The organism is Sulfurimonas sp., assembly GCF_041583195.1.
Classification (GTDB): Bacteria; Campylobacterota; Campylobacteria; order Campylobacterales; family Sulfurimonadaceae; genus Sulfurimonas.
On sequence record NZ_JBFHGL010000004.1, the window covers coordinates 57,672 to 115,342 of the forward strand.

The window sequence follows — 57,671 nt, forward strand, 5'->3', positions numbered from 1 at the left end:
CTTTATGTCACAAACAAGATATAGATACAGTTGGACCATCACTACAGAAAATTGCAACAGCATACTTAGGTAAAGAGGCTTCTCTACTAAGCTATCTTAGAGGTCAAGGGGCACCGATAGTTGAACCTGCACGTGCTCCTGTTATGAATCCTCAATTAGTGAAAATCAGAGCACTGTTTGATGAAGATATGCAAGCTTTAGCTACATATATAATCTCGGCTAACGATAGACCATTTTAAAAATAAAGGCAAAAAATGAAATATATTAGTTCTTATGTTGCAAGCTTTGCAATTATTTTATTGCTAGGATCTGTTAATATGTTTGCAGCAGAAGTTCCAGTTAAAGAGAGAGTTTTAACCGAAAGTGAAAAGTTTTACGGAACTGAATTAAGATCAGGTAAAAAAACTGTCCATCCACCATTTGAATGGGGTGACTGTACAGTCTGTCATACTGATGCAAAGGGTGAAGATGGACTTATTATGGATCCACCTGATTTGTGTTCTATGTGTCATGAAGCTAAAGACAATAAAAAATTTATACATGGGCCGGTTGCTGCTGGTGCATGTACTGCATGTCACGATCCTCATGAGTCTGAGAACGCGAAACTTTTAGTTGCTTCAAGTATAAATGAACTTTGTACATCATGTCACCAAGCTAAGGATGAGTTTTTACATAAAACTAAAAATATTCACCCTCCGGTAAAAGATCAGTGTACAAACTGTCATGATCCACATACTGAAGATCACCTATACCAGTTAAAAGCAGATGGTAAAAAAGATCTTTGTGTTATGTGTCACGTTGACAAAGAGGTTTGGACAAGTACTGTTACAGATAAACATGGAGCACTAGATAGACCAAGAAAATGTCTTGAGTGTCATGATCCGCATGGTTCAGAAAACCCTAAATTCTTGGTAAAAGATACATCTAAAGAACTTTGTTTGACATGTCATAGTGAGACATTAGTTACTGATGAGACAGGAACTAAAATTCAGAACATAGGAAAACATCTTGATAATAACCCGGATTGGCATGGTCCAATTCTATGGGGTGACTGTGCAGCATGTCATAATCCGCATGGTTCCAACAATTTAAGAATGTTAAAGAAACCATTTCCTAGAACTTTTTATGAGAAGTTTGATGAAGATAACTATATATGTTTTGAGTGTCATGAAAAAGAGAAAATTCAAGATGAGTTTACAACAACTATGACAAATTTTAGAAATGGTGACAAAAATATGCACTTCGTACATGTAAATAAAGACAAAGGGCGCTCTTGTCGTGCTTGTCATGATTTTCATGGTACAAAAGAGTATCCACACCATTTAAGAAAGAAAACGAAGTTTGGTAAAATTAATTTCCCAATTCGTTTTATTGAAACAGAAAATGGTGGTTCATGTGCACCGGCATGTCACGCTAGACGTCACTATGATAAAGTAACACCTAAAATAAATTTAAAATAGTGTTTGTTTGAAACTGATATACATATTTATAATTCTACTTGCCGCTTCAAGCGGCAACGCAGAAAAACTAAGCTCATCTATAAACATAGTTCAACCTTTAAACAAAACACGATACATTGGTGAACATTGTACATTAGTTATTGATACTAATTTTAAACTAGCCGATAAGATAGTAATAACACAAGAAAATAATATAACAACAACTATAGATATCAAAGCAGGTAAAGATACATACTGTAAGACAATCAAACTTCAACCTGCACAAAATTCTGTATATGTCCATTCCTACAAAGATGGAAAACTGGTGGATAAAGATGAACGTGATTTTTATTTTTTATCTGAGCTGTTTGAAGGTGTAGATGAAGATGATGCAGTTGATTACGAATTAAGATACTACCATACAGATGAAAAAGAACAGAAGTGTAAGTCATGTCATAATATGACATCAAATGTTCCCACAAACGGTAAAGTATTTGAAGATGTTAAACAGACAACATGTTATGAGTGTCATAGTGGTATGTTAGATACAAAAAACACACATGCTCCTGCAGCCAACTGGTTATGTTTGGATTGTCATAATGGGGAAGTCGGTGGTTATAATATGGTAGATGCTTCTGCTACAAAATATTTAGCCCCTGATCCAATATCTAAAACTTGTGGAACTTGTCATGATACAGTTGATGATTGGCAGTTAAATAAATATGGACATGGACCAGTGGATAATGGAAGATGTGAGAGGTGTCATAACCCTCATGGTTCTGAAAACGAATTTTTTCTTCGAAAACCTGTTTGGGATCTTTGTACAACATGTCATTTAGAAAAAGCAAAAGGGATGCATGTAATACCTGCGATTGGTTTTGGATCAAGAACAAAAAGTGGTGGACATCCAACAAGAGATAGAAAAGATCCTTCTCGACCGGGAAGAGATCTTTACTGTAGTAGTTGTCATAATCCACATGGATCAAACGGTACAAAACTTCTAAGAATGAAAGGTTCCTTTGCTTTTGGTGTGTGTCAGAGATGCCATCCAAAATAAATCTCATATAACTTTTTTTAATAAATATGTTACTTAATGTAACCAAAATGAAATAAAACAAAATAAAATTGAAATATTAAAAATTTTTATAATAAAAACTTAAGTTTATGATATACTTTTGGACATGAGTGTATAACTATTTATTATACACAATCATTTCAAGGAGAGATAAATGATTAAAAAGAAACTGAGCATAGTCTTAGCAACATTAGTTCTAAGTGTTGGTTCTGCGTATGCTGAAACTGTTGCAACTGCAGGTGGTGCATGGGCAGTTGATGGTACAATTGCTGGTACTCCACACGATTTAAGTGGTACAGTTGCCGGAGATAACGGTGAGATATGTGTATACTGTCATACGCCTCACGCCGCTAATACAGCTTTTGATGGTGCACCACTTTGGAATAAAAAAACTATGGCTGATACTACTAGTTTTCAGATGTATGGAGCTACGGCTACAAATACAGCTGGTAGTACTATTGCCGGTACTGCAACTTCACAAACACCTGAGAGTCCATCTTTAGCATGTTTAAGTTGTCATGATGGTGTAAGTGCGATTGATTCTATTGTTAATGCACCTGGTTCTGGAATGGGTAGCTTAATAGATGGTACTCCAACAACTATTACAGCAAATACTACAGATGTTGATAATGGTAATATTGGTCAGGATTTAACTAACGATCACCCTGTATCTATTGTTTATACTGAGGGTACAGCTAGTTTAAGACTAAAAACTACAACTTTAAATACTATCACTGGTGGTGGTGACTGGGTTGGGGCATCTACTGTTGGAGACCTGCTTCGCGGTCCTGGTAAAGATATGGTTGAGTGTGGTAGCTGTCACGATCCGCATAATGGTTATGCATCAGATCAAGGAGGAACTCAGGTTAATTACCTTCGTAGAACAAATGCAGGAAGTCAGCTTTGTCTAGGCTGTCACGCTAAATAAAAATAAAACAAGTGGATAGGAGAGATCCACTTGTTTTAACTTCATTAGTTTTTTTATGTAAATATACTAATACTATATAAATCTCAAAGGTCCTGCATGATGAAAGCTATTCTCCCTCTTTTTGCCTTAATAATTGCTATTTTATTTCAAGGATGCACCACTAAAGCTCCAAAACCAAAACAGACTATAGTATTTCCATCTTATCCTGAAGAACCAAGAATATTATACTTAGACACATATAGAGGTGGACTTGAAGAAAAAGAATATAATGCATTTGATGTTTTTATAGGTGAAGAAAAAATAGATAGAGCGCAGTCAAATATAATTAAACCATATGGGGTTGGGCTACTTAATGGCAAAGTATATGCAGTTGACACGGGTTCTAAATTAGTATTTGTAATGGATGAAAAAACAAGAGAACTGGATTTGATAGGTACAAGTGCAGTAGGGAGTTTGAGCGCGCCGGTATCTATAGCATTTGATGCTAATAATACTATATACGTTAGTGATTCAAGACAAAAAAGGATACTAGGATACGATAGTCAGGGTAAATTAAAGTATTCACTTGGAGATAGGCTTGAGTTTGCAAGACCAACCGGTATTGCAATAAATAAAAGTTTAAATCGACTTTATGTAGTAGATACAAAAGCACATCATTTTAAAGCTTATGAGCTTAGCACTAAAAAACATCTTTTTACTGTGGGTAAACGCGGAAAAGGTGATGGAGAATTTAACTTTCCTACTAATGTTGCAGTAGATCAAAGAAATGGTCATGTAGTTGTAGTGGATACTCAAAATTTTCGTGTTCAAATTTTTGATCAAGACGGAAATTTTATAAGCAAATTTGGAAGTATTGGTAATAAGTCTGGTACTTTTGCCAGACCTAAAGGGGTTGGCATAGACAGTGACGGTAATATCTACGTTGCAGACGGTGCTTTTAACAATATTCAAATATTCGATGAAACTGGTACAAAATATCTCATGTATTTTGGTGGAGCAGGATATACAGAAACAAGGTTTCGTTTGATAGCAGGTATGTATATTGATGAAAATGACAAAATAGTAGTAGCAGACGGATTTAGCGGTAGGGTGCAAACTTTTCAATATTTGAGTGAAAAATGGAAAAAAGAAAATCAACAGAAATACAAAGAGCTTAAAGAATTTAAGCCAGAGATGTAAGAATAAGTAAGGGTATAAAGTGAGAGTATTATTTTTGTTGTTCTTAGCGACAATATTATTATCAAAAGATGTATATTTACCGGAAAACACCGTAGCTATTGTTAATGGAATAGCAATTTCTGAGGATGAATTAAACAGAGAAGTAACGAAACTAATACCTCGTTCATATGTACACACAACAGTAGATGAAAAAAAGAGAAACAGCTTAAAAGAGAAGGCATTAGATACTTTAATAAAAAAAACGCTTATGTATGATCATGCAATTAAAAGCAATATAACAGCTAGTGACGAGGAAATTAAATCTCAATTATCTGTAATAGTAAATAGATACAGTTCGGCTGAACTTTTCAATAAAGCATTAATAGAATCAAACTTTACAGTTGACACGCTAAAAAGCTCAATAAAAAAAGATGTAATACTTAATAAGTTGTATAAAAAAGAGATAGAGTTTATACTAAGTGATGAAGAACTTAAAAATAACTATGAAAAAAACAAGCACAAGTTTCTTGAACCTGAGAAAATCAGAGTTAGCCTGATCTATATAAAAAATGATCCACAAGATCCAAAAGGAAAAGAAAAAGCGATAAAAAAGGCAAAAGAAGCAGAAAAAATGTTAGCAGATGGTGAAAACTTTGAATATGTTGCACAAACTTATTCAGATGATCCCACGCGTGTTATGGGTGGAGACCTGGGCTTTATCCATAGGGGAAGATTGCATCCATCTATTGAAGATATAGCCTTTTCACTCGACATAAACAAAGTAAGTAATGTTATTGTAAACGATATAGGGTATTTTATTGTAAAGGTAAAAGAAAAAAAGAAGCAAAACCAACTAGCATTTGAAACTGTTAAAGATAGCTTGGGAAAAAAATTAAAAAACAAAGAAGAGGATCTGCGAAAGGACAAATTACTTAAAAGGTTAATGCTTAAAGCGGTAATAATCAAGTAGTAATTAAATGATAAAAAAAAAACTTTGTTTAAATTTATATCTATTGTTAATAGTAACATCAATCCTATCAGCGAAAACTTATTCTGATAAAGGTCTATACGGTAGTTTAGGTTTTTCATATTCGGAACAAGAACTTTCTTCAACATCATACTATTCTTCAAGAGAAAGTCTTGAACAAATATATATGCTTGGCTATCAGGGATTTGTTTATAGCCCTCTCTTTCTAGACTATACACTAGAAGGTTTATTCAGATTAGATGATGAAAATGTTAACAGTGATGGATTAAAGACAAAAAGAACAAATGATAGTAAAGGGTATAAAGCGAATTTGGATTTTTTAAAAAAAACAAGATATCCTTTTTCGATATTCGCTAACACACAACAAAGCCCGATTTCTATCATTAGTTACAATAATAATATTTATCAGACGTATGATCTTGATAGAAAAGGTATTAACGGTTCTATTGATTTAGATTCACTAAAATTGACTTATGGGGCACTTAAGACTGAAGGTATTTCAGAAAGTAACACTGCATCCCGCTCTATAGAGACAGATATATACAACAGTAGTCTTAAATATACCAATGATCAACACAATGTTCAACTAAATTATCAGCATCGTAAAGAAACAATAGCACAACAATATATAGAAAATAATGAAAGTTTAAATAATGATTCTAAGCAGATTCAGAACAAGTTTGATATTCGTTACCTATGGGATGTTTCAAAAGACTTTAAATTTAGTTCCAATGCATCTTATTTGGAAGATAGTTTATATTCAACAAAAACGACATCAGCGAATGTGAACTTAAATTGGAATCCTAAAGAAAAGTATAACGCTTCTATGAGTATGGGAACCTCACAGTATAAGTACTTAGAAGATACTATGAATTCTTATGATGTAAATCAAAACTTTGGATATAAGTTTTCACCATCATTTTATATATCAGAAATTTTTAACTACTACAAAAGTGAAAGTTCTAAGCTGAGTAGTGACTCTTTAAGTTTACTACTCATGGCTAACTATAGGTATGATAAAATAATTTTTAATGACATAAGATTTAATTTTTTCTCTTCACTTAGTGCTCAGGAAAATGAAACTAACACAGTCTCAAAAGTAGATAATATAACTAATAATAATCAAAAAGAGACCTACAGGGTTAATCTTAATGCCAGAGCTTCAAAACAGCTGCCCTCAATAAATTCTAATTTTATGTTAAGCAGTACATATTCTAACTCTATAACATCAGAGGATGAGAAACTTAAAAATTACTCTTTAAATTCATTTTTATCATCAAAAATATTTAGTATATTTACTAACATATTGGATGCAAAATATATGCAATATGATCGTTCAGTAAATAGTGTTGATGGAAAAACCACTACTACAAAATCTACTAAAAGAAGTATCGAAGAATCAATAGGTTTTCCACTTAGATTTGGACTAAGAGGTGGAATGAGTTTTAGAGTCGGGGTTACAAATATAGTCTATACAAATAATGAAGAAACTCAAAGTAGCACTTCTCCTACTGCAGATATAAGTCTAAATTATCGTTTTTTTACAAAGCTAATGTTTAAGTCCGCTATGCGTATTTATAAAAATTTTGATACCACTTATCGTACTGGTAATGCAGATTTAACTTTTAGATCTGGAAAAACTTATTTTGCAATGGGTTATCAGTATAATAAGAGCGAGACAACGGGCGAGCAATTATTGTATAATACTAAGCGCTCCAACTTTAAAGTAACATTGACAAGAAGGTTTTAAGGATTAAATAGATGAGTAGATTTTTATATATATTGTTTTTTTTAATAAGTATTGATTCTTTAAATGCTAAAGAGGTTCAAAAGTTGGTATGGCCATCTCCTCCAGATGAAGCGAAAATAGAGTATTTGTCTTTTGTGAGAAGCCCAGAAGAGTTTGGAATAGAAAAAGGGTTCTTTTCTAGAGCTTTTGACTTTTTATTTGATGTAAGTGAAGCTTCTATATCTGCTCCATTTGGTCTTCATAGTGATAAAGGTAGGCTATATATAACTGATATATCATCTAAATCTCTTTACATTTTTGATAAAAAAGAAGATGAAACAATTACTATTGAAGGCTCCGATGATGAGAGTTTTCTTTATCCAATAGATGTTGTAACAGATGTTGATGGAAATATTTTTGTTTCAGATTCTGTTCGAGCTAAAATATATGTTTTTGAAAAAGATGGTGACTTTAGTTACAGCATATCAAACAAAGTTATTCAAAGACCTATTGGCATAGCAATAAGCAATGATAATAAAAAACTTTATGTGGTAGACAGTGTAGCTAGTAAGATACATGTAATAACTCCAAAAGGAAAGTTTATAAAAAGTATTGGTAAAAAGGGATTAAACGATGGAGAGTTTAATAGACCAACATTTATAGATATTGGTAAAGATGGAAAAATATATGTCACAGACTCTATGAATCACCGTGTTCAGATACTTAATCCAGACGGAAAATTTATTAATAAATTTGGTTATATCGGTCAAGAAATAGGAAGTTTTGGAAGTCCTAGGGGAATATCATTAGACAGTTACGAAAATATCTATGTCAGTGACACCATGTATAATACTATACAGGTTTTTAACAATAGTGGCGAACTGCTATTGGTATTTGGTAACTACGGTAAAAATAAAGGCGAGTTTGCATTAGCTGAGGATATATCAATAACAGATGATAATACTATATATATTTCAGATACAAACAATAGAAGAGTCCAGGTTTTTAAACTGCTAGACTCAACTGCTGTTAGGAGTGTAAAATGAGATTAGTGATTTTTACTTTTTTAGGATTGTTTATACTTTTAAGTACACAAAGCTTTGCTTCAATAGTTAATACTAGACATAACCTTTCTGTGAGTAATAATGTAGTTCCTGTTGATGCCAATGATACAATTATAAAGGCTCAAGTTGAGACTGAAGTTTGTGTTTTTTGTCATGTTCCACACTTCTCACAACCGGTTGGAAAACCTTTATGGAACAGAAGTATGCCTACATCCCAATATACTATGTACGATAGTGACTATTTACGAAGAATGAATTACCCTGCAGTAGCAACAGATCTTGGTTCTGCAAATAATACTCCTGGAGCACTCTCTCGTCAGTGCTTAAGTTGTCACGATGGAACTATCGCAGTGGGTGCTGTTTCTAAGTTAAGAGGCACAAGTGATGCACTAATAGCTATGGATGGCGTCGCCGCTGATGGGACAATTCCATCAACAGCAACATTTGGTTTTTTTGGAACAGATTTAACAAATCATCATCCTGTTGGAATTGAATATGATGCAACACCGACTGTGTCATTTGGAGATGGTGGAGTAAGAGGCATGGAGCTTAAAGCTATACCTGATGCTCCTATAAAACTTTACGAATACTCAGGCTACTCTGGAAAGTATGTTGAGTGTTCGTCATGTCACGATCCGCATGTAGAAGGCAGCACCACAGAAAGCAATAAGTTTTTACATGTAGATTCTGAAGCAACTCATGCTGGAAACTTTGTTGCAACTTGTACATCTTGCCATCAAAAAGATGGATGGGATTTAGGTGTTCACAAAACACCTCCTGGTAGTCCTAATTATTCTGATCCAGCGGTACTTGCAAAATATGGAACTTCAAGTGTCGCTGAGATGGGGTGTGCGAACTGTCACACTCCTCACAATGCAGAGGGTGTTCCTTATATAAACAGAAAACAGTTAGGTAATACATGTTTTCAAGGTGCGGCATCAACTGTAGAGGGAGGTGCATGTCATGGTGTTGGTGGTGCAAAAGATATACAGTCAGTTTTAACAAGAACTTATGTCCATCCTGTTGTTGCTTCAAGTACTGGAGATAGTAATCATACTAACCTTGACTCGCTTTATGGTACAGGTGATGTCGATATGCAAGGTAAAGGTGGAATGTCATGGGATAACAACAAACATGCAGTTTGTATGGATTGTCATAACCCACACCAAGCACAACCTGGAACACATATAGTAGATGGAAGCTGGTATGGAGAACCTGGCGCATCAACAAATCTGGTTTCAAACGTACTTAAAGGAGTACCTGGGGTTGAGCCAACATGGCCAACAGCATGGACACAACCAACAACTTTCACAACTAAGAAAGAAGCAGAAAAAGAGTACCAAATATGTTTTAAATGTCACTCTTACTGGGGAATTGGTAACGCTATTAACGGTGTAAATACAGGTGGACACTACTCCCCTAGTGAACCGACTCAACTTCTAACCGATGTAGCATGGGAGATGAATATTAACAATAAATCAGGTCACCCAGTAGTAATAAATCAACTAGGAAGAACAGGTTCTTATGATCCAAAAGCATTGGACCCAGCACAATTGCTTTCACCATGGAAAGAGAACCCAGGTTTAAATACTATGTATTGTTCAGATTGTCACGGAGCAGATAATGAGCTAGGCGGTGATCCAAAAGGACCTCACGGTTCAGATCTTAAGTTTATTTTAAAAGGTGAAAATCAGTCATGGCCGTGGAAGCCTGGTACTACTACACTATACACAATGGATGACTTGGTAAATGGAACTGATGCAGATCTTTTTTGTAAAAATTGTCACGATCCGCAAGTACCACATGTAGATTGGTGGAATAAAATGTCTAATAAAGGTTACCAGTGTGTTCAGTGTCATGTAATGGTACCTCATGGTTCTCCTGTTTCTAGACTTCTTGGTTATTATAGTTTTCCAGAACCATACAATCTAAATGGAAACACACTGCAGATGCAAGGTTATAGAAAAAACGTTGGTATTATAGATCCTCTAGATATGTGGGCCGATGGAAGCTTGTCAGGTTCAAATACTTGTGATGGTGCAACTTGTCACAGAACTAATGATAGTGCCAATGGTGCTTATGATGCAGATTTAATTACGCCATAAGAAGAGTTTATATGAGGTTAATTAAAATAACAACTATGGTACTGCTACTGTTAACATCATCACTTTTTTCAAATAGTGATGACAAGTATATAAAAGATGCACTTTTAAAGTACAACTTTGGGATTATAAAGATGACTAAAAGTGGTGACAGCACTCTGCTCAAAGATATGTTATCTAAAGATGTGTTTTTAAAGTTAATGGTATGGGCTGACTCATGGAAGTTTAGTAACCTTGCCATGGTTGCTCGTATTAATGACTTAAGATTTTCTCCAATAGCATATAATGAGAACAATGCCACCATCAAAACTATGGAAAATTGGACATTTGCTTATGCAAATTTAAATACAAGAGATTTTGCACTTAAACCTATAACAATATTTTATAAAATGCATTATACGTTACAAAAAGATGGTGATATTTGGAAGATAATTGCAATTAAGCATCTGCAAGAGGAGATCTTTGAAGATCAAAATCTTCATAAACCAGAGCCTAAACAAAAAAATATAGAAAATGAAATTATAAAAGATGCACCACAAGCAAAAATAGCTACACATTAACTGTGTATTAGAAAAAATAATATATAGTTCTCTAATATTACTAAATTTAAGGAAAAATATGACGTTAATTAAACAGGTATGGTCATTTCTCATTTCTATGAAATTGATGGTGGCTTTGATTTTAATATTTGCAATTGCAAGTGCAGTAGGTACATTTGTTGAAAATGACTATGGAGTTAATACGTCATGGGCACTAATATACAGCAGTAGATGGTTTGAAGCTGTACAGGTTTTACTAGGTATAAGTATAATTGGAAATATATTTAAGTATAAAATGTTTCAAAAAAAGAAAATACCTGTTCTTATTTTTCATATAAGTTTTTTAGTTATTTTACTTGGTTCAGGAATAACTCGTTATTATGGCTATGAAGGTGTTATGCATATTCGTGAAGGTGCTACAGTTAACGAGATGTTATCTTCTGATGCTTTATTGCAAGTAAAGGCTAAAAAAGGCTCTAAGGAGTTCAGTGCTGAAGAGATAGTCTATATGTCAGAGCTTGGAGGAAGAGAGTTTGAAGAGAGTTTAAATATTGATGGCAAAGAACTGAGAGTAAAGTATAAAGATTATATGAAAAATGCTGTTAAAACAGCTGTAGAAGATCCAAATGGTAGCCCTATAGCTGTGTTTGTAATACCTACACCACAGGGTCCGGAAAAATATGTCCTAAAAAGTGGTGAGTATATAGATGTCGGACCATTGGCAGTTTTCTTCGATAAAGAACCTATAATGAACAATAAGCCAATTCTTCGTCTTATAACTGAGGGCGATAAGATATCATTTGTAGCTAATACAGATATAAACTGGATGAAGATGATTGATAGAACTAATGGTGTTTATAAACGAGGGCATAAGTACTTGTTTGACAACAGAAGAATGTACAATATAAACGGTGTTCAATTAGTTACAAAAGAGGTACTAACAAAAGGAAAAGTTCAAGTAGTTAAGCAAGAAGAATATAAAAAATCTATGAAGATGCAGATGAAGATGCAGTCTCTTGATGCACTAATAGTAGATGTAGCTTACAATGGAGAACATCATGAAGTTGCACTAATGGGTAAAGGAAAACGATATCAAGGTTTTACAGAAAGAATAAAAATTGATGATCTTGACATTACATTAGAATGGGGTTCAAAAATTATAGAACTGCCTTTTTCATTAAGATTACGTGATTTTTTACTTCTAAAGTATCCTGGTTCGATGAGTCCATCATCTTATGAGAGTCATGTAACATTAATAGACCAGGAAAATCTAATTCAACGAGAACATAGAATATATATGAATCACACACTTGATTATGGAGGGTATTTGTTTTTCCAATCTTCTTATGACAAAGATGAAAAAGGAACTATTCTTTCTGTAAATCACGATCCAGGAAAATGGCCTACATATTTAGGTTACACACTTTTAGCTATAGGGATGTTTCTGAACCTTTTTAATCCACATAGTTATTTTGGAAAACTCGCTCGTCAAAAGTATGAATACAAGGCTTCATTAGTAGCTACATTTGCACTTGTTGCATCGCTCTTTTATACGCAGCCTTTGGTAGCATCTCCTGTTGATAATCTTCCAAAGATAAATATAGACCATGCTAACCATTATGCAACCATGTTAGTTCAAAGTCCAGATGGACGCATTAAGCCACTTGACTCTCATGCAATAGACTTAGTAAATAAGGTTGCGGGAAGAGACAGTATATTTGGTCTTAACCATAACCAGATTATTTTAGGTATGGTTGTAAATCAGAACGAGTGGAAGCAGATAGATATGATTAAGGTCACTCACCCAAAAGTTAAAGAGATTTTAGGTATAAGTAAAGATCAGAAAACTTTTGCATATGTTGATGCTTTTGATAAGTTTGGACAATACAAACTTGGGCCACTGGCAGAAGAGGCACTTAGAATGAGAGCTGCTGAGCGTGGTAAGTATGAAAAAGAACTGATTAAAGTAGATGAAAGACTAAATGTTGCATATGCTATTTATTCAGGTCGTTTTATGAATGTTTTTCCACTTGAAGGCGATCCAAACAATAAATGGCATTACCCAGGTTATGCACTGAAGAATTTTCCTCCGCAACTTTCACAAGAGATTCTTACAATTTTAGAGAGTAATTCTAAGGGATTACAAACAGCTTTTAGTACTGGTAACTGGGATTCAGCAAACAAAGCTATTGATTCAATTAAAGAGTTTCAAAACAAGTATGGTGCTTCGGTTATTCCAGATAGTACTCTGGTTGAAGCAGAACTGTTATATAACAAGCTAAAGATATTTGACAGGCTCTTTCCTGTGTATTTAATAGCAGGATTTATACTTTTAATTTTGATATTTGTGCGTTTGGCAAAATCTAACTTAAATATAAAAACAGTTATGCGTCTAATATTTGTTGTTTTAGTTGTAGCTTTTGTTGCTCACACTATTAGTTTAGGACTAAGATGGTATATATCAGGTCACGCTCCTTGGAGTAATGGTTATGAGGCTATGCTTTATATATCTTGGACAATAGTTCTAGCAGGTATCTCTTTTGCTAGAAGTTCAGACCTTGCAATGGCTACTACTTCTATCTTTGCCGGGGTAACACTCTTTGTAGCACACCTTAGTTGGCTTGATCCACAGATAACTACTATGGTCCCAGTTTTAAAATCATACTGGTTAACTATACATGTATCTATTATTACAGCTAGTTACGGCTTTTTAGGTCTTAGTACACTACTTGGCTTTGTCTCTCTTATTTTTTATATTATGTTGAATAATGAAAGCAAAAGAGAGCAGTTAAGTGTAAATATATTAGAGTCAACTCGTATTAGTCAGATGTCAATGATATTAGGTTTATCTCTACTTACTGTTGGAAACTTCCTTGGTGGTGTTTGGGCCAATGAATCATGGGGTCGTTACTGGGGTTGGGATCCTAAAGAGACTTGGGCACTAGTAAGTATATTAGTTTATGTATTTGTAACTCATATGCGTTTTGTTCCAGGACTAAAGTCTAACTTTACATTTAATGCAGTATCTGTAGTAGCTTATTCAGCTATAATAATGACATATTTTGGTGTAAACTATTATCTTTCAGGGTTACACTCATACGCGGCAGGTGATCCTGTTCCTATACCTGAATGGATTTACTATGTTATAAGTGTTATTGCAGTGGTTATAATAGCTGCGTGGTTTAATCGTAATAAGTTGATAGATGTAAAGCCAATAAAACAGAACTAAAAAGGTGAAGATATGAAAAATTTGTTTTTAACACTGCTCCTGAGTATTTTTTTAGGAGGGTGTTCTACACTTCATGTAGAGGTTGATTATAACCCAGATTACAATTTTTCAACTATTTCAACTTTTGCAGTGGTATATACAAAAAAAGGTGATGGCAAAGATTTTACAAGAAGTAGAATAAGCAATCTTTTAACTAAATATATGCAAAAAAAAGGTTATGCTAGCGTAGATAAAAGCAAAGCAGATTTTTATATAACAATTAATCTTGATATACAAAAGAGGAGTCAAATAGAGACTAACTATGAGACTTTCGGAATTAAACCTTCGGTATACCCATTTGTTGGGTTTCGTACTGGATTAGGTGCTATGCCTGTATATGAGTATGATGTAAGAGTTACTAAAAGTACCAAGGAGTATCAAGAGAGGATGTTGGTTTTAGAAGTTTTTGATGTTAAAGATAATGCTGTAGTTTGGCAAGGTATAGCAAAAGATGAAAATTATGCAGGATCAACACAAGAAGATAAGAGCGCTTATTTGAATGAGGTGATAGAAAAACTTTTTAAAGATTTTCCATCTAAATAGAGTTAAAAAGTTGGAGCATCTATAATTAAGATGCTCTAATTAAATATTACATAGCAGTTAATTTTGCTTCTTCGATTATAACAGAAAATTTATATCCATAACCAAGATCAACATTTGTTTTAATAGTTCCCTCTGCAGTAACAATATCACCAACTTTTACAGTTGAATTTTTTGATGTAGCGATTATGTCATTTGTTCCAGCTGAGCCTGTACCGTCTTGCAGGTGAATCCAGTCTTTACCCATAATGTTTTTAGATACTTTAACAACTTTAGCATTAACTTTTATGTTTTTTGAGTCTAAGTCTGCTTTTTTTGTATGTAACTCTTCTACGCTATATCCGTTTTTATTTTTACTAACATTTATAGCTTCTGCAGTTGTGGAAGTTTTAGAGCCATACGCACTTTGAGCGTGTGGATTTGAAGCAGTTTTGCTTTCATCACTACAATCACAATTTTTGTGAGCATCACTTAGTGTTTTTGTATTTGCCGCAGCAGTTTTTTTACCTGATCCATCAGTAGAGATGATAGCACTTACAAATACAAGTTGATCAAATGTTTTGTTTAAAGACTTACTTGTAAAGTCTTTCATAACCATTTGTTCAAGAAAAGATATATTTGAACCAACTGATATATTAGACTGTGGACCCGCAATCCAGTAGATATTACCTTTTTCATCTACTTTAGCATATGTATAGCCGCCACCGTTAATAGTTTCTAATACATTTGCAATATGAGGAGTGTTCAGTTGAACATCTGTATCTGACGGTACTTTTGCTTGAGCAGGTTGTTCTGTTGAAGTACCATATATTGAGTTAGATACTTCACTCGCCATTGATTTGTCAGTACTTTGAGTTTTTTCAGTTTTGCTGTTTTCATTTTGTTCTTTATCACCGCAACCACACATTAATAGTGCAGCTAAACTAATAGCAATAGAAATTTTATTCATTTTTTTCCTTTAATTTTTTTTGTTCTTCTTGATATCTTTTTTTCGCTTCTTCTAGAGTTTCATTTGGATTTTTACTTTTTCTAAAGTACTCTTCCATAAACTTATTATAATCAGCTTCTTCTTTAGTGATCTTTTTCTTCGGTTTAGTTGTCTTTTCTTGTATTGCATCTTCTTCAACCGGAGTTAGAGATTCAATATATTCAGCAACATCATCCATCTGTTTATCTGTAAGTTTTGTAGCTTGACCTTGCATCATACTTCCATAGTTATAAGTATTTCTTTCGCCGGCTCTGTATTGTTTTAATATTTTAATAACTTCTTCTGCCTTCATTCCAGCGATATGCTTACTAACACCAAGTGATTTCTTCTGTCCTGCATCCCCGTGACATATTGCACACTTTTTAAAAACTTCTTCAGGAGTGAGTTCTTTTTTATCTTGTGCTAGTTCTTTAGGTTCTACTTTAGGAAGAGATTCGATATATTTAGACAGTGTCTCAATCTCATCTTCAGATAGATTTTTTGCTTGCCCATTCATAATAGTTCCAAGACCGTAAATATTTCTTGTACCATTTTTGTATTCATATAGTATTTTAGCTACATCGTTTGCTTGCATACCAGCAATACTTTTTGTTAAACCTAAAGAATGTTTTTCTCCTTTTACTCCATGACAAATTCCACATTTATCAAATAGTTGAGTCGCAAATGATATAGAAACAACAGATAGCATTAGAAATATAATTTTCACCATTCTTTACTCCTCTGGCAAGGTTACACCTTTTGGTGTAGCTTTCCAGTTTTCTTGATCTAATATAACTTTTGCTTCAGCTTTACCATTTAAGTAAGCTTCTTTTATAAGAGCTTCAGCCTCTTTTTTATCTATTTTAACCCCATCACCTGTAAGATACATATTACCTAACATATATTGAGATTCAGCACAGCTTTGTAGCGATGCTTTTTTTAAATAGTATTTAGCTTTTTTTACATTTTTCTCTACGCCTTTTCCACTCTTATACATTGTTGCAACTTTATATTGCGCAAATGGATAACCAGCATCGGCAACTTTTTTATAAAGTGAAAAAGCTTTGCTGTAGTCTTGTTTTACACCGTCACCTTTATAGTATAAATCCGCTAGGTGAAGAGCTGATTTTTTGTCACCACTATTTGCCGCTTTAGTGAAAAGATTAATAGCTTCTTGATCACTTTTAGTTACACCATCGCCTTTGTGATACATAATTGCAAGGTTATACATAGCTTTTGTATGTCCTTGATCGGATGCTTTTTTATATAATGAAGCTGCTTTAGCATGATCTTTATCTGTTACAATCCCTTGAAAGTACATGCCTCCTAGTGCAAACTGACTATTTGCATCACCTTTGTTTGCTTTTAACTCAACTGCTTTAAAAGCTTGTTTTTTCATATCCATGCTCTGCGCGGCAGATGCTGTGCTGCTGATTAGTAAAAATTGTACAGCTACAATTAGTAATGATTTTTTCAAAATAAAACTCCGTATTTCCTTAAGATATTTAATAACATTTTATGATTAAAGTAACCATGCAAGTATAAGGATGAATTATATCAGTAGTTATTAAATTTATTTCTTAAAAATCGTAAAAGGTATTAAGAAACATATTCTAAACGTTGTAAGTTTACATACCAATCATCACGATAATATGTACGAGAATTTGATAAATATACTGTAAAACAGTCATCTTTACAACGTATTTTACTTATATATTCTTCGGGAATTTCAAGATGGTTTTCACATATGCTATGAGCACAGTCATGATCTAAATATTCATATACTTCAAGTTCTTCGTTTTGCGCATCTATTGTAAATACTCTTTCTAACATTGTAAATATATTTCCTTTTTTGAGTTTTGAAATTTTAAAAATAAAAAGTCTCAAAAAGATTACATTATTTATTCAATTTGGTTACCAATTAGAAAATATAATACGTTATACAGTCTTTTTTAGATATAATCGCGCCAATTTTATAAAGCGATAAGAGGGAACATATATTATTATGGATATTAGAGAAGAGTTTTTAAAGTTTTTTGAAGCAAAAAAACATGAAAGAATAGCATCTGCACCACTTGTTCCAGATGATGCATCACTTCTTTTTAACAATGCCGGTATGGTACCGTTTAAGACAATATTTACAGGGGAAGTTCCAACACCTGCAAACCCTCGTGCTACATCTTGTCAAACTTGTTTAAGAGCAGGTGGAAAGCATAACGACCTTGAAAATGTAGGTCATACTGCACGTCACCACACATTTTTTGAGATGTTGGGTAACTTTAGTTTTGGAGATTATTTCAAAGAGGAAGTAATTGACTATTCTTGGGAATTTATAACAGAGGTTTTAGAGCTTCCTATAGAGAAGTTATGGGTTACAGTACATGAGAGTGACGATGAAGCAGAACAATTGTGGCAAAAACATGTAAGCAAAGACCGTATCATGCGTCTTGGTGATGAAGATAACTTCTGGTCTATGGGTGATACAGGACCGTGTGGACCATGTTCTGAGATCTTTTACGATCAGGGTGCTGAGCACTTCAGTGGCCCTGAAGATTATATGGGCGGTGAAGGTGACAGATTTTTAGAGATCTGGAACCTTGTATTTATGCAATACGAAGTAAAAGTTGCAGGTGGAGAGAGAATTCCTCTTGCTAAACCTTCAATCGATACGGGAATGGGACTGGAGCGTGTAGTAGCTATTAAAGAGGGTGCACTTTCAAACTACGGCTCATCTCTTTTCATGCCGATCATTCGCAAAGTTGAAGAACTTATTAACAAAGAGTATGTGTATGAGAGCGGTGCAAGTTACCGTGTTATAGCTGATCATATCCGTACAGCCGTATTTTTACTATCTCAAGGTATTAACTTCTCAAACGAGGGTCGTGGTTACGTTCTTCGCCGTATATTACGTCGTGCTGTTCGTCATGGTTACCTGTTAGGTTTCCGTGAACCATTCATGTTTAAGCTTGTAGACACTCTTATCTCTATTATGGGTAAAGAGTATTCATATTTGAGTGAAAAAGCTGATGCCGTAAAAGAGCAGATTCAATTAGAAGAAGCAAGATTTTTCAAAACAATCGCAAGTGGAATTGAGCTTTTTGAAGCAGAGCTGGAAAACACAAAAGATGTATTCAGCGGCGAGGTTGCATTTAAACTTTATGATACTTTTGGATTCCCTCTTGATCTGACTGAAGATATGTTAAAAAGCCATAATTTAAAACTTGATGCAGATAAGTTTGATGAGCTGATGAATGAACAACGCTCTCGTGCAAAAGCTGCTTGGAAGGGGAGTGGTGATGCTGATACTCACGGTGATTTTAAAGAGCTTTTAGAGAAATTCGGTGAGAATACATTTGTAGGATATGATTTTACAAGCCATTCTGGTGAAGTTCAAGCACTTTTAGATGAAGAGTATAAACTGACTGATTCACTATCTAGTGGATCAAAAGGCTGGGTTCTTTTAGATATTACACCTTTTTATGCTGAGAGCGGTGGACAAGTAGGTGATAGCGGTCAGTTAGAAGGTTTTGCGAAAGTAGTTGATACTAAAAAATTCTTCGGACTTAACCTCTCACAAATCGAAGCTACTAAAGATTTAAAAGTTGGAACTATTGTAGATAGCCATGTAGATATTTCACGTCAAGAGATCACAAAACACCACTCTGCAACTCACTTACTTCATGCAGTACTGTTTGATGTACTTGGTGATCATATATCTCAAGCTGGTTCATTAAATGAAGCAAACCGTTTACGTTTTGACTTCTCACACCCTAAAGCGTTAGAACATTCAGAACTTGCAGAGATTGAGCAAAGAGTTAATGCTATTATCGCTCGCGGTATTGATGCAAAAACTGAAGTTATGGATATAGACTCGGCTCGTGAAAGTGGTGCTAAAGCTCAGTTTGGTGAAAAGTACGGTGATGATGTTCGTGTTGTAAGTTTTGAAGATGCTTCAATTGAGCTTTGTGGTGGTGTACATGTTAGCAACACTGCTTCAATCGGTTCATTCATAATTACTAAAGAAAGCGGTGTAAGTGCTGGTGTTAGACGTATAGAAGCTGTGGTAGGTCGCGCTGCATATGATTACTTCTGTGAGCAGAGAATGCTTCTTAAACAAGTAGAAGCTGAAGTTAAAAACCTAGATGTAATAGCAGGTATAAACAGACTTAAATCAACTATTGAAGAATTAAAAGTTGAAGTTAAAGAGGCTCAAGAGAGTGCAAAAGTTGAGATCACAGCAGATGAGATTAACGGTGTAACTGTTGTTGTTGAAGAGTACCCAAGCGGTGATATCAAAGAGAAGATTGATGAGCTTAAAAACCAAAATGACAAACTTTGTGCAATGCTTTTCCAAGTTAAAGGTGACAAAGTTCTAATAGCAGCGGGTGTCAAAGATGCCAATGCAAAAGCTGGTGATTGGATTAAGCAGATTGCACCGATTTTAGGCGGTGGCGGCGGTGGTCGTCCTGACTTTGCACAAGCAGGCGGAAAAGACACTACAAAAGTAGCTGAAGCAAAAGAAGCTTCATTAAAATTCATTACTGAGGCACTTAGCTAATGAGTGAGATATTCACTGAATATAAAGCTTATATAGTTTTTATTCATGTAATCAGTGCTGTTGTATGGGTAGGTGGTATGATAGCTATGCGTTACGCTGCTCATCCTTCTTTTATGAAAATCGAATCGTCTGAGCAAAGATTAGAACATATATCTATAGCTCTAAAGAGATTATTTTTAATTGTTTTACCTTTTGTAGTATTACTTTTTATAACGGCATTTATAATGATAAAAGCATATTCTCTATCAGGTAGTGAATATGCAGGTTTTGCACATGCCAAAGAGGCTATATGGTCTGTTATGTTTATAAATCTTATTGTTATGATAAAAAGAAGAAATCGTGCTGAGAAAGCTATAGTGGATGGAGATATTGCCTTAGCAAAATCTCAACTTGGATTAATCGGAAAGTATCAGGTTCCTGCAAATATTGTATTGGGTGTAATAGCTATATTTATAGGTTCATATCTATCAAGTATTTTTTAATTTTATTGTGGATCTTTAATAGCATTTTCTAAAGAGATAAAAAAACTTTTTATCTCTTCAAGGTCTTTTTCACAGTTTCTATATTTATTAGCCTTAGCGTCATTTTCAATCTCAATGCATAGATTGTATATATAATCAAGTCTAATTGATCCGCTGGCACCTTTTAGTTTATGTGCTGCATTTTCTATTAGTTTATAGTCATAGTTTTTAACTCCAAGTTCTATATCTTGGACTACTTTGGATGAGAGTTCTATTGTAGAGCGATAGAGTTTAAAAACAACATCCTCCTCTAAATCAAAGCTCTCTTTAGTAGCTGTAAGTATTTCATTAAAATTAAATTTTTTATTCATTTGATAAACTTTAAAACATATTTTGCGTTAATATATATTATTCTAACATCTATTTTATTATTTAATCCTTTATATAGTATGATTATATGATTAGTATTTAGGAAATTTAATGAAAAAGATAGAGACACCGGAAGATTTAATGAGAAGCCGTTATGAGGCTTTTGTTAGAATGGACGGTGAGTATTTAGCTAAAACAACAACTCAAAACATTCCAACAGATATGAGTTCATACAAAGACATAGAATGGTTAAAACTTGATGTGTTAGATACAAAAGACGATGAAGTTGAGTTTAAGGCATACTATAAAGAAAACGGAATAATTCAAGTGTTACACGAAAGAAGTAAGTTTATAAAAAAAGATGGGCAGTGGCTATACGATAGCGGAGTGCTTTTTAATACAAAAATTGAGAGAAATGAGACTTGTCCTTGTGGCAGCGGAAGGAAGTATAAGAAATGTTGCGCCTAGCATCAGGATCAATTACTCGTGCAGAACTTTTAAAAAATGCCGGCATTGAATTTATACAAGAGAGTGTAGATTTCGATGAAGATTCAATTATAACTGACTGTCCAAAAAACTTTGTTTATCAGGCAACTCACGGAAAGTACGAAATAAATAGAAGAACTTTTGGAATAGATGATTATCCGCTTTTGGTTGCTGATACGGTAGTTACAAGTAAAGGGCATATTTTACGTAAAGCCAGATGCGCGGATGAGGCAAGAAATATTTTAATGACTCAAAGTGGCAATATTACTTCCATAATAACTTGTATGATATATGAAGACAAAAGTAAAAAAATAATAGATATCTCATCAACCGATTATCTGTTTGCAGAGTTTGAAGACAAAGAACTGGATAAATATTTAAGCTCTGGAGATTGGAGAGGTAAAGCAGGTGCTTGTATGGTAGAGGGTTTTTGTAAAAACTATATAAAAGAGGTCAAGGGTTACGAGAGTACTGCAATGGGGCTTAACACTGATCTGTTAAAGGCTTTTTTATGAACTATTATGAAAAAGAGCTGAACGCTTTAAAAAAGTCTGGTCGTTTTAGAGAAAGGTTTGTAGTAGATGAGTCTTTAAAGGACTTTGGATCTAATGATTATCTTGGACTTGCACATAATAAAGAACTTCATAAAAAAACTTGCCAAGAGTTAGAAAAATTACCAAGCCACTCCGCTAAAGCATCACTTTTAGTAAATGGATATCATCAGATTCACAAAGATTTTGAAGAAGCACTGTGTGAGGCAAATAATTTTGAAGACGCAGTCGTGGTTGGAAGCGGGTTTAATGCAAATATAGCAATGATAGAGGCACTTTGTAGAAAAGGCGATATGCTTTTTATGGATGAGCTTTACCACGCTTCAGGGGTTCTTGCAACTCAGCTTGAACATGTAAATGTTGTGTTTTTTAAACATAATAATATGGAAGATTTAAGAGAACTTCTAAATAAGCATAGCGGTGCAAAAAGAAAAATAATAGCAGTTGAAGGCATTTACTCTATGGATGGAGATCTGTGTAATCATGAGGTGTTTAGTATAGCTGATCAAGAGGATGCTATTTTAATAGTTGATGAAGCACATAGCAGTGGTGTAGTTGGAGAGAATCTTATGGGTGTGTTTGATCTGTATAAAATAACTCCAAAACAAAATCATATAAAGATGGGTACACTTGGTAAAGCATATGGTGGATTTGGAGCATACATACTCTCTTCAAAACATATAATAGAATATTTGATAAACCGTGCAAAACCAATTATATATGCTACTGCACTCTCTTTATACGACACACTTTTAGCACATAGATCGTTAGAGTATATAATAGAACATAAAGAAGAGTTGCTGGGTCAGATAAACCTTAGAAAGATGATAGTCCAGCGTGAACTTGGTATAAGTATAGACGGACTTATAGTACCTATAGTTATAGGTGATAATAAAAAAGTTTTAGAGATAAAAGATGATATCCAAAAAAATGGCTACTTTATTGGAGCTATACGTCAACCTACAGTTGAAAGAGCTATTTTAAGGGTTATTGCCAGACTTGGAGAGAGTGAAATCGAACTTATATCTTTATGTAAAAAATTATCACAATATAGTGTTACGTAGCATATTCTATACAACTAACCTATTTATTTAAAAAAAAGCTAAGTTTAAGAGATAATAGAATATTATTTTTTATCATATAAGGAGTGTGTAGATATGTTATTAAATGTTTTGAAAAAGAGTTATATCGGTACTTTAGTAGTAAGTGCTTTGTTATTAACTGGATGTGGGAAAAGTCAACTTTTGTTAAACACTTATATTCCGCCAAATAAGCCAAAAGAAGTCGCACAAATGTTAGAGAGTGACGATGCAACATCTGGATTTTTAGAGATTGAAATTGTAGATAATATTCTTGCGGGGGAAGGGATTAGATCTGACAGATCTTTTAATAGTAAGCTTTTATCAAGTCTTAAAAAGTTTGTGACTCAAACTAACTTTATATCTATTAGTGAAGTAAAAGATGTAAGTAATCTGTCTTTAGACATGAAGGTACTTATTTTTGATTATGTAGAAACTCCAAATACTACAAACGGGCTTATCAGTGTTGAATTTAATATTCGTAAAGAGGGTACTACATTTTATACTCAAAACTATAAATTCCCGATCAAGCGTTATTCAAAAGCCGGTCGTCAAGCACTTCCGACAAAAACTCAACTTTTTGCAGAAGCATCAGATTATTTAGCTAAAAAGCTTATCAAAGATATTTCACCAATATCATCTTTGAAACTTGTAGAGTTAAAAGATCTACCAAGTGAATTAGCTTATACACAAAAATATGCAAAAGCAAAAAATTACGAGGGTGCTATAAAAGGGATGAAAGCCTATAAAGGTGAAAAAAATGAAGCATATTTCTTCAATCTTGCAGTTTACTGTGAAGCATTAGCTGCAAAGAGTGATGATATGGCACTGCTTTCAAAAGCTAATGAATACTATGAAAAAGCAATGCAACTTAGTGAAGGAGGGGATGAAGTTATTACAAAGGGTAAAGCAAAATTTGACAGATACTATCAAATAATTAAAAAGGTTGCCGAGCAAAAGGCTAAAAACGCTGAGAAAAATAATAACAGCATGTTCGAAATTTTATAAAAAAAAAGGTTAGGAAAAATATATGTTAAAAAGTTTAAAAAATAGTTCAAAAGTTTTATTATTAGCAGGTTCACTTGCTTTATCGCCAATTGCACTTAGTGCTAATTTTATAGAGGGTTTATCTGAATCTTCAAGTGCAGCGCTTGAGGACCCAGGATTTGAAAAGCAGTTAGTTCGTATAAATACAGGTATCAACTTAATTCGTATAAATACGGATATCATCCAAAATATGCCTGTATCTGCTGATAGTGAATGGGTAGATAAAGTGATTGCTCCGATTGATTTTAATTATGTAAACAATTTAGATGCGGTTAAAAATGATGCATACTATTCAACTGTTAATATAACAAATGTTATTCTTGGTAAAGCTGCACTTCGTATGAGTCCATTAGAAGCTAGACTTTTTTGGCAAGCTGCTGCAATTTACAAAAATTCAAGTAACGGTAATAAAGGGTATAAAATTCCTGATATGAATGTATTCCCAGATGTAACTGATACTAAAACATATACATCTTTTAAAGCGGCTGAAAATGATGATAAAGTAGCATTAATAGATGTTGAAGCTAAAAGCGGAAATATTTTTCCAAGTGTTGAAGAAGCAGTTATCTCTTTACTTCCTGAAGATATGATTGAAAATGTAAAAATGGCAAAAAATGAATACAGAGAAGCAATTAGTGTTGTAGGTGAGCAAAAGTCTGCAATAGCTGAAATTGAAGCTTGGTTAGATGATGATGCAAACTCTGAAAGTGAAGACAGAGCTGCTAAAGAGGAAGAGTTAAAAACTGCTGAAGCAGAATTAGTTGAAAAAGAAGCTGCTGAAGATTCAAGTGAAGAGAAGTACTTTACTTTATTATCAAGTGGTGCAGAAGCTGTAGAAGCTAATTTTGATCCTGCAAAAATTCCATTGGCTAAAAAACTTGATGCTTTATTAGATGCAGTTGATAATAATGCTTTTGGTGCTACCAGTATGTTCGTATCTGCAACAGCTGGTATCGTAAGAGGACGTGGTATGATCGATAAAGAGATAAGAGCTATGCAATATGCACAAGCCCTTACAACATTAGTTGGAAACCAAAAACAGTTTATCGGTGAGCGTTTAGCAAGAATGACAAAAGGAACATTATTAGCAGTTCCAAATATCGGTATCGGTACATACTATGCTTTTTCTCAATCATCAAGCATTGGAAAATATCAAGATATCGTAGCAGCAGTTTTAGCTGGTGAAGAAGCGAGTAAGTAATGTTTAAATCAGCTCTTAATACATTAGTTTTATCTTTTGTATTTTTTATGAGTGGGTGTGGAGGGGCAAGTGGTCCTTCTACATCAGAGTTACCAAAATGGTTTTTAAATCCTCCTGCTTCAAATCCTGTATTTTATTATGGTGTAGGTGAGGGTGATAGTGTAGATGCTGCAAAAGCAAATGCATTGGCTCAAATCGGTGGTACAATCAGTACTAGCGTTTCATCAGACCTTGAGATAAATACAAATGTAACAAATGACGTGATAAATGAAAATATAAAATCTCAAACTAAATCTTCTATAGAGAAGATCAAGTTTACCGGTGCTGAAGTAGTTGAAAATGCTCAAAGTGGCGGTAAGATTTATACTTTAGTAAAAGTAGATCGCGGTGTTTTATTTTCTGCACAAAAGTCTGAAATGGACATTAGTTATAACAAGATGAACTCGTTATATGAGAGCTCTAAAAATGGTAATGTTTTAGACCTTATGAAAAACACTACAAGTATTCATCAATTAGCTAATAACGTTAGTGTTAAACTTCCGATTTTAAAAGCAATCAGCTCAGATTTTAATAAAGCTAAGTATGAAAAAGAGATCTTAGATATTTTTAGTACAACAAGAGATGCTAAAAGAAAAGCTATGGTTTATGTATCTTATGATAAAAATGCAAAAGGTGAAGCTGCAGTTGTTAAAAACCATATTTCAAGTTACGGTATGACACTTGTAAGTAATCCAAGTAGTGTTAAAACTAAAAAGAATCTTTTAAAACTGCATGTTTCAAAAACTGCAAAAAAAGAAAACGTTAAAACAAATGACCCTCGCCTAAAGGGTGCTAGTTTTGCAAGAGTTGTTGTAACTTTAGATACAAAAGATTATGCTAATAAAACATTGGCAAATAACCGTATTGAAGTTATAAACATATCTAAAGACGGATACAATGCTGCAGTTGCTAAAACTAAAAAGTTTGAAAGAGAAATAGATAGAAGAGGGATATTGAAAATTCTTCTTGACAGTGCTAAATAATTGAAAAGTTTTGAGTTAAATTTTAGTCTTAAGAGACTGTTTTTAGCTCTTATACTTTTTACTTCCGTGCATCTTCTAGCACAAGATTCCCATAAAAATATAATTAAAATAACAGCGAGTAAAACATATTGGAGTAAACTGCTTCATTATGAAGGTTCAAAAAGTATTATAGAAACAGGTGAGTTCTTTTTATCGCCTAATGGTAAGACAAGTTTAGAAGCGGAGTTAGAAGCTACTCTAAGCGCATTTAAAAACGATCCTTACACGAAATGTAAATATCCTGCTAGATATAAGTGGCTTAATTCATTGGGTATTGTTGAGAGAATTGATGCAGAGTGTAAGGAACTAGATAGATTTTTAGCACCAAATTTTAATAAAATAAGTATAGTTTTCTCTACTGAGAGATATAGTGCGGCAGCTTCACTGTTTGGGCATGTTTTATTAAAAGTTGATTCTAAAACTAGAAGTAATGTTATAGAATATACAGCAGATGTATCTAAAAGCACATCTGCTATATCTTATGCTTTTAAAGGTGTTTTTGGAGGTTTTGTCAGTAAGTATAATTTCTTTTCGTTTAATGCAAAAGATTATGAAGCAAGAGAGCAGGAGTTTAGGGATTTAGTAGTATATGAATTGAATTTTTCACAAAATGAGATAGATAATATTTTACTCCATCTATACGAAGTAAAAGATACTACGCAAAAATACTATTTCTTAACAAGAAACTGTAGTTCAGAACTTATAACGCTTTTAGATATATACAATTACGACGCAAAAGAAAGAAGTAGCTCAAAGCTATTTGTACTTCCGGTTGAAGTAGTGAATTCTGTATATCAGAGTGGTAAAGTTAAAAATATAAAACTTTTACACTCTAAACTCAAACAGTTCCAAATGCATTATGAAGTGCTGGATGAAGATGAAAAAAACATATTAAGAGATGTGGTCTTTTCTAAAAGAAGTGTACATAGTCTGATCAAAGATACAAATATCTCTAAAAGTTCAAAAGATAAAATTGTATTAAGTGCATTACTCTATTATGAAATAGTTGTACAAGATAAACAAATATCCCAAAAAGAGCTTTCAAAAATACTGACTTTATCAACATACAAAAATAATAATTTTTTGTCATATGGGCATGAATATAAAGATATAGATAAAAATCCGATATCACCGTATATGTACAGAACATCTTTTGGATTTCTTTATAAAAAAGACCCGTATGCTACAATTGGTTTTAGAAACCTGTACAAAAACCGTTTTGATCTTCTGGATGGTTTAGTTAAAAATGGTAGTGTTGAGTTGTTTGACCTTGAGTTACGGGCAAACGATAAGCTGTCTATAGAACATTTTACATTAATGCATCTCTCATCCATGCCTTTATCTAGTGAGTTTTTTTCAGAACCTACAAAAGAGATGAGCATAGGTTTAAAAAGGCTATTCTATGATGATAAACTTTATAGTTATGGGGAATATGGAATAGGCAAAAGAATGAAAGCTACTAATAATATTTCATATGGTTTTACTGTCTACGGTGGGGCATATGACTCTGGAGATAGCCTGTTTTGTTTAGGTTTAAAAACAGAGATTGAATATAAATTAGTTTCAAAATATCTTTTTAGATTCGGTACGGGTATAGCAAGATATGAAAATGATAACTTTGATGAATCATTCAATGATGCTAATGTATTTATACAGATGAATTTTAAAACTTCTGAACATTCTTTGCTTGGCACAAAGATAGAATACTACGATAATCAAGATGAGTATTTTACAACTTCAGTTTATTATAACTATAGTTTTTAGTTATTGTAAATAATTTTAGATAAAATATATTAAATGAAAATCAATAAACTAAAAATAGATTATAAAGAAAAAACACTTGTAGATATTGCATTTGATATTAATTCATCACTTGCACTTGTAGGTCAAAGCGGTAGTGGTAAATCTCTAAGCATAAAAGCACTTTTAAATATGCTTCCAAACACAATGAGCAGAGAGTTAAATATAGATGCTGATTTTGAACTTAAGGCTGGTGATACAATTGGTTTTGTTCCTCAAAACCCGTTCACGGCACTATCTCCGCTTACAAAAATCAAAAAGCAGTTTTTTAAATCAGACGAGAGAATAGATGAATTGTTTGAACATGTTGGACTAGACAAATCTCTTCAAGAGAGATTTCCTCCTGAACTCTCAGGCGGGCAGTTGCAACGTGTAGTAATAGCAATGGCTCTAGAGGGTAATCCAAAAATTTTAATGCTTGATGAACCGACAACTGCACTAGATCCTGAAACAAGGGTTTTAATACTTGAACTTTTAAAAAGACTTCAAAGTGAGTATAAGTTTAAAATACTTTTCGTAACGCACGATATGAATTCTGCAAAAAATTTATGTGAAGATATATGTGTTATAAAAGAAGGTCATTTGGTTGAATATGGTAAAATGCACGACATATTACAATCTCCAAAAGAAAAATATACGCAAACTTTAATTGAAGCAAATTTTGCAAACAGGGACTTTAGGCAATGAGAAAACTCAGTGTTAAAAACATACTATTTATAATTTTGATACTTGGGTTTTTATCTCCATTTTTAGTACTTGGATATTTCTTACAAATATATACTTATGATATATCATCATTAGTTGATTATAACCCAAGTCAGACTACTAGAATCTATGATAAAGACGGAAATAAGATTGCAAATCTGTTTGATAAAAAGCATAGATATTACGCTCCTTTTGAAGAGATACCTCCACATGTTATTGAAGCCCTTGTAGCAATAGAAGATACGTCGTTTTTTGAACATCCTGGTATAAATGTAGATGCAATATTTCGTGCGGCAATAAAAGTTATAAAAGCTGGACGTGCTGTAGAGGGTGCAAGTACAATCACACAACAGCTTGTAAAAAACGTACTTCTAACAAGGGAGAAAAAGCTATCTCGTAAGATAAAAGAAGCGATATATGCTCTAAAGCTTGAACGCCACATTACAAAAGAGCAGATTTTAGAGAGATATCTTAATGAGATATATTTCGGTCACGGTTACTATGGAATAAAGACAGCGGCTGATGGTTACTTTCATAAGCGTTTAGATGAGCTTACTTTAAAAGAAGTAGCTATACTAGTAGGTCTTCCAAAAGCTCCAAGTACATATGCCCCTACAAAAAACTATGAGATCTCTATGGGAAGAGCTAACCGTGTATTAAAACGTATGAAGGTTCTTGGTTGGATTGATGAGGTAACTTATCAAGAAGAGATAGCTAGCAATCCAAAAGTTTATGATGATACATTAACTCAAAATCAGGCACCTTTTATTGTTGATGAAGTTGTTCGTAGAATGTCGAAAAAAGGTATGGATGACATTAAAACAGGTGGTTACAACGTATATACTACAGTTGATCTAAGTCTTCAAGAAGCAGCACGTGAAGCTGTAAAAAAAGCGTATGAACTCTCACTAGAGAGAATAGAAGAATATAAAATAAAAGATCAACAGATCTTGGAAAAAGATCCAACTTGGGAAATTGCACCTGATGTAAATACATCACTTTTAAATGGTGCTCTAGTATCTCTAGAGGCAAAAACAGGAAACGTTTTGGCTATGGTAGGAAGTACAGACTATGAAAAAAGTTCATATAATCGTGCTACGCAAGGAAGACGTCAACCTGGATCAGCATTTAAGCCATTTATTTATCAAGTAGGTATTGATTTGGGATATTCAGGGGCTACAAAACTTGTGGATGTATCTCGTACATATAAGTATGAAAAAGACGGCGAAGAGTTGAAATGGCAGCCTAAAAATTATGAGAAAAACTATAAGGGCTTAATCTCTCTTCGTGAAGCACTTGTGCACTCAAGAAACCTTGCTACGATCAACCTTGTAAATGAGATAGGATTAAATCAGCTTTTAAAACAACTTGATAAGTTTGGAATAGAGAATTTACCTCGTGATCTTTCCGTATCATTAGGTACTATATCACTCTCGCCATTACAGTTAGCTAAGTATTATTCATCATTTGCAAATGACGGAATTCAAGTTGAACCTAGTCTTATTTTAAGTATAGAGAAAAATGATGAAGTGGTATATGAGAAAGAAGAAGTTACACACTTTATTACTGAACCTACACAAGCATTTATAATGACTAGTATATTACGTGACGTAGTTAATCGCGGTACAGGTCGTCGCGCAAAAGCTTGGGGTATAGAGTTAGCCGGAAAAACAGGTACTACAAATAATAATGTAGATGGTTGGTTCGCAGGATATTCACCTACTATTCAAACAATAGTATGGTTTGGAAACGATGATAATTCCCCAATGCACAGATGGGAAACAGGTGGTAAAATAGCAGGACCTGCTTTTAAAATGTACTATGACAGTGTTTTAAAACTATATCCACAGATCAAAAGAAAGTTTGATGTACCAGAAGGCATAGTTGAAGTAAAAGTTGGAAAAAGAAAAGAGTATTTTAGTAATATTTCAAAACCACCAAGAGTGGAGAAAGAACTAAAAGCTACAGAAGAGCTTTTGTTCTAACTTTTAAAATCTATATCCAAGTCTAAGCGATAAATAATTATCGTTTGCACTATCACTTAAACCGTTAGCATAACTAAATGTTGTAAACCATTTAGAGTCTATAGTGTAAAAAGCGTAAGCAGAGATAGTTTTAATTGTTTCATCTGTTTTATAAACACTGTCACTAATAAAATATGAACCACTTACATAAAGCCTTTGTGTAGGATAAAAACCAACTCCTATACTGTAAGCATTTGTATCTTGATAGTTAACTATAATATCAGTATTGTTAATATCGTCATCGTTTACTTTTGTGTATATGTAACCTGCAAATATATTAATATTTTCCAGTGCATAACTAGCACTTAATGAAGCTGTATAGTCCGTGTTATTATTGTTTAAATTTGAATCATACGTCGGAATAATAACTCCAACTCCTGTTGATATTTTTAAATTTTTTATAGGCAGGAATTGATAATATGCTCCAACAAAAGAATCATCAATTCCATTCTCGTTGTAAGATGTACTTTTAGAACTCATATATGATGTACTTAACTCTAATGAGAAATCTTTGTAGTAATAATCGAATTGGAAGCTATGAGAAGTTGTTTTTGTATTTTCACCTGAATAGTCAGAATCTGTAAAACTAATTCCATATATAAAATCAAAGTTATGTAAAGACGTTGTACTTGATATTGTACAACCATTTGCATCTACTAGTTCACTAAATGGAGTATTTGGACATCTGTCGTTTGTATCTTCAACACCGTCTAGGTCATAATCATTGTAAGCAAAAAGTGTAAGTTGTAATGTAAATAATAGTAATAAAAATCTAATCATAGATCTCCTTTGTTAATTTTAAATGCCACATAATGTGGCATATTTTTTTAAGCTCTAAGGTCTGTTTTTACCGTATTGACCTTGTCCAATTGCAGTAGTGCCGCCACCACCCATTTGAGACTGGTGCATACCTTTTGAACCAGCTTGATTTTGGTTCATTCTTTGATTTCTAATTAACTCACCTGTTTGATCGCCCTCTTGAACACGAGTTCTTTCTCTGATCTGCATTTTAAGCTCAGCTCCACTACCTTGCATACTCTCACGTAGTTTAGCAGTTGCTTCTTGGCGCTCCTCTCTAGTTAAAGTAGATAAATTAGTTTTAAACTCATTTACAAGTTCAACTCTTTCTTCTTGCGTTGTTGCATTTTGTATAGCAGTGATCTGCTCATCTATTGTTGCTGCCGCACCTAATGTTAAAGACCCTAGCAAAAGTATTGTTGCTGTTATATTTAAAGTTTTCATCTCGTATCCTTTAGTTTTAGATTGTAAAAGTATGACATAGAAGTGTTAGCTCTTTGTAAGCTGTGAAAGATCTAATGAAAAGATAGTCCCTTTAGATATTTCACTCTCTATTTTAATTTCAATCTTTAGTTCATCGCATAGTTTTTTAACTATATGAAGACCGATCCCTATACCACGGTCTTGCTCTTTATAAAATCTGTTAAATACTTTTTTAGGGTTTTGAATACCTTTTCCCGTATCAATAATTTTTAAATTATTTTTTTCATATATGACCTTAACAGAACCGTCTCTTTTATTGTATTTTGCTGCATTGGTTAATATGTTGTCGATTATTCTTACAAAAGCCTCTTTGTTTGTAAAGATATTTATATTTTCAACATCTATTGAGAAGTTTATATTCGGGTAGTTTTTTTCTATAAAATCTATTCTTTGTTTTAAAAGAGTTTTTAGCTCAAGCTTTTCTTTTTGCAATGAGCTGTTTTGAAGATATGAGCGCAAATGATCTTGCAGATCAAGTATATTACTTACACTTAACTCTATCCTTTTAAGCTTTTCATTTTCACCTAGCTCTTTTTTGAGCATTGAGGAATTAAGTCTTAGAGATGCAAGAGGTGTATTAAAATCATGAAGTATATCTTTTATAAATTCTTGTGTTAAAAGCAAGGCGTTTCTAAGTGGATAAAGTGCATAGATTGAAAATAATATAGATAAAATAAATGTTATAGCCAGTACTCCAGATAGTTCTAAATAAAGTTCCTCTTTTATAGTTTGTATCTCTTTTTGGTAATCTTTTTTAGATAGATTAAATGATAGTAAAAACTTTTCCGAATCGATTATAGGGTAGAAACTTGTTAAACCTTTGTCATCTTTATATAAAGTAGATAGTTTTTTCTTTTCTTCTATATCTATAAAGTCCAGTTTAAACTGTTCACATTTTAAATCGTAACTGCACAGTCTCATTTGAGATAATATATTTTCATCTAAGGTTTGTACGTTTTTTGCAAAACTTATATAATAAAGTATGCTTATTAATATACTTAATGAGCCAAAAAAAAGAAAAAAGCTTTTTAAGAACGACTCTATTTCTACTTTATTCAAGTGAATATCCTACACCACGCACATTGATTATATTTAATCCGGTAGTTTGTTTTAGTTTAGTAATGGCAACTCTTAATGCAGTTGGAGATGGTTTATCTAGACACTCTAAAAGTATATCTTTATCTAATACCTGATTTAAATTATTCAAAAACAGTTCAAGCAGTCTCTCTTGAACCTCACCGATTGATTTTATATGACCATCTATTTTTAACAGCTTTGTATTTGAATTATACTCTATATTTTTATAAATTATATTTGTTTGTTTAGGTAAAAGTTTTGCATTAATACGTATTAATAACTCTTCTGGGAAAAACGGTTTTTTAATATAGTCCTCTGCGCCTACTTTAAAAGCTTTTGAAATTGACTGAATATCTACAAGTGCGCTTATAAATATAGTAGGAGTATTGTCATTTGCATCTCTTAGTGATTCTAAAAGCTCTAAACCAGTGATGTCAGGTACATTTATATCAAACACATAAAGGTCAAATTTTTCATCATAAGTTTTGTCTATTGCTTCATTACCTGTTGTTACTAAAGATACGTCATAGTTTTCAGATATAAGCAGATCTTCTAAAGTTTGTGCTAAAAGTATATCATCTTCTAAAAGTAGTATTTTTTTCTTCATAATGTATTTTAATATGAAAGTGTTAGCAGTTTGTTAAAAGGGTTGAATTTAAGTTCAACCCTTTGGAAGATTTTTATTTGAACGCTCTATTTACTGCACAAAAAAGTGCTTTTATAGATGCTGTAGCTATATCGTTGTCTGCACCCATTCCAAAACATGAAAGCGTGTCCTCACTTTGGATCTCTATATATGCGATAGCTTTGGCTGTGCTTTTATCTCCGCATGAATGTTCAGAGTAAGACTTTATACTAAACTCGTTTGGATACTCTTTCATCAAAGCATTTTTTGCAGCATCTATAGGACCATTCCCTTCACCTACAGATGTTATCTCTTTGCCGTTCATTTTATAAACTAATTCGCAAGTAGATGCAGAGCTTTTAGAACTAAGTGAACAATCTACAAAAGAGATATGCTCTTCATTTTTAAAGTAGTTGTTTTGCAACACTTCAAAAATTTCATCATTGCTTAACTCACGTCCCTCTTGATCACTAAGGGCTTGAACTAACTTACCAATTTCAGGGTGCATAGCTTTTGGAAGTTGATATCCAAAGCTCTTTTCTAAGATATATGCAACCCCGCCTTTACCAGACTGTGAGTTGATACGTATAATATCTTCGTATGTACGTCCTACATCAGTCGGATCTATCGGTAAGTACGGTACTTCCCAAAAACTGTCTTCACGAGATTGCTGATAAGCCATACCTTTGTTAATAGCATCTTGGTGTGAACCTGAAAATGCAGTATAAACAAGTTCCCCAACATAAGGATGACGTGGATGTGTAGGCATCTCAGTTGCACGCTCAACTACATCTAGAATCTCATTAACATCACTCAGATCAAGTTTTGGATCAAGTCCTTGAGTTGTCATATTAAGTGCTATTGTAATGATATCAACATTACCTGTACGCTCACCGTTACTCAAAAGTGTACCTTCAACTCTGTCTGCACCTGCAAGTAATGCCAACTCAGTTGCAGCGATAGAAGTCCCTCTATCGTTATGAGTGTGAGTAGATATAACAACATTTTCTCTATTGTTTAGATGTCTTCCCATCCACTCAATCTGATCTGCATACACGTTTGGCGTAGACATCTCTACAGTTGCAGGTAAGTTAATGATCACTTTACGATCAGCACTTATACCCCATCTCTCAGTTACGGCATTACATATCTCGGCTGCAAACTCTAACTCAGTTCCTGTAAAACTCTCAGGTGAATACTCTAAAAAGATCTCACCGTCGTGTTGTTGTTCATATTTTTTTACTAGATCAACACCTTCAAGAGCTAGTTTAATAATCTCTTCTTTTTCTTTTTTGAAAACTATTTTTCTTTGCGCTATTGATGTTGAATTATAAAGGTGAACAGTTGCTTTTTTTACACCTTTTAAAGCTTCAAAAGTTTTAGCGATCAAGTGTTCACGTGCCTGAACAAGTACTTGAACAGTAACATCATCAGGTATTAGATTGTCATCAACCAAACGGCGTAAAAAATCAAATTCAACTTTAGACGCAGATGGAAAACCTACTTCTATTTCTTTAAAACCAAGCTTTAGTAAGAGTGCATATAATTCAAGTTTTTTCTCCATGTTCATTGGATTGATAAGTGCCTGATTACCGTCACGTAAATCTACACTACACCAACGTGGAGCTTTATCAATAGTATTGTCCGGCCAAGTACGATTTGGCAAATCTATTTGTGGATATGGGCGATATTTACCCTTTGTAACATGTTGCATTACAAAACCTTTTTTTCTTGAATTTTTGATAATACACTCTTACATTTATTATCAAGTTTGGAATTATATCAAATTTATGGTTATCCCACTTAACTCATGGCGTTTTAGATATATTTTGATATGATTTCACATTAAAATTTATTGGGGATTAGTAATGAATGAATCAACATTGAGAAATGTTGCCACATCAAACATAGCTCAGATAGTATTGTTTGTATTGGCTTTTGCGGCTGAAAGCTTTGTATTTGGTTTTTCAGTAGTATTGTTAGTTGCAACTATTTTGCATATTGGATTGGCAGTGTATCTACGTTCACAACTGCTTATAGTGAAGAGTTCTGTTGAAGGTGTTACAGATGCAGTTTCAAAAGTATCAAACGGTGATTTTGATGCAGTAGCACCTGTGATCGGTAAGGGTGAGATAAACCTAATGGCTAAAGAGTTTAACTCTATGCAGGTTCAAATAAAACATTATTTAAAAGAGACTATAAAAGCAATAAATATTGCAGAAGATACTGATAGATCATATTATGCTTCTTCAGATGGGCTAAATCAAGCATTGAAAGAAGCAACAGATAAGATTAATAAATCTGTTAAAGCTATAGAAGCTGGTTATGGAGCTCAAATACGTGGTGCATTTACTGAAAAACTGCATGACTTAGGCGGTGGTATTTCACACGGTCTTAAAGTTATTCAAAATAACCTTCTGAATAATTCAAAAGAGGTTGATAAGATATCTAAAATGTCTAATCAAACTTCAAACGAAGCAGATAACTCTCTAAAATCAATGGAGGGTATACTTGAGCTTTTCAATAATTTAAGTGAAAAGATCGAATCAACTAATCATAATATTAACGGATTATCTGAAAGATCACAGGAAATATCTACAATAGCTGATATTATTAAAGATATAGCTGAACAGACAAACTTATTAGCATTAAATGCTGCTATTGAAGCTGCACGTGCAGGTGAACATGGACGTGGTTTCGCAGTTGTTGCAGATGAGGTAAGACAACTTGCTGAGAGAACTCAACGTTCAACTCAAGAGATATCTGTAACCATCCAAACGCTTCAACAAGAAGCTACTGAGATGCAAGCCCATTCTGAGGATATGACAAAAATATCTGAATCAGCAACACACACTATAGATGAGTTTGCAGAAACTCTTAGAGGATTCCAACACAATGCACAAGAATCAGCTAATTATTCAAGTTTTATTAGAGACTCTTTATTTATGGTATTAGTAAAAATTGATCATATCTTATTTAAATCTAATGCTTATACATCAGTGATATCGCAAAAAAGTGTAGCCGAATTTGGTGATCATAGAGCATGTAGACTTGGTAAATGGTATCTTGGTGAAGGAAAAGAGCGTTATGGACACACTCGTAACTATTCTTCAATAGATGATCCTCATTCCAAAGTACACTCAAATGTTATTAAAAATGTTAAATTTGTAGAAGATGGAAGTGTATACAATTCTAAAAATGAAGCTATTATTATTGATAACTTTAAAAATATGGAAGATGAAAGCGAAAAATTATTTAATATTTTAGACAGAATAATTGAAGAACTTGACCCTACTAAAAAGTAAGTTTGAATGAACATCCCCATTAAAAGGTTTAAGATGGGGATGAGCCAAAGAACTGCAAGTTAAGTTCTAAATGTTTCAAGTTTTGTATGTAGATCCCCCGTCATGGAATTAAGGTGATTAGCTGCTGATGCGATCTCCTCCACATTTCTAGCATTTTCTGATGAAAACTTATTTATATCGGATACTTGAGAAACTATGTATTCAATATTATTTCCAGTTTCTTCAAAATCTGTTACAGTTTTATCACTTGCTGATACAGCAGATTCTACAATATTTACACTTTCATTAATTTTTTCTTCTACATCTATAGAAACATTTGCAAGTTGTTGAACTTTGTTTGAGTTAAAGTTCATCTGTTCACTAACATCACTTATGGATTGAACTATCACATTGATTGTTGCATTTATCTCAGAGAGTGACTTTTGTGTTCTTTCTGCTAATTGACGAACTTCATCGGCAACAACTGCAAAACCACGACCGTGTTCACCTGCCCGTGCTGCTTCTATTGCAGCATTAAGAGCAAGAAGGTTTGTCTGGTCTGCTATATCTGAAATAACTTCAAGTATAGTTTTCACAGCACTCGCATCATTTGATAGGGTATTCATCCTTTGAGCTAATTCAACTTCAATCTCAGCACTTTGCTGCACTTTTGCAGTTAGATCTACAATATCGTTACGAGCTGCTCTAAGATTTTCATTTGCTTGTATAATATTCTTTTTACTCTCTTGAGCATCTTTGACTGCTGAAATAATCTCATTTTTTATCTCATTGGCTTTAAGTGTCGCTTGATCTATTACTCCAACAGATCTTTCAACATTCTCTCCGACACCTAGTGCAGTGGTAGAAAGCTCGTGTGCGATGGAAGTATTTTCGTGTGAACTTTGCTTTGCGTCATTTATTATATTTCTAAGCTCATCAAGCATGATATTTAAATCTTTTGAAAGTGTGCTTAGTTCATCTTCTCCGTCAATTACAATAGAATATGACAAATCTTTTGTTGACGTAATATTGTTTACATTATCGGTTATGTTCTGTATTTTTGAATTTATCTTTTTAATAACCAAATACGCATATAAAGACATAATAAAAAGTAAGAAAATAAATACGAATATTGTAGAATTAATAGTATCTGTTTCTTTGTCATTAATAGCACTATTTATAATTTTATAAAATTGTTCAAATACTTCATCTACTTTGTGAACAGTTTCTCTCATCTCTCCTAAAGCACCGTCTTTACTCGTCAAGCCTATTTGTTTATAACCTTCAACCAAATTATAAAAATCTGTTTTATAATTATTTAAAAGCTTTATTACATGATCATTATCAGATAGTTCTACATCTTTAGCATGTGATAAAAACAATTTAAAAGATTTATCAAATTTTTCAAGATATTTAAGATCACTGCGTAGCATAAAATCTTTTTCTGCACGGCGTAGCATAAGCATATCTACCTGCAGTTTGTAGTTTGCATATTTTTTGAGTAAAGTCTCTAAATCGTGAACGCTATTTCTTAATGATCCATATAAACCATCTTTTGGATTAAGTCCTACTTTCTGCTTGATAGCAACAATATTATAAAAATCTTTATAATATAATTTGAAAATATTATTCAAACTTTTATATATATCTTGTTTGAAAGCATATTTTTTAGATTTAACAGATAAATTTTGAAGTTGTAACATTAGATTTTTGTGATTCTTTTGAAATTTATCTACATATTTTAAGTCATTTCTTGCTAAAAAATCTTTCTCATTACGGCGTAGCATTAGCATAGTTGATTCAAGATTTTTTATTTCATAGTTTATTTTTGATAGTTCACTAATCTGCTTTGAAGAGTTAGAAAAGAAAAATCCTAATGACAGGAATAACACAATTGATACTGCAGCCATAGATATAAGCATAGCTTTAAACGTTTTAAAGATAAACATTTTAACCTCCAGAGTTTATACAAAATAATCTCAGAAAAAATATATCTGAACAGTTAGACATATGACTAAATAAGGGATATTTTTACTTAAGATTGTTTTCTGGAAGATATTATACATATATTAAGGTCTTTAGTCGGTCACGTAAAATATTTTTAACTGTTTTATTATGTGAAAGTTGTAGTTGTTGGTTGAATTTTTGATAGATTAAATTTATTCCCTATGAAGGGAATAAATATTACTAACACTGGTAAGTTGTTTTAAACTCGTATGCAGTCGGACGACCTTCATCAGGCCAAACTTGACGCTCGAATTGATAGTGTTGATAAGTTTGGATAAATAGATCAGTAAATACTGGTTTTAAGAAATCATTGTCACGGATAAGCGCTTCTAGTGATCCTCTTAAAGTGTGTGGCATTTGTGGTATTTTTCTCTCACGAATCTCATCTAAAGATAATTCGAATAGATCTTCATCCATAGGCCCTATTGGGATATCTTTGTTTTTGATACCGTCTAATCCAGCCATCATCATACAAGCGAATGCTAAGTATGGACATGCAGTAGAATCCGGGAATCTCATCTCAACACGTGTAGCTTTCTCACCAGCACCGTAAGGGATACGGCAAGATGCAGAACGGTTTTGAGAAGAGTAAGTTAAAATACTTGGAGCCTCGAAACCTGGAATTAAACGCTTGTATGAGTTAGTAGAAGGGTTTGTAAACGCAGCTACTGCACGAGCGTGTTTAAAGATACCACCGATATAGTGTAAAGCTGTCTCAGAAAGGTTAGCGTACTCACCCTCTTTATAGAAAAGGTTTTTACCGTCTTTCCATAATGATTGGTGTACGTGCATACCGTTACCGTTGTCACCGTAAAGTGGTTTTGGCATAAATGTAGCAGTTTTACCGTTTAGGTGTGCAATCATTTTTACAACATATTTATATTTTTGAACATTATCAGCAGCACCGATGATATCGCTGAATACTACACCGATTTCACCTTGACCTTGAGCAACTTCGTGGTGACCAAGAACAACTTCTAGTCCTACTTGCTCTAGTACTTGCATCATCTCAGCACGCATATCAACCATAGAGTCAGTTGGAGCAACTGGGAAGTAACCGCCTTTAGTACCAGGACGGTGTGCAGTGTTGTACATATCTTCGTAGTGAGTATTTGAATTCCACTCACCCTCTTCAGTATCAACTTTGTAACCAGATTCGTTAATGTTATCTACGAATTTTACGTCATCAAAGATAAAGAATTCATTTTCAGGTCCGAAGTAAGCAGCATCAGCGATACCTAATTCATCAGCGTGAGCAAGTGCTTTTTTAGCGATTGAACGAGGACATTTCTCATATGCTTGACCTTTGTAGATGTCATATACATCACAAAATATAATGATCGTTGGATCAGCTGTAAAAGGATCTAAAAATGCTGTTGGAACATCAGGCTTTAAAAGCATATCTGATCTATTGATCGGCTGCCAAGCGTCTACAGATGAACCATCAAAAGGAAGACCAGCTTCTAGTTGCTCAGCTGATACAGCACTCATTCTGTAAGTTAAGTGGTGCCATGCACCTTTAATATCCGTAAATCTAAAATCAACGAATTGTACATCATTATCTTTACAAAATGTAAAGAATTCATCTATATTGTTAACAAATTTTCCCATTCGTATTCTCCCAAAAAAAAATTGCTATAAGTATATCTGAATTTAAATTTATTAAAGATTAGAGATGTGATTAAAAAATCATCATTTTTATTTGAAATCATATTATCTAAGATTGAGATATAATTTAACTATATTTAAATGAAGGGAGAAAGATTATGGTTTATGATTTTTGGAAAGATTATGAAGAGTTGATCTCCTATGACCAAGTGTCTATGTTGGATTATAGATTGGATAATATCTCTATAAAATTAAATGAGTTTTTTCAAAGACTTATTATAATGCATATAAAAAAGAGATATATTAAATTTTATCTTGCAGGTTCTTGTATAAAAGCAGACAGATTTAGAGACTTGGATATGTTTTTCCCATCTAATGAAGATCGAGAACTTTTGAACAATGCGATGAATCAAGATTATTTTGAATATGAAAACAATTCACACACGTATAAATATAAAAATGATATTTATCAGCTTGTATATCGTGAAAGATTTAAAAACGCCACTTTAAAAGAGTTGGTTGACGGTTTTGATTTTGACTCTACAAAGATAGCTTTTGAGTGTCAGTATGATACAAAAAAAAGACTTTTTAGTATAGTTAAATGTGATATTAGAGAAGAGTTTATAAACTATATAAATACAAGAGTTAACCACTTAACAAGAGTAAGTGTAAATCCGTTTGTGTCACTTCAACGTGCTATATATTTTTTAAAACGCGGTGATGATGTACCATACGAAGTTTTTTTACAAGTATGTTCAAAAATTGCAGATTTAAAAGTAGAAGAGGATAAAGATGTATCTAAGCACTTTGAAAACCTGCAGGGGAATCCAAATAAGCTTAGTAATATAAAAGATGCAATCTCACACTATATCGATGAGCAAAAAGAGCACACCGATTAAGTAGAACTTATTGATGTAAGTGAATCTCTCCACCATTTTTTGCATACATCATAAGGTTTGCAATATTTACAGTTCTATCACAAGAACGCTCTAGTTTTCTAAGACTTCCAAGAACTTTTACATATTCAATTGCAAGCTCTTTTTCGTCTATAATATGTGTCATGATATCTTTTTCAAGTACTGAAAAGAAGTCGTCATTTTTACTCTCTTCAACCATAACTTTTCTATAGTTATCATCGATATTACATTCATTAAAGTTGTCAAAACACTCCCAGATTAACTCTAAAGAGGTAATAGTACTTTTATGTAAAGGTAATATAGTCGGGTTTAGTGGTTCTAAGTCACAGTCACTATCTATATGCTCTCTCATTCTTTGTGCATATTTCTTTATACCAATACCGATTCTAACTATTTCATTTGTCATTTTTAAATAAGCTATTAGCGAGCGAAGCTCAATAGCCTCAGGACCAAATAATGCAAATGCTTTAATAATTTCATTATCTATAATATCTGCATTAACACCTATATTGCTAAGTCTATCTTGAACCTCTTGAAACTTTGCCTTGTCATTTTCTTTATATGCTTCATAAGATATCTTATTTGCCTCAGTAATATTTTTAAGAAGAGTTGAGATTTTCCCTCTTATATCATTTACTTTTTCATCATATTTACTATTCATTTTTTAATTTCCTATTAACCAAATTTACCTGTAATATAGTCTTGCGTTAACTTTTCGTTCGGTGTAACAAAAAGCTCCTCTGTACGACCAAGCTCTATTAGCTCGCCTAGATACATAAACCCTGTATAGTCACTAACACGCGCTGCTTGTTGCATGTTGTGTGTAACGATCACTATGCTCACTCTGTCTTTTAAACTTACTACCAGCTCTTCAATCCCTGCTGTTGAGATTGGGTCAAGTGCAGATGTAGGTTCGTCAAAAAGTAATACTTCAGGCTCAACTGCAATAGCACGAGCGATACAAAGACGTTGCTGCTGACCGCCAGATAATCCGTTTGCATCATGCTTTAGTCTGTCTTTAACCTCTTTAAATATAGCTGCATCTTTTAGAGCTTTTTCAACTCTGTCTTGTAGCTCGGTTTTATTTTTAATACCTTGTAATCTCATACCGTATGCTACATTATCAAAAATGCTCATTGGGAAAGCTGTAGGTTTTTGAAAAATCATACCAATTTGGATACGTAAGTTGATAAGATCTTCTTTAGCATCTAGTATGTTTCTACCCTTAAACATAACCTCACCATCATACTTGTTCCCAGGATACAGATCATGCATACGGTTAAAACTTCTAAGAAGTGTAGTTTTACCGCAACCTGATGGTCCAATAAGTGCAGTTATGCTATTTTTAGCTATAGGCATACTTACTTTTTTTATACTTGGGTCATCTGCACCTGCATATGTAAAATCAAAGTTTTTTACATCTAGTGCAATTTCGCCGTTAATATCAACAATACTTGCCATTATCTTCCTTTTTTCTTCATAATAAATAGTCTTCCAATAATATTAAGACCTAATATAAACATACTTAAAATAAATGCTGCAGCCCAACCTAGACGCTGCCAATCTTCATATGGAGAAGTTGCATAGTTGTACATTGTAACGGTAAGTGAAGCCATTGGTTCCATCATATCCGTATTTAAAAAATTATCGTTAAACGATGTAAACAGAAGTGGTGCAGTTTCACCTGCAACACGTGCAACACCTAATAATATACCAGTTAATATACCTGCTTTAGCACCGCGATAAACTACTTGCATAATAACTTTGTATTTTGGAGCACCCAAAGCAAATGCCGCTTCACGCAAAGTTGATGGTACAAGTTGAAGCATATCATCCGTCGTACGAAGTATGATCGGAAGCATTATAATAGTAAGTGCAATAGAACCAGCCCATCCACTGAAATGTCCCATAGGTGCAACTACAATTGCATAAACGAATGCTCCGATTACAATACTAGGAGCACTCATCATAATATCTGATATGTCACGGATGATCTCAGCCAGTTTCGCACGACCGCCGTATTCACTAAGGTATGTACCTGCTAAGATTCCAAGTGGTACTCCAAAAAGCGTGGCATAACCAACAATGTAAAGTTGACCTATAAGTGCATGCTTCAGTCCGCTTACCTCATATCCGGGAGGTGCACCTTCTTCTGTAAATATAGTTGCACTTAGTGCATCTAAACCATTTGCTACAAGTACATAAAGGATCCAAAACAGAAATCCAATACCCACTATTGCAGATAGTGTAGATAGTGCCATAATGATTCTGTTTATAATTATTCTTTTATTAGTATGAGTCATTTACGCCACCTTCTTACGTCTTAAGAAATAAAACTTAGCAACGGAAATAATAGTAAAACTAATAACCAGTAGTAATAACGATAACTCAAAAAGTGATGAGTAGTAAAGTTCTGTATCTGCTTCTGTAAACTCATTAGCCAATGTTACCGGAATAGAAGTAGCAGGTTGAGTAAGATCTGCTGATATTTTATGAACATTACCCATAACAAATGTAACAGCCATAGTCTCACCAATCGCACGACCAAGTGCCAATATAAATGAGCCGATGATACCTGCTTTAGCGTAAGGAATAACTATATCTTTTATAACATCCCATTTAGTTCCACCTAGTGCATAAGCTGATTCTTTTAAGATATCAGGTGTAGTATTCATAGCATCACGAGTAACGGCTGCCATAAAAGGTAAGATCATAATACTAAGTACAATTCCGGCACTAAGCATAGATATCCCAATACCACCTACCGCATCACGAATAATAGGTACAAAATAAAACAGTCCCCACATACCGTATATTACAGATGGTATTGCAGCTAAAAGTTCTATAGATACGCCAACGGGAGATTTAAGACGAGCAGGTGCCAGTTCACTTAAAAAGATAGCTACACCTATTGCAACCGGTACTGCCAAAACCATTGCAAGAAAAGTTGATACAACAGAACCGTATATAGCAGGCAGTGCACCGAATTTTTCCAAGTTTGGCGCCCATTTAGTCTCAGTTACAAAATCTAAACCGAAAGCTTCTATAGAACTTAGAGAGTGTTCAAAGAGTACAGTAAATATCCATGCAACTAAGAGCAAAATACCAATAGCGATAATCTTTGTAATATTTGAAAAAAGTTTATCTATAATAAAACCCAAAAAAAGAGCCCTCCGATTAATAAAGTTTGGAATTTTAAGACTTTTTTATTACAAAATGATTACAAATAAATCATTCTCTTGTAACCAAACGGTAATAACCTAAATTTATAATTCGCCAACAAAATTTCAAAAGGACATGAAAAATGTTAAAAAAAATAGTTTCAACATTAGTAGTAGCTGCAGTTGCTGTAACTCCACTATTAGCAGCAGATAAAATAAACGGTGCCGGCGCATCATTTCCTGCTCCATTATATTATGGATGGGCATTTGATTATAAAAAAGATACAAAAAACCGCGTTAACTATCAGTCGATAGGTTCTGGTGGTGGAATCAAGCAGATAACTAAGCGTGTAGTAGATTTCGGTGCATCTGACAAACCTTTAAATGCAAAAAAATTATCAGACGGTAAACTTCTTCAGTTTCCTGCTGTTATCGGTTCAATTGTAATTGCTTTTAATGTGGATGGAATTAGCGATGCTACATTAAAACTTAAAAATGAAATTGTTGCAGATATCTTTGCAGGTAAGATTACTAAATGGAATGATTCAGCTATTAAAGCTGACAATCCAAGTGTTAAACTTCCAAATGAAAAAATAATCGTTGTTCATAGATCTGATGGATCAGGTACTACATATAACTTTACTTACTACCTAAGTGGAAGCAGTAAAAACTGGAAAGAAAACTTCGGAACTGGTAAAGCAATTGACTGGGCTACAGGTATCGGTGGTAAAGGTAACGAGGGTGTTGCAAACTTAATTAAACAAACTCCATACTCTATAGGTTATATTGAAAACGCTTACAAAGAGAAAAACAACTTAAGTGCAGCTGTACTTAAAACTGCAAGCGGTAAATGGGTTGAAGCTACAGAAAATAACTTTAAAGCTGCTGCTAAATATGCATCTTGGACTAAAAAAGAACACTTCTATGCAATGTTAGCTCTTCAACCTGGTGATACTTCTTACCCGATCGTTGCAGCTACTTTTATTTTACTTCCGGTAGAAAAGCCAGCAATGAATAAAAAAGTTATAAAATTTTATGACTATGCATTCAAAAACGGTGATGCTCAAGCTAAAAAGTTAGGTTATATCCCACTTCCTGAAGCAACTAAAAATATGATTCGTGAGTACTGGGCTGAGAATATCAAGTAGTCACAATCTATATAATTTCATTTCATAAATTTCTTCATTTGAGCTTCCGTATCTTTAGAGGTGCGGAAGCTTTTTTTTTGGTTACACTACTGTAATTTAATGTAACCATTTCGTAACCGTTGTATTGATATACTTTCGGAAATTAAAAACACAAGGGTATAAAAGATGAAAAAAATCGTTCTTTCAACTATCGCTGTATTAAGCATAGCTGCTTCATCTGTTAGCGCAGAAGATACAAAGTTTTATGTAGATGACAATGGTCAAGTATTTACTAAATCTGCATCAGATCGTAAACCATTGGAGATGGGGCATAAATCTACACCTGTTTTCTCTCATACTGATAAACTAAAATTTAGTGGTTTAACATATATTGGTTTAACTCACAATCGTTATGCAGATAGAGTTGCAAATCCAAATGAAACAAACTTTGAGCTTAGACGTGCTTATTTTCAATTAAAAGCATACCTATTAGATGATCCAAAATCTTACTACCGTGTAACTTTAGATATGCACCAAAATGCTGAGAGTGATATGGTTGTTCGTGCTAAATATGCATACCTTTACTTAAACAATGTGTTACCAAATACTGGTGTTGAAGTTGGTTTGGCACACAGACCTTGGCATGACTATGAAGAGCACAATGCTTGGTACTACCGTGATATTTCTAAAGTATTAATCGAAGCTAAAAACGGTGGAGACTTATCTAACTCAGCTGACTTTGGTATTATGACTAAAACTAAAACAGAATATTTCGATGCTGATATCGGTATTTTCAACGGTGAAGGTTACCACTCAGACTTCAATGATGATGAAGCTAGTGATAAAGCTGGAAACGGTATGAGTTTAGAGTGGAGACTTACTGCTCACTTAATGGGTGTAAACGGTAAAGACAAGCAAACTAAGAAAACTTACGCGGATGCTTCTTTCTTTGGTCAATACAACAAAGAGCATAAAGCAAGTGCAAGTGGTTTCGCTGATGATTATGATGATCTAGTATTCTACGGTGTACACGGTGTATATAATATGCCTTCATTCTTAGTATCTGCTCAGTATGTAAAATCTGAAGATACAGCTGAGAACAATACTTTCGTATCTGCTCAAGCTGGTTCTGGTTACTCAGTGAACGGTGAGTTCCGTTTAGGAGATAACTATGAGTATAGAGTATTAGCTCGTTACGATTCATGGACAGATAAAGAGCAAGTAAGTTCAGATGAAAGAGAACAAACTTCATTAATTGCCGGTGTCGCTTGGCAACAAAACCACAATGTTCAGTGGGTAGCTAACATGATCGTTAAAGATAATGAAAAAGATGCATTCAATGCTAAAGCTGATACAGCTGACAGCAAAGCATATATGTTAACTGCTCAAATAGAATTCTAAAAAACTTTACGCCGTCATTGACGGCGATTTCATTCAATTCCTTAATGCAAAGCTTTTAAAGCTTTGCACTCTTTTACTTTCTAACTGTATAATTAATCAATATTTTTTAAGGTATATATATGTTAGAGATAATAATTTTTTCAATTTTAATTGCAACAATATTAAATATCTTTATTAAAAGATTCTCAATACCTACAATTATAGGTTATATAGCAACCGGTACTATAATAGCTTATAGTTTCGAACTTCACGATGCTATACACAGTAAAGAGTTAAAAGAGATAGCAGAATTTGGTGTAGTATTTTTGATGTTTACAATAGGACTTGAATTTTCAGTCAGAAATTTAATGAAGATGAAAAAAGAGGTGTTTTTATATGGGGCACTTCAAGTTATAATAACGGTAGTCTTTTTTGCATCACTAGCGCATCTTCTATTTTCTATTGACCTCAAATCTTCTATAATTATAGGTTCTGCATTAGCTTTATCATCCACTGCCATTGTTCTTAAACTACTTAATGAAAATGGAGATATTAGCAAGGTTTATGGACGTAAAGTTCTGGGTATTTTACTCTTTCAAGATATTGCAGTAATACCAATACTTCTTATGATCACTATCTTCAGTGTTACGGATAAGTCAGTTTCTTCATTACTGTTAGAGACTTTGTTTAATGCTGCTATTTTACTTTTAGGATTGTTTTTAACAGGCAAGTATCTGCTTGAACCGTTTTTTCATCAGGTTAGTAAAACAAAATCAAATGAGATTTTTGTTGGTTCGGTTTTACTTGTAGTTATGGGTGCATCGTATTTAGCACATAGTTTTGGTTTTTCTTATTCTCTAGGAGCTTTTATAGCAGGTATGATGATAGCCGAGACTCATTACAAACACCAAGTTGAAGCGGATCTTGTACCTTTTAGAGACTTGCTTCTTGGCGTGTTTTTTGTAACTGTAGGTATGCAGCTTGACTTTGGAATCATTTATCAAAACATATCTACTATTTTATTGGTATTACCGGCAGTTATTTTGATTAAAATAGCTATTATATTTACATTGCTTAAATTTGCAACTGACTCAAGAATAGCATTAAAAAGTGCAGTTAGTCTTTTTCAGTTAGGAGAGTTTGGATTAGTTGTTTTTGAGCTCTCTTTTGCAAAAAATTTAATTGATCCGGTACTTGGTCAAGTACTTATAGTTATGGTCGTGATATCTATGATATTGACTCCTTTTGTATTGAAAAATATATCTAAAATAGTAGATGTTTTTGACTATACTACTGAAGAATCTGAGCAATACTCATCTTTAGAAAATGAAGAAAAATTAACGGATCATATTGTACTAATCGGTTATGGAAGACTTGGAAAAAATATATCTAAACTTTTGCGAAAAAATAATATGAAATATGTAGCTATAGAAAACGATATTGAAAGTGTAAAAAAAGCAAGAAAACAAAATCGTCCAGTCATTTTTGGAAATGCCTCTCAAAAGAGTGTACTAGAATCGGTAAATATAAAAAAAGCTCACGCTGTGATTATATCTGTAGGAAACTCTAAAAAACTTCATTATATTTGTAAAAGTGTGAATGATCTTAGAGAAAATGCTAAAACAATTGTTAAAGTAAATAAGTATGAAGAACAGGAGTCTTTAAAAGAGTTAAATTTAAGTCATATCGTAGTTGAGATGGAAAAAACTGCTAATGCTATGTATGAGGAAGCTGTTAAGCTTTAATAGTATGACAGTAAAACTACTGCCACTTTGGAGTAAGTATATACTATTAAATTTTTAAAAAAGGTAGTTGTAGTTAAATGTCAGTAAATTATTTTTACTTTCTATACCAAGAGAATTAGCTAACGGCTCTATAAAGTCAGTTCTCAAATAAGGTCCTCTTTCTTGCTCATACTTTGTATATTCATAATCTAAAGAAAATATATTATTGTCATTTAGCTTATATGATGTACCAACATTATATGTAACCATTTTAGCATTATCAAAATCAGTTGAGATCGTAAAAGGTGGTATTCTTTGATGATGTGTATCAGAAAACTCTGGCTTAATCCATGCACTATATCGAATCCCAGCATTTAAGTTAAAATTTTTAACGGTTTTACTAATTGATGCTCCTAAATATGGACCTTTATATTGTTGTTTATAGGTGATCATCAGCTTACTATCAGGCTCAGTCCACTTAACTCCAAAATAATCAAAACTCCCACCATAAGCTTTAAAATCTTGTTTCTCTTGTTTATATCCTAATGTAAAATCTACATCAAGCGTATTTTCAGAAAATTTTAAAATGTATTTTAAGCCAATATCAATAAGTTCGACTTTTGTTACGTCAGTACTATCATGATGTGACCAATGTGTTCTTACAGTAGGATCGACTGCTAACCAATCATAATCATCCATAGTGCCATCAGTATCAGATAAATTATGCTTGTAATTAGCAAACAAAGCAAAATTATTAAAAAAAGAATATTTTAATCCAAGACCTAAGAGTGAAACATTTTTTGCTTCCCATACAAGTTCACTAATCTTTCTTCCATCAAATGAATACGTACCATCATACACGTACTCGTGAGATTTTGCGTTGAAATTTGAAACTGATACTTCAATATCTGCTCCAGCAAAAGTATTTGATACTATTGTTCCTATAGCTATGGTTGAAAATAATAATTTATTCATTTTAACTCCCTAATAGATTATTATATAAAAAATAATATTATTTATTAATTATAGTGTTAATTAAGTAGTCAAAAAAACAATATTTTATAAATTGTATATCTTGTAAATTATAAGGTTTTGATGGTAGTAGTGAAAGGTTTAACTCCCAAAAGGGAGTTTGAAGATTATTTTTGTTTACCGTTTCCGTAGTGTTCAAATAGATAGTCGTTTACAGCTTTAGCATCCTCATCAGCAATAGGTGCTTTAAAGTGAGTAATCATTTTTTGTGTTTTTTTAGCCCAAAATTCATAAGACTGAGGACCTTGGTTTATGATGTAACCAAAAGAGTGACACATTAGACAGTTTGCTTGAACTGCATCAAAACCTTTACCCATTTTAATTTCATATGGGATATAAGGTACTGCTACATCACCCTTAACTTGAGCTAGAAGTGGAGCTGCACTTAATGTTGCTGCTATTAAAGTTTTTGTTAAAATATTTTTCATCATATACTCCCTATATCACTTCTACTGTAACTTCATCGATACCGTTATATTTGTATCCACCGTGGTTCCATAGTACGTTTTTAGCTAATGGCTGCTCATTACCTAAGTTGTCAATAGCTTTAGCCATAATTTTTACTTTACCGTATTTAGTTGGTTTAAAAGCAAATCTAAATGCTTGGTAAGCATAACGTCCAGCTTTTTTGATTAAAGCATCTTCCCAAGTTTCACCACCATCAGTAGAAACTTTAACAGTTTTAATACCGTGACCATCATCCCATGCCACACCACGAACAACTACGTGTGAGTTATGGTAGATTTTATCACCGTTTTCAGGATAACCTATAACAGATTTTACATTCATGTTTGTAATAGGTTTAGTAGGTTTGAATTTGTTTTCTGGAGTTTCACTCTCAGTTTCATTATCAGGTACACGGTAAGCTACATCCATAAAGAATAAAGATTTATACTTATCAGTAACTGTAATGTTAGAGATCATTTTAACCCAACTGTCTGAATAGTATCCAGGAATAACTAAACGTAAAGGAAATCCGTTTAAGTATGGAAGATCTTCACCATTCATCTCATATGCTAAGATAACGTGATCATCTAGTTCATGAAGTTCCATTTCACGAACAAAGTTTGGAGTTTCATAGTAAGCTGCATTGTCTCTACCGTTAAAACCAATAAATTTTGCTTCTCTTTTTAGTCCTGCACGAGCTAAGATGTCTGAAAGTCTTACACCTTTCCATCTAGCACAACCCATAGCACCGCTACCCCACTGGATACCACCAGCGATCGGTTTGAATGCACTTCTTGAGTTACCACCACATTGTAGTACTGCATCAACTTCAACTTGTTCGAAGTTTGTTTTTAGATCATTTAAAGAGATATGTAACTCTTGATTAACTAGACCGTTAATGTGGATTGTATACTTATCCGGGTCAATATGTGTTGGAATATCCGGAAGGTGCCATCTAACAAAGAACTCATCATTTGGAGTTAAAGCTTGAGTAAATGTACTTCTAGGAGACTCTAAAAGAGGTGGTCTGTCAGAATAAGTAATAAGTGGTTTTTTTTCAGGAAAAGCCATTGTCGATACTTTTCTTGAATCAATAGGTTGTGTTGTAACACCAGCATTTAGAGATGTCCCCATTATCGCTGCTGAGGCTACAAGAGATGATTTGAAAAAATCTCTTCTATCCATGTGATAATCCTTGGTAATATTTAAATTGTTAGAATATTATCCAATTAAAATTAAAACTTATTAAAAATATAAGATTATTTTGATGTTAAAGAATATTTGTAATATTTATAAACACTTAGTTGATTATTTTTATGACTATATGTTTTAAATTAAACATATAGTTCAATTTTAACTCCTTTTGGTTATGTACCTTTTTCTTTGTGCATCTTTTATTTTAGATATATCTACAACAATAAAGCTGTCAACACATGAAGCAAAATCTTCATCTATATTATATGCACAAAATTTTATACCGCCTTCCTCACAAAGTTCAGCGTACTGTTTATATAAAACAGGAACTGAACAGTCGAAGTTTCTAAGAAGTTTTTTTACCGTTTTAAAATCCTCTTTATAGTTGTTAAATACAAGTTCTTTATCGAGTATGTTTAGCAAATCTTCATCTGTTTTAAAACTGTATGGAGACTTTGATCTTACAAGAGCATCTTGATCTGCAAAGTAATTGTCAAAAAAGTTAAATATTATATCTTTACACATTGGTGAATATGATGCACTTAAACTTACAGGACCAAACATATATTTTATTTGCGGATTTTTAGCAAGATAAGCGCCGATCCCGTACCAAAGGTAATCAAGTGCGCGAGTCCCCCAGTATTTAGGCTGGACGAAACTACGACCAAGCTCTATAGAATCGGGAAGCATTTTTTCAAACTTATTTGAGAAGTTAAAAAGTGTTGAGTTGTAAAGTCCTTCTATTCCGTGAGATTCAATAATCTCTTTACACTCACCTATACGGTAAGAACCTACTATTTCCAAATCGTTATCATCCCATAAAACAATATGTTTGTAGTATTTATCATATTTGTCTAAGTCACGTCTTTGATTAGCACCTTCACCGACTTTTCTAAAAGCTACTTCACGAAGTCTGCCGATCTCTTTTAGTATTATAGACTCTTCGGTATTTGAATATAGATATATACTTTTACCATCATTCGTGCTACCAAGAAGTTCAGCTTCTTTGAGCTCTTTTTTTATTAGTTTTGTGCTCTCAGGATGAGCTATTGCTTTTTGAGTTTTAAATAACGGTCTGCCTTTTTTTAACTGATATACATGTTGTTTAAAAAGTTCTACAACACCATTTGTTTCTAATGAAGGCGGATGTATATTTTCACTAGGAATCAACTCTCCTACATTTATATTTATATGTTTGTTTTGCTGTTTAAACATCTCATGCGATAAAAGTAGTGTAGATATTTTTTTGTTTAGCGTACTGACTGAATAAAATGTTTTAGAGTTTTTGGCTCCAACATAGATCGGTAGAATAGGGCTGTCAGTTTTAGTAGCAAACTTTAAAAAACCTTTTTGCCATTTTGTATCTCTAACACCTTTGGGCGTCATACGGCTTACTTCTCCAGCTGGAAATATAATAAGCGCACCGTCATTTTGCAAGTGCGAATATATCTTAGAGATAGACTCTTTTGTCTGTTTGTCTTTAAAGTTATTTATAGTAATAAGTAGAGACTCAATCGATTTAAACTGTGCTAAAAAGTCATTAGCGACTATTTTCACATCAGGTCTGATTTTACCGATTAGCTTTAAAAGAACAAAAGCATCAAGTGAACCTAGAGGGTGGTTTGAAATTATGACAACACGGCCTGTTGTAGGGATGTTTTCTAATTCTTTTTCAGATAATGAAAAACTGAAGTTGAAGTATTCTAAAACAGCCTCTACAAATTCAAACCCTTTTAGATGATCATGAACTTTTAGAAATTCATTTATAGTATTTTCATGTATTACTGTTTTTGCAAACTTTGAGAGTGAAGAATTTAGAAGTTTATTGTTTTTAAGATTTGGGTATTTATCATGTATCTCTTTTTGTATATCTATCATTATATCTCCTTGGTTTAAAGCTTATAAAAGTGAACAAACAGAGAAATGTTTATCACTCTGTTTTGCAACTTTTTTTTGGGTACTAAGTACATAATCAAGCAGGCTTTTGTCTCTATTTGTTGAGCTTTTATTTATTTCAACTATAGATGCGCTAACAGTTAATAGATCAAATTTTTTTTCATTTCCGTCCCTATCTTTAGATGTGATGTATCCGTTTTCTTTATCACCGGGTGTATAAAACTCTTTTACATCGTTTTTGTATTTGTGTATAAGATTTTCAATATGATGTATTTTCCAGCAACTGCTTTGGTTAAGACATTTCTGTCCATTATGAGTACACTCTGAGCTATATGCTTTTGAACATGTAATATTGTTGTTTGATTTAACACCTACAAAAAAATCATCACCGCCTATATGTGCTTTAAAAAAAGTACTGTCCAAGTTTTTACGAAGAATATCTGCAAATAGCTGGATCACTCTGTCTCCATTTCTAAAACCGTATACATCGTTAAAGGCCTTAAAGTTATCCAGATCAAAGTAGCACATCAGATATGTCTCTTCTGAAGATATTGCCTCGTCTATAAATTTTTCAATTAGAGAATTTCCAGGCAGTTTTGTAAGTGGATTTTGCTCTCTTGCATGCAATATATTTTGTTCGTTCATTATATTAATAATAGACCTTGCAGATAAAAAACCATAGTACTTTGAGTTTTTTGTAATTATGATCCCATCAGAATCTGCATCATTTGAGAAAAGCTCAATTATGGTGGAAGTATCAGAATTTATATCTGTACTTCCGCATGGTCTGAGAAGATTTTTAAGTTTTGATTTTTTAGAACCGTTATTAAGCAACAATGAACGTCCAAATGGGGAATAGAGAAAATCTTTTACTTCATCTTCGTGTAGTATTCCAACTGGTTCTTGGTTGTTATTTACAACAGGAACAATAGTTATACCTTGATGCATTTTAAAATAATCGAAGACTTCACTCATACATGTGTTTATCTTGAGTGGGTCTACTTTTAGCAGGTTAGATTTTATATGATCTTTTACATGGTTTGAGCGTGAATTTTTTTTGACATATTTAGTTATATGTTTATAATTTTTAGATATTTCGTCTGTATCTAAAGTTGGATGCTGAATAAAATAACCTTGAATAAGATGACAGCCTATATCTCTACAAGTTAAAAGCTCCTCTTTAGTTTCAATACCCTCAGCTACAACTTTTATGCCTAGTTGAATAGCAAGGTGTGTTATGCTTCTGACCATAAGTTTTTTCTTTACGTCTTTTTCTATATTAGTGAGAAAAAATCTGTCTATCTTTATTAGATCAGGAGTGCTGTCGTAAAGTAGTTTATAGCCTGAATACCCTACACCAAAATCATCAACTGCTATACAAAAGTTTTCATTTTTGTAGTGTGATAGGGTTCTTTGAAGATAATCATCCCCTAAAATTTCATGTCTCTCCGAGATTTCAAAACAAATATTTTCTTTTAAAATGTCGTATTTTTTTATAATCTCAGCAGTATTTCCCGACTCAAAGTTTTTCATAGTAAAGAGGCGGTTGTCAAGATTGTAAAAGAGTTTTAAATTTTTGTAGTCTTGTATTTGGGTGAATTTTTTTATAGCTTTTTCTCTTAGTGCTATGTCTAGGCTATAGAGTATGTTATCTGCAAAGGCATCATCAAAAAGACTAAAAATAGTAGTGTAGCCTATATCTTCATAGTTTCTAAGAAGGGCTTCTACTCCATGAATGTCGCCAGTGTTTATATTTAAAATAGGTTGGAAGGCAAAATCAAGTTTTTCAAGATTGTATTGCCACACTTTTGGTAGTAAACTTTTCATAGTTAGAATATTATATATGTCAGATTACAGATATGTTGCTAAATGGTTACAAAATGGAATTAATTTAAAAGGTAACCGACACCGCGAATAGTTTTTATATAGTTTTTATTTTTGAAAGGATCTATTTTTTCTTTAAGACGCTTCATGGCTACTGTGACCGTTTTTTTGTTCATAGTTTTTTTGTCTTTCCAGATGTTATTTATTAAAAAATCTCTGTCTAGCACTTTGCCTTTGTTTATAATAAGTATATGCATAAGAGTGATTTCAAGTTTTGTGAGGTTTATCTCATATTCACCGATTCTTGCTTTGTGCAGATTAAGATCGAGTTTTATGTCTTTATATACTAACTCTTTTTGAGTCTCTTTAGTGTTGATCTTGTAACGTTTTAGTACAGCTTTTATACGCAGTTGAAGTTCATCAATGTTAAAAGGTTTAGTTATATAGTCATCACCGCCTTTTAAAAAACCTTCATTAATATCTTCTTGGTTATCTTTAGCACTTAAAAATATAACTGGGATGTTTATATTTTTACTTCTTAACATCTCTATATATGTAGATCCCTCAATATCAGGAAGATTTCTATCCATTATGATTAGATCAATATCTTCTTCTTGAAGTACACGTCTTACATTTTTAGTGTTTAAACAGCCTATGACATCGTAACCGGCATTGCTTAAGTTATATTCTAATAATTCTAATATATCGCTATCATCATCAACAATTAATATATTTTCTTGCACTTATTTTCCTTATTAAACTATTGAAGTTTATAACTTATTTATTTCACTTTGGTTACAAAACATTTTGTCTAACTGTTTATCTAATACATAATAAATAGTATTTTGGATAAAATAGCATCAATTTTAATATATAGATATATGGAGACTAAATGGACGCTGCCAAATATATTTGGATGAATGGTGAATTTGTAGCATGGGATGATGCTAAAGTACATGTTTTATCACATACTATCCACTACGGTAATGGTGTAATTGAAGGAACAAAAGCTTATAAAACTGAAAAAGGTTATGCGATCTTTCGTTTAAATGAGCATACTAAGAGACTTAAAGAATCTGCTAAGATGACGCTTATTGATATTCCTTATTCAGTAGAAGAGATGAATCAAGCACAAATTGATTTAATTAGGAAAAATGAGTTTACAGGTGATAATGTTTATATCCGTCCTTTTGCTTTTCTAGGCTATGGTGTTATGGGTGTATATCATAAAAATGCGCCTGTTGAGACTGTAATGAGTGCATGGGAATGGGGAGCATACTTAGGTGAAGAAGGACTAAAAAAAGGTATTAAACTAAAAATTGCTTCTATGACTCGTCCTGCTAATACTTCAAATATGGGTAAGGCAAAAGCTACTGCAAACTATCTTAACTCTCAAATGGCTAAGTATGAGGCAATTGACTGTGGTTATGATGAAGCACTTCTTTTAGATGACCAAGGTTATGTAGCTGAAGCAAGTGGTGCAAGTTTCTTTATGGTTGTTGATGGTGTTATTGTAACTCCACCTAGTGATAACGCACTTGTGTCTATAACTCAAAAAACTGTTATTGAGATAGCTCAAGATATGGGTTATAAAGTTGAGCGTAGACGTATATCTCGTGAAGAAGCATATATTGCTGATGAAGCATTCTTAACAGGAACAGCTGCTGAGATTACGCCTGTTCGTATAGTAGATGCTAGAGAGATCGGTTGTGGAAGTCGTGGTGAAATCACTGAGAAACTTCAAAGCACTTACTTTGATATAGTGTTTGGTCGCAATAAAAAATATGAGCACTACCTAACGTATATTGACTAAAGGAAAAAATTATGAATGAGAATATAAAAATGGCTTCAGATATGAACGACTACTTTAATAAGAAAAAATCACAAGGCGGTGGTTTTGGCGGCGGAGGAAACTCTGGCGGAGGTGGTTCAGGAAAAGGTCCTGAGA

At 33.2% G+C, this 57,671-nt stretch carries 52 protein-coding genes (2 of these 52 cut by a window edge); 30 read left to right on the plus strand and 22 right to left on the minus strand.

Annotated elements, in window-relative coordinates:
• The 12 genes from ABZA65_RS05165 to ABZA65_RS05220 form a co-directional block, all read left to right on the plus strand.
• On the plus strand, positions 1 to 239 hold the 3' portion of the coding sequence (locus ABZA65_RS05165; RefSeq protein WP_373071318.1) for a c-type cytochrome. The gene continues 112 nt to the left of window position 1, outside the view; 239 of the gene's 351 nt are visible here — the last part of the coding sequence; its start codon lies beyond the left edge, outside the window; it ends in the stop codon at positions 237 to 239.
• 15 nt (positions 240 to 254) lie between these two features.
• Entirely contained in the window at positions 255 to 1,460 is a 1,206-nt protein-coding gene (locus ABZA65_RS05170; RefSeq protein WP_373071321.1) for a cytochrome c3 family protein, read from the plus strand.
• A 7-nt stretch (positions 1,461 to 1,467) separates the two neighbouring features.
• Positions 1,468 to 2,496 (plus strand): cytochrome c3 family protein, encoded by a 1,029-nt coding sequence (locus ABZA65_RS05175; protein WP_373071324.1) that lies wholly within the window; start codon positions 1,468 to 1,470, stop codon positions 2,494 to 2,496.
• 172 nt (positions 2,497 to 2,668) lie between these two features.
• Entirely contained in the window at positions 2,669 to 3,442 is a 774-nt protein-coding gene (locus ABZA65_RS05180) for a cytochrome c3 family protein (RefSeq protein WP_373071327.1), read from the plus strand.
• 96 nt (positions 3,443 to 3,538) lie between these two features.
• Positions 3,539 to 4,621 carry a 6-bladed beta-propeller gene (locus tag ABZA65_RS05185; protein WP_373071330.1) on the plus strand — a complete coding sequence of 361 codons (1,083 nt, stop codon included), beginning with the start codon at positions 3,539 to 3,541 and terminating at the stop codon, positions 4,619 to 4,621.
• Between the two features lie 19 nt (positions 4,622 to 4,640).
• A complete protein-coding gene (locus tag ABZA65_RS05190; protein WP_373071333.1) occupies positions 4,641 to 5,570 on the plus strand; it encodes a peptidylprolyl isomerase in 930 nt (309 codons plus the stop codon).
• A 43-nt stretch (positions 5,571 to 5,613) separates the two neighbouring features.
• Positions 5,614 to 7,338: a hypothetical protein gene (locus ABZA65_RS05195; RefSeq protein ID WP_373071336.1), complete on the plus strand. Its 1,725-nt coding sequence runs from the start codon at positions 5,614 to 5,616 to the stop codon at positions 7,336 to 7,338.
• An 11-nt stretch (positions 7,339 to 7,349) separates the two neighbouring features.
• The gene (locus ABZA65_RS05200; RefSeq protein ID WP_373071339.1) at positions 7,350 to 8,363 is read left to right on the plus strand and encodes a 6-bladed beta-propeller; all 1,014 of its coding nucleotides are present in this window, start codon (positions 7,350 to 7,352) and stop codon (positions 8,361 to 8,363) included.
• Entirely contained in the window at positions 8,360 to 10,486 is a 2,127-nt protein-coding gene (locus ABZA65_RS05205) for a hypothetical protein (RefSeq protein ID WP_373071342.1), read from the plus strand. The genes ABZA65_RS05200 and ABZA65_RS05205 overlap by 4 nt, the downstream gene beginning before the upstream one ends.
• Positions 10,487 to 10,497: 11 nt before the next feature.
• Entirely contained in the window at positions 10,498 to 11,043 is a 546-nt protein-coding gene (locus ABZA65_RS05210) for a hypothetical protein (protein WP_373071345.1), read from the plus strand.
• 58 nt (positions 11,044 to 11,101) lie between these two features.
• Entirely contained in the window at positions 11,102 to 14,251 is a 3,150-nt protein-coding gene (ccsA, locus tag ABZA65_RS05215) for a cytochrome c biogenesis protein CcsA (protein ID WP_373071348.1), read from the plus strand.
• A 12-nt stretch (positions 14,252 to 14,263) separates the two neighbouring features.
• Positions 14,264 to 14,833 carry a DUF4136 domain-containing protein gene (locus tag ABZA65_RS05220; RefSeq protein WP_373071351.1) on the plus strand — a complete coding sequence of 190 codons (570 nt, stop codon included), beginning with the start codon at positions 14,264 to 14,266 and terminating at the stop codon, positions 14,831 to 14,833.
• 46 nt (positions 14,834 to 14,879) lie between these two features.
• On the opposite strand, the gene ABZA65_RS05225 is transcribed toward ABZA65_RS05220, so the two are convergent.
• The 4 genes from ABZA65_RS05225 to ABZA65_RS05240 form a co-directional block, all read right to left on the minus strand.
• Positions 14,880 to 15,779, minus strand: coding sequence for a hypothetical protein (locus ABZA65_RS05225; protein ID WP_373071354.1), 900 nt, complete (start codon positions 15,777 to 15,779; stop codon positions 14,880 to 14,882).
• A complete protein-coding gene (locus tag ABZA65_RS05230; protein ID WP_373071357.1) occupies positions 15,772 to 16,527 on the minus strand; it encodes a cytochrome c in 756 nt (251 codons plus the stop codon). Before ABZA65_RS05230 ends, ABZA65_RS05225 begins: the two co-directional genes overlap by 8 nt.
• A gap of 3 nt (positions 16,528 to 16,530) precedes the next feature.
• Positions 16,531 to 17,274 carry a tetratricopeptide repeat protein gene (locus ABZA65_RS05235; RefSeq protein ID WP_373071360.1) on the minus strand — a complete coding sequence of 248 codons (744 nt, stop codon included), beginning with the start codon at positions 17,272 to 17,274 and terminating at the stop codon, positions 16,531 to 16,533.
• Positions 17,275 to 17,396: 122 nt separating this feature from the next.
• Positions 17,397 to 17,630 (minus strand): hypothetical protein, encoded by a 234-nt coding sequence (locus tag ABZA65_RS05240; RefSeq protein ID WP_373071363.1) that lies wholly within the window; start codon positions 17,628 to 17,630, stop codon positions 17,397 to 17,399.
• A 172-nt stretch (positions 17,631 to 17,802) separates the two neighbouring features.
• Here ABZA65_RS05240 and alaS point away from each other — a divergent pair, with 172 nt between their 5' ends.
• Both alaS and ABZA65_RS05250 read left to right on the plus strand, forming a co-directional pair.
• Complete coding sequence (gene alaS / locus ABZA65_RS05245) at positions 17,803 to 20,355, plus strand: alanine--tRNA ligase (RefSeq protein WP_373071366.1); 2,553 nt, start codon at positions 17,803 to 17,805, stop codon at positions 20,353 to 20,355.
• A complete protein-coding gene (locus ABZA65_RS05250) occupies positions 20,355 to 20,837 on the plus strand; it encodes a hypothetical protein (RefSeq protein ID WP_373071369.1) in 483 nt (160 codons plus the stop codon). The genes alaS and ABZA65_RS05250 overlap by 1 nt, the downstream gene beginning before the upstream one ends.
• Positions 20,838 to 20,839: 2 nt before the next feature.
• Here the strand turns inward: ABZA65_RS05250 and ABZA65_RS05255 are convergent, their stop codons facing one another.
• Positions 20,840 to 21,187 carry an Hpt domain-containing protein gene (locus ABZA65_RS05255; protein WP_373071371.1) on the minus strand — a complete coding sequence of 116 codons (348 nt, stop codon included), beginning with the start codon at positions 21,185 to 21,187 and terminating at the stop codon, positions 20,840 to 20,842.
• Between the two features lie 109 nt (positions 21,188 to 21,296).
• Between ABZA65_RS05255 and ABZA65_RS05260 the strand changes: the two genes are divergently transcribed.
• The 9 genes from ABZA65_RS05260 (at position 21,297) to ABZA65_RS05300 (ending at position 31,100) form a co-directional block, all read left to right on the plus strand.
• Positions 21,297 to 21,653, plus strand: a complete 357-nt coding sequence (locus ABZA65_RS05260; RefSeq protein WP_373071374.1) for a YchJ family protein — start codon at positions 21,297 to 21,299, stop codon at positions 21,651 to 21,653.
• Complete coding sequence (gene maf / locus ABZA65_RS05265; protein WP_373071377.1) at positions 21,641 to 22,186, plus strand: septum formation inhibitor Maf; 546 nt, start codon at positions 21,641 to 21,643, stop codon at positions 22,184 to 22,186. Before ABZA65_RS05260 ends, maf begins: the two co-directional genes overlap by 13 nt.
• Positions 22,183 to 23,286, plus strand: coding sequence for an aminotransferase class I/II-fold pyridoxal phosphate-dependent enzyme (locus ABZA65_RS05270; protein ID WP_373071380.1), 1,104 nt, complete (start codon positions 22,183 to 22,185; stop codon positions 23,284 to 23,286). The genes maf and ABZA65_RS05270 overlap by 4 nt, the downstream gene beginning before the upstream one ends.
• A gap of 93 nt (positions 23,287 to 23,379) precedes the next feature.
• The gene (locus ABZA65_RS05275; protein WP_373071383.1) at positions 23,380 to 24,309 is read left to right on the plus strand and encodes a hypothetical protein; all 930 of its coding nucleotides are present in this window, start codon (positions 23,380 to 23,382) and stop codon (positions 24,307 to 24,309) included.
• Between the two features lie 22 nt (positions 24,310 to 24,331).
• The gene (locus ABZA65_RS05280) at positions 24,332 to 25,549 is read left to right on the plus strand and encodes a hypothetical protein (RefSeq protein WP_373071385.1); all 1,218 of its coding nucleotides are present in this window, start codon (positions 24,332 to 24,334) and stop codon (positions 25,547 to 25,549) included.
• On the plus strand, positions 25,549 to 26,571 hold the full coding sequence (locus tag ABZA65_RS05285) for an LPP20 family lipoprotein (RefSeq protein ID WP_373071388.1): 1,023 nt from the start codon (positions 25,549 to 25,551) through the stop codon (positions 26,569 to 26,571). The genes ABZA65_RS05280 and ABZA65_RS05285 overlap by 1 nt, the downstream gene beginning before the upstream one ends.
• The gene (locus tag ABZA65_RS05290) at positions 26,572 to 28,374 is read left to right on the plus strand and encodes a DUF4105 domain-containing protein (RefSeq protein WP_373071391.1); all 1,803 of its coding nucleotides are present in this window, start codon (positions 26,572 to 26,574) and stop codon (positions 28,372 to 28,374) included.
• Between the two features lie 33 nt (positions 28,375 to 28,407).
• Complete coding sequence (locus tag ABZA65_RS05295; RefSeq protein ID WP_373071394.1) at positions 28,408 to 29,097, plus strand: ATP-binding cassette domain-containing protein; 690 nt, start codon at positions 28,408 to 28,410, stop codon at positions 29,095 to 29,097.
• Positions 29,094 to 31,100, plus strand: coding sequence for a penicillin-binding protein 1A (locus ABZA65_RS05300; RefSeq protein ID WP_373071397.1), 2,007 nt, complete (start codon positions 29,094 to 29,096; stop codon positions 31,098 to 31,100). Before ABZA65_RS05295 ends, ABZA65_RS05300 begins: the two co-directional genes overlap by 4 nt.
• Before the next feature lie 3 nt (positions 31,101 to 31,103).
• Here ABZA65_RS05300 and ABZA65_RS05305 read toward each other — a convergent pair whose 3' ends face one another.
• From ABZA65_RS05305 to leuA, 5 genes are all read right to left on the minus strand, one after another.
• Positions 31,104 to 31,919: a DUF3187 domain-containing protein gene (locus tag ABZA65_RS05305; RefSeq protein WP_373071400.1), complete on the minus strand. Its 816-nt coding sequence runs from the start codon at positions 31,917 to 31,919 to the stop codon at positions 31,104 to 31,106.
• A 54-nt stretch (positions 31,920 to 31,973) separates the two neighbouring features.
• The gene (locus ABZA65_RS05310; RefSeq protein WP_373071403.1) at positions 31,974 to 32,381 is read right to left on the minus strand and encodes a hypothetical protein; all 408 of its coding nucleotides are present in this window, start codon (positions 32,379 to 32,381) and stop codon (positions 31,974 to 31,976) included.
• A 45-nt stretch (positions 32,382 to 32,426) separates the two neighbouring features.
• Positions 32,427 to 33,479, minus strand: coding sequence for a sensor histidine kinase (locus ABZA65_RS05315; protein WP_373071406.1), 1,053 nt, complete (start codon positions 33,477 to 33,479; stop codon positions 32,427 to 32,429).
• Entirely contained in the window at positions 33,472 to 34,104 is a 633-nt protein-coding gene (locus ABZA65_RS05320) for a response regulator transcription factor (protein ID WP_373071409.1), read from the minus strand. The genes ABZA65_RS05315 and ABZA65_RS05320 overlap by 8 nt, the downstream gene beginning before the upstream one ends.
• Positions 34,105 to 34,177: 73 nt before the next feature.
• A complete protein-coding gene (gene leuA / locus ABZA65_RS05325) occupies positions 34,178 to 35,836 on the minus strand; it encodes a 2-isopropylmalate synthase (protein ID WP_373071412.1) in 1,659 nt (552 codons plus the stop codon).
• A gap of 154 nt (positions 35,837 to 35,990) precedes the next feature.
• Between leuA and ABZA65_RS05330 the strand changes: the two genes are divergently transcribed.
• Positions 35,991 to 37,427, plus strand: coding sequence for a methyl-accepting chemotaxis protein (locus ABZA65_RS05330; RefSeq protein ID WP_373071415.1), 1,437 nt, complete (start codon positions 35,991 to 35,993; stop codon positions 37,425 to 37,427).
• A 59-nt stretch (positions 37,428 to 37,486) separates the two neighbouring features.
• Here the strand turns inward: ABZA65_RS05330 and ABZA65_RS05335 are convergent, their stop codons facing one another.
• Both ABZA65_RS05335 and glnA read right to left on the minus strand, forming a co-directional pair.
• Positions 37,487 to 39,355 (minus strand): methyl-accepting chemotaxis protein, encoded by a 1,869-nt coding sequence (locus tag ABZA65_RS05335; protein ID WP_373071418.1) that lies wholly within the window; start codon positions 39,353 to 39,355, stop codon positions 37,487 to 37,489.
• Positions 39,356 to 39,593: 238 nt separating this feature from the next.
• Positions 39,594 to 41,024, minus strand: a complete 1,431-nt coding sequence (glnA, locus tag ABZA65_RS05340) for a type I glutamate--ammonia ligase (protein WP_373071421.1) — start codon at positions 41,022 to 41,024, stop codon at positions 39,594 to 39,596.
• Between the two features lie 155 nt (positions 41,025 to 41,179).
• On the opposite strand from glnA, the gene ABZA65_RS05345 reads away from it, so the two are divergent.
• Positions 41,180 to 41,920 carry a hypothetical protein gene (locus tag ABZA65_RS05345; RefSeq protein WP_373071424.1) on the plus strand — a complete coding sequence of 247 codons (741 nt, stop codon included), beginning with the start codon at positions 41,180 to 41,182 and terminating at the stop codon, positions 41,918 to 41,920.
• Positions 41,921 to 41,927: 7 nt separating this feature from the next.
• On the opposite strand, the gene ABZA65_RS05350 is transcribed toward ABZA65_RS05345, so the two are convergent.
• Genes ABZA65_RS05350 through pstC form a run of 4 tightly spaced genes read right to left on the minus strand, consistent with a single transcriptional unit; the run spans position 41,928 to position 45,099 of the window.
• Positions 41,928 to 42,599, minus strand: coding sequence for a phosphate uptake regulator PhoU (locus ABZA65_RS05350; RefSeq protein WP_373071427.1), 672 nt, complete (start codon positions 42,597 to 42,599; stop codon positions 41,928 to 41,930).
• Between the two features lie 14 nt (positions 42,600 to 42,613).
• Positions 42,614 to 43,399, minus strand: coding sequence for a phosphate ABC transporter ATP-binding protein PstB (gene pstB, locus ABZA65_RS05355; RefSeq protein WP_373071430.1), 786 nt, complete (start codon positions 43,397 to 43,399; stop codon positions 42,614 to 42,616).
• Entirely contained in the window at positions 43,399 to 44,241 is an 843-nt protein-coding gene (pstA, locus tag ABZA65_RS05360; protein ID WP_373071433.1) for a phosphate ABC transporter permease PstA, read from the minus strand. The genes pstB and pstA overlap by 1 nt, the downstream gene beginning before the upstream one ends.
• The gene (gene pstC, locus ABZA65_RS05365) at positions 44,242 to 45,099 is read right to left on the minus strand and encodes a phosphate ABC transporter permease subunit PstC (protein ID WP_373071436.1); all 858 of its coding nucleotides are present in this window, start codon (positions 45,097 to 45,099) and stop codon (positions 44,242 to 44,244) included.
• Between the two features lie 143 nt (positions 45,100 to 45,242).
• On the opposite strand from pstC, the gene pstS reads away from it, so the two are divergent.
• From pstS to ABZA65_RS05380, 3 genes are all read left to right on the plus strand, one after another.
• Positions 45,243 to 46,247 carry a phosphate ABC transporter substrate-binding protein PstS gene (gene pstS / locus ABZA65_RS05370; protein ID WP_373071438.1) on the plus strand — a complete coding sequence of 335 codons (1,005 nt, stop codon included), beginning with the start codon at positions 45,243 to 45,245 and terminating at the stop codon, positions 46,245 to 46,247.
• 165 nt (positions 46,248 to 46,412) lie between these two features.
• The gene (locus ABZA65_RS05375) at positions 46,413 to 47,627 is read left to right on the plus strand and encodes a hypothetical protein (RefSeq protein WP_373071440.1); all 1,215 of its coding nucleotides are present in this window, start codon (positions 46,413 to 46,415) and stop codon (positions 47,625 to 47,627) included.
• Positions 47,628 to 47,746: 119 nt separating this feature from the next.
• Positions 47,747 to 49,351, plus strand: a complete 1,605-nt coding sequence (locus tag ABZA65_RS05380; protein ID WP_373071442.1) for a cation:proton antiporter — start codon at positions 47,747 to 47,749, stop codon at positions 49,349 to 49,351.
• 54 nt (positions 49,352 to 49,405) lie between these two features.
• Here the strand turns inward: ABZA65_RS05380 and ABZA65_RS05385 are convergent, their stop codons facing one another.
• The 6 genes from ABZA65_RS05385 to ABZA65_RS05410 form a co-directional block, all read right to left on the minus strand.
• Entirely contained in the window at positions 49,406 to 50,305 is a 900-nt protein-coding gene (locus tag ABZA65_RS05385) for an omptin family outer membrane protease (RefSeq protein ID WP_373071444.1), read from the minus strand.
• A gap of 164 nt (positions 50,306 to 50,469) precedes the next feature.
• Positions 50,470 to 50,790, minus strand: coding sequence for a sulfite:cytochrome C oxidoreductase subunit B (locus tag ABZA65_RS05390; RefSeq protein WP_373071446.1), 321 nt, complete (start codon positions 50,788 to 50,790; stop codon positions 50,470 to 50,472).
• Positions 50,791 to 50,800: 10 nt separating this feature from the next.
• Positions 50,801 to 51,994 (minus strand): molybdopterin-dependent oxidoreductase, encoded by a 1,194-nt coding sequence (locus ABZA65_RS05395; protein WP_373071448.1) that lies wholly within the window; start codon positions 51,992 to 51,994, stop codon positions 50,801 to 50,803.
• Between the two features lie 168 nt (positions 51,995 to 52,162).
• Positions 52,163 to 53,881, minus strand: coding sequence for a lysophospholipid acyltransferase family protein (locus ABZA65_RS05400; protein WP_373071450.1), 1,719 nt, complete (start codon positions 53,879 to 53,881; stop codon positions 52,163 to 52,165).
• 21 nt (positions 53,882 to 53,902) lie between these two features.
• Positions 53,903 to 55,726, minus strand: a complete 1,824-nt coding sequence (locus tag ABZA65_RS05405; RefSeq protein WP_373071452.1) for a GGDEF domain-containing protein — start codon at positions 55,724 to 55,726, stop codon at positions 53,903 to 53,905.
• Between the two features lie 59 nt (positions 55,727 to 55,785).
• A complete protein-coding gene (locus ABZA65_RS05410) occupies positions 55,786 to 56,466 on the minus strand; it encodes a response regulator transcription factor (RefSeq protein ID WP_373071454.1) in 681 nt (226 codons plus the stop codon).
• A 149-nt stretch (positions 56,467 to 56,615) separates the two neighbouring features.
• Here ABZA65_RS05410 and ABZA65_RS05415 point away from each other — a divergent pair, with 149 nt between their 5' ends.
• Entirely contained in the window at positions 56,616 to 57,536 is a 921-nt protein-coding gene (locus tag ABZA65_RS05415) for a branched-chain amino acid transaminase (protein ID WP_373071455.1), read from the plus strand.
• A 29-nt stretch (positions 57,537 to 57,565) separates the two neighbouring features.
• Positions 57,566 to 57,671, plus strand: the start of a protein-coding gene (locus tag ABZA65_RS05420; RefSeq protein ID WP_373071632.1) for an SPFH domain-containing protein. It continues 986 nt past the right edge of the window; only the first 106 of its 1,092 coding nucleotides appear in the window; its start codon is at positions 57,566 to 57,568; the stop codon falls past the right edge of the window.

What these genes read in the sequence shown, in the direction of transcription:
- ABZA65_RS05170 (WP_373071321.1), top strand. Translation starts at nt 255, where the DNA reads ATGAAATATATTAGTTCTTATGTTGCAAGCTTTGCAATTATTTTATTG.
- ABZA65_RS05180 (WP_373071327.1), top strand. Translation starts at nt 2,669, where the DNA reads ATGATTAAAAAGAAACTGAGCATAGTCTTAGCAACATTAGTTCTAAGT.
- ABZA65_RS05185 (WP_373071330.1), top strand. Translation starts at nt 3,539, where the DNA reads ATGATGAAAGCTATTCTCCCTCTTTTTGCCTTAATAATTGCTATTTTA.
- ABZA65_RS05200 (WP_373071339.1), top strand. Translation starts at nt 7,350, where the DNA reads ATGAGTAGATTTTTATATATATTGTTTTTTTTAATAAGTATTGATTCT.
- ABZA65_RS05205 (WP_373071342.1), top strand. Translation starts at nt 8,360, where the DNA reads ATGAGATTAGTGATTTTTACTTTTTTAGGATTGTTTATACTTTTAAGT.
- ABZA65_RS05210 (WP_373071345.1), top strand. Translation starts at nt 10,498, where the DNA reads ATGAGGTTAATTAAAATAACAACTATGGTACTGCTACTGTTAACATCA.
- ccsA (WP_373071348.1), top strand. Translation starts at nt 11,102, where the DNA reads ATGACGTTAATTAAACAGGTATGGTCATTTCTCATTTCTATGAAATTG.
- ABZA65_RS05220 (WP_373071351.1), top strand. Translation starts at nt 14,264, where the DNA reads ATGAAAAATTTGTTTTTAACACTGCTCCTGAGTATTTTTTTAGGAGGG.
- ABZA65_RS05225 (WP_373071354.1), bottom strand. Translation starts at nt 15,779, where the DNA reads ATGAATAAAATTTCTATTGCTATTAGTTTAGCTGCACTATTAATGTGT.
- ABZA65_RS05230 (WP_373071357.1), bottom strand. Translation starts at nt 16,527, where the DNA reads ATGGTGAAAATTATATTTCTAATGCTATCTGTTGTTTCTATATCATTT.
- ABZA65_RS05240 (WP_373071363.1), bottom strand. Translation starts at nt 17,630, where the DNA reads ATGTTAGAAAGAGTATTTACAATAGATGCGCAAAACGAAGAACTTGAA.
- alaS (WP_373071366.1), top strand. Translation starts at nt 17,803, where the DNA reads ATGGATATTAGAGAAGAGTTTTTAAAGTTTTTTGAAGCAAAAAAACAT.
- ABZA65_RS05250 (WP_373071369.1), top strand. Translation starts at nt 20,355, where the DNA reads ATGAGTGAGATATTCACTGAATATAAAGCTTATATAGTTTTTATTCAT.
- ABZA65_RS05255 (WP_373071371.1), bottom strand. Translation starts at nt 21,187, where the DNA reads ATGAATAAAAAATTTAATTTTAATGAAATACTTACAGCTACTAAAGAG.
- ABZA65_RS05260 (WP_373071374.1), top strand. Translation starts at nt 21,297, where the DNA reads ATGAAAAAGATAGAGACACCGGAAGATTTAATGAGAAGCCGTTATGAG.
- maf (WP_373071377.1), top strand. Translation starts at nt 21,641, where the DNA reads ATGTTGCGCCTAGCATCAGGATCAATTACTCGTGCAGAACTTTTAAAA.
- ABZA65_RS05270 (WP_373071380.1), top strand. Translation starts at nt 22,183, where the DNA reads ATGAACTATTATGAAAAAGAGCTGAACGCTTTAAAAAAGTCTGGTCGT.
- ABZA65_RS05275 (WP_373071383.1), top strand. Translation starts at nt 23,380, where the DNA reads ATGTTATTAAATGTTTTGAAAAAGAGTTATATCGGTACTTTAGTAGTA.
- ABZA65_RS05280 (WP_373071385.1), top strand. Translation starts at nt 24,332, where the DNA reads ATGTTAAAAAGTTTAAAAAATAGTTCAAAAGTTTTATTATTAGCAGGT.
- ABZA65_RS05285 (WP_373071388.1), top strand. Translation starts at nt 25,549, where the DNA reads ATGTTTAAATCAGCTCTTAATACATTAGTTTTATCTTTTGTATTTTTT.
- ABZA65_RS05295 (WP_373071394.1), top strand. Translation starts at nt 28,408, where the DNA reads ATGAAAATCAATAAACTAAAAATAGATTATAAAGAAAAAACACTTGTA.
- ABZA65_RS05300 (WP_373071397.1), top strand. Translation starts at nt 29,094, where the DNA reads ATGAGAAAACTCAGTGTTAAAAACATACTATTTATAATTTTGATACTT.
- ABZA65_RS05305 (WP_373071400.1), bottom strand. Translation starts at nt 31,919, where the DNA reads ATGATTAGATTTTTATTACTATTATTTACATTACAACTTACACTTTTT.
- ABZA65_RS05310 (WP_373071403.1), bottom strand. Translation starts at nt 32,381, where the DNA reads ATGAAAACTTTAAATATAACAGCAACAATACTTTTGCTAGGGTCTTTA.
- ABZA65_RS05320 (WP_373071409.1), bottom strand. Translation starts at nt 34,104, where the DNA reads ATGAAGAAAAAAATACTACTTTTAGAAGATGATATACTTTTAGCACAA.
- leuA (WP_373071412.1), bottom strand. Translation starts at nt 35,836, where the DNA reads ATGCAACATGTTACAAAGGGTAAATATCGCCCATATCCACAAATAGAT.
- ABZA65_RS05330 (WP_373071415.1), top strand. Translation starts at nt 35,991, where the DNA reads ATGAATGAATCAACATTGAGAAATGTTGCCACATCAAACATAGCTCAG.
- ABZA65_RS05335 (WP_373071418.1), bottom strand. Translation starts at nt 39,355, where the DNA reads ATGTTTATCTTTAAAACGTTTAAAGCTATGCTTATATCTATGGCTGCA.
- glnA (WP_373071421.1), bottom strand. Translation starts at nt 41,024, where the DNA reads ATGGGAAAATTTGTTAACAATATAGATGAATTCTTTACATTTTGTAAA.
- ABZA65_RS05345 (WP_373071424.1), top strand. Translation starts at nt 41,180, where the DNA reads ATGGTTTATGATTTTTGGAAAGATTATGAAGAGTTGATCTCCTATGAC.
- ABZA65_RS05350 (WP_373071427.1), bottom strand. Translation starts at nt 42,599, where the DNA reads ATGAATAGTAAATATGATGAAAAAGTAAATGATATAAGAGGGAAAATC.
- pstB (WP_373071430.1), bottom strand. Translation starts at nt 43,399, where the DNA reads ATGGCAAGTATTGTTGATATTAACGGCGAAATTGCACTAGATGTAAAA.
- pstA (WP_373071433.1), bottom strand. Translation starts at nt 44,241, where the DNA reads ATGACTCATACTAATAAAAGAATAATTATAAACAGAATCATTATGGCA.
- pstS (WP_373071438.1), top strand. Translation starts at nt 45,243, where the DNA reads ATGTTAAAAAAAATAGTTTCAACATTAGTAGTAGCTGCAGTTGCTGTA.
- ABZA65_RS05375 (WP_373071440.1), top strand. Translation starts at nt 46,413, where the DNA reads ATGAAAAAAATCGTTCTTTCAACTATCGCTGTATTAAGCATAGCTGCT.
- ABZA65_RS05380 (WP_373071442.1), top strand. Translation starts at nt 47,747, where the DNA reads ATGTTAGAGATAATAATTTTTTCAATTTTAATTGCAACAATATTAAAT.
- ABZA65_RS05385 (WP_373071444.1), bottom strand. Translation starts at nt 50,305, where the DNA reads ATGAATAAATTATTATTTTCAACCATAGCTATAGGAACAATAGTATCA.
- ABZA65_RS05390 (WP_373071446.1), bottom strand. Translation starts at nt 50,790, where the DNA reads ATGAAAAATATTTTAACAAAAACTTTAATAGCAGCAACATTAAGTGCA.
- ABZA65_RS05395 (WP_373071448.1), bottom strand. Translation starts at nt 51,994, where the DNA reads ATGGATAGAAGAGATTTTTTCAAATCATCTCTTGTAGCCTCAGCAGCG.
- ABZA65_RS05400 (WP_373071450.1), bottom strand. Translation starts at nt 53,881, where the DNA reads ATGATAGATATACAAAAAGAGATACATGATAAATACCCAAATCTTAAA.
- ABZA65_RS05405 (WP_373071452.1), bottom strand. Translation starts at nt 55,726, where the DNA reads ATGAAAAGTTTACTACCAAAAGTGTGGCAATACAATCTTGAAAAACTT.
- ABZA65_RS05415 (WP_373071455.1), top strand. Translation starts at nt 56,616, where the DNA reads ATGGACGCTGCCAAATATATTTGGATGAATGGTGAATTTGTAGCATGG.